At 71.7% G+C, this 55,494-nt stretch carries 54 protein-coding genes (2 of these 54 cut by a window edge); 24 read left to right on the plus strand and 30 right to left on the minus strand.

What is annotated here, in order from left to right; translation table 11 throughout:
- Both ACFV9T_RS05065 and ACFV9T_RS05070 read right to left on the minus strand, forming a co-directional pair.
- Positions 1-313, minus strand: the 5' end (the start) of a protein-coding gene (locus ACFV9T_RS05065) for an aminoglycoside phosphotransferase family protein (protein WP_385436703.1). It extends 563 nt beyond the left edge of the window; 313 of the gene's 876 nt are visible here — the first part of the coding sequence; its start codon is at positions 311-313; its stop codon lies beyond the left edge, outside the window.
- Entirely contained in the window at positions 310-1,521 is a 1,212-nt protein-coding gene (locus ACFV9T_RS05070; RefSeq protein WP_385436704.1) for an MFS transporter, read from the minus strand. Before ACFV9T_RS05070 ends, ACFV9T_RS05065 begins: the two co-directional genes overlap by 4 nt.
- 72 nt (positions 1,522-1,593) lie before the next feature.
- Here ACFV9T_RS05070 and ACFV9T_RS05075 point away from each other — a divergent pair, with 72 nt between their 5' ends.
- The 8 genes from ACFV9T_RS05075 to ACFV9T_RS05110 all read left to right on the plus strand — a co-directional run bounded on the left by ACFV9T_RS05075 (position 1,594) and on the right by ACFV9T_RS05110 (position 12,031).
- Positions 1,594-2,358 (plus strand): DeoR/GlpR family DNA-binding transcription regulator, encoded by a 765-nt coding sequence (locus tag ACFV9T_RS05075; RefSeq protein WP_385436705.1) that lies wholly within the window; start codon positions 1,594-1,596, stop codon positions 2,356-2,358.
- A 160-nt stretch (positions 2,359-2,518) separates the two neighbouring features.
- Positions 2,519-2,710: a hypothetical protein gene (locus ACFV9T_RS05080; RefSeq protein ID WP_009713521.1), complete on the plus strand. Its 192-nt coding sequence runs from the start codon at positions 2,519-2,521 to the stop codon at positions 2,708-2,710.
- Positions 2,711-2,749: 39 nt separating this feature from the next.
- On the plus strand, positions 2,750-4,351 hold the full coding sequence (locus ACFV9T_RS05085) for a penicillin-binding transpeptidase domain-containing protein (protein WP_385436707.1): 1,602 nt from the start codon (positions 2,750-2,752) through the stop codon (positions 4,349-4,351).
- Between the two features lie 169 nt (positions 4,352-4,520).
- Entirely contained in the window at positions 4,521-5,768 is a 1,248-nt protein-coding gene (locus ACFV9T_RS05090; RefSeq protein WP_385436709.1) for an ROK family protein, read from the plus strand.
- A gap of 174 nt (positions 5,769-5,942) precedes the next feature.
- Positions 5,943-7,208 carry an ABC transporter substrate-binding protein gene (locus ACFV9T_RS05095; protein WP_385436711.1) on the plus strand — a complete coding sequence of 422 codons (1,266 nt, stop codon included), beginning with the start codon at positions 5,943-5,945 and terminating at the stop codon, positions 7,206-7,208.
- A gap of 23 nt (positions 7,209-7,231) precedes the next feature.
- The gene (locus ACFV9T_RS05100; RefSeq protein WP_385436712.1) at positions 7,232-8,212 is read left to right on the plus strand and encodes a carbohydrate ABC transporter permease; all 981 of its coding nucleotides are present in this window, start codon (positions 7,232-7,234) and stop codon (positions 8,210-8,212) included.
- A complete protein-coding gene (locus ACFV9T_RS05105; RefSeq protein WP_385436713.1) occupies positions 8,209-9,069 on the plus strand; it encodes a carbohydrate ABC transporter permease in 861 nt (286 codons plus the stop codon). Before ACFV9T_RS05100 ends, ACFV9T_RS05105 begins: the two co-directional genes overlap by 4 nt.
- A gap of 13 nt (positions 9,070-9,082) precedes the next feature.
- Positions 9,083-12,031: a glycoside hydrolase family 2 TIM barrel-domain containing protein gene (locus tag ACFV9T_RS05110; protein ID WP_385436714.1), complete on the plus strand. Its 2,949-nt coding sequence runs from the start codon at positions 9,083-9,085 to the stop codon at positions 12,029-12,031.
- 18 nt (positions 12,032-12,049) lie between these two features.
- Here the strand turns inward: ACFV9T_RS05110 and ACFV9T_RS05115 are convergent, their stop codons facing one another.
- The 4 genes from ACFV9T_RS05115 to ACFV9T_RS05130 are packed head-to-tail and all read right to left on the minus strand — an operon-like array spanning position 12,050 to position 15,096.
- Entirely contained in the window at positions 12,050-12,802 is a 753-nt protein-coding gene (locus ACFV9T_RS05115; protein ID WP_385436715.1) for an amino acid ABC transporter ATP-binding protein, read from the minus strand.
- A gap of 17 nt (positions 12,803-12,819) precedes the next feature.
- Positions 12,820-13,470, minus strand: a complete 651-nt coding sequence (locus ACFV9T_RS05120; protein WP_385436716.1) for an amino acid ABC transporter permease — start codon at positions 13,468-13,470, stop codon at positions 12,820-12,822.
- Positions 13,470-14,210 (minus strand): amino acid ABC transporter permease, encoded by a 741-nt coding sequence (locus ACFV9T_RS05125; protein WP_385436718.1) that lies wholly within the window; start codon positions 14,208-14,210, stop codon positions 13,470-13,472. The genes ACFV9T_RS05120 and ACFV9T_RS05125 overlap by 1 nt, the downstream gene beginning before the upstream one ends.
- A 49-nt stretch (positions 14,211-14,259) precedes the next feature.
- Positions 14,260-15,096: a transporter substrate-binding domain-containing protein gene (locus tag ACFV9T_RS05130; RefSeq protein WP_385436720.1), complete on the minus strand. Its 837-nt coding sequence runs from the start codon at positions 15,094-15,096 to the stop codon at positions 14,260-14,262.
- A 215-nt stretch (positions 15,097-15,311) separates the two neighbouring features.
- On the opposite strand from ACFV9T_RS05130, the gene ACFV9T_RS05135 reads away from it, so the two are divergent.
- Entirely contained in the window at positions 15,312-16,118 is an 807-nt protein-coding gene (locus tag ACFV9T_RS05135; RefSeq protein WP_385436722.1) for an IclR family transcriptional regulator, read from the plus strand.
- A 4-nt stretch (positions 16,119-16,122) separates the two neighbouring features.
- On the opposite strand, the gene ACFV9T_RS05140 is transcribed toward ACFV9T_RS05135, so the two are convergent.
- The 7 genes from ACFV9T_RS05140 to ACFV9T_RS05170 form a co-directional block, all read right to left on the minus strand.
- The gene (locus ACFV9T_RS05140) at positions 16,123-18,081 is read right to left on the minus strand and encodes a DUF2264 domain-containing protein (protein WP_385436723.1); all 1,959 of its coding nucleotides are present in this window, start codon (positions 18,079-18,081) and stop codon (positions 16,123-16,125) included.
- Positions 18,078-19,127, minus strand: a complete 1,050-nt coding sequence (locus ACFV9T_RS05145; RefSeq protein ID WP_385436725.1) for a rhamnogalacturonan acetylesterase — start codon at positions 19,125-19,127, stop codon at positions 18,078-18,080. The genes ACFV9T_RS05140 and ACFV9T_RS05145 overlap by 4 nt, the downstream gene beginning before the upstream one ends.
- 140 nt (positions 19,128-19,267) lie before the next feature.
- A complete protein-coding gene (locus ACFV9T_RS05150; protein WP_385436727.1) occupies positions 19,268-19,723 on the minus strand; it encodes a peroxiredoxin in 456 nt (151 codons plus the stop codon).
- Between the two features lie 86 nt (positions 19,724-19,809).
- Complete coding sequence (locus ACFV9T_RS05155) at positions 19,810-21,006, minus strand: Gfo/Idh/MocA family protein (protein WP_385436728.1); 1,197 nt, start codon at positions 21,004-21,006, stop codon at positions 19,810-19,812.
- A gap of 26 nt (positions 21,007-21,032) precedes the next feature.
- Positions 21,033-22,412 carry an ABC transporter substrate-binding protein gene (locus ACFV9T_RS05160; protein ID WP_385436730.1) on the minus strand — a complete coding sequence of 460 codons (1,380 nt, stop codon included), beginning with the start codon at positions 22,410-22,412 and terminating at the stop codon, positions 21,033-21,035.
- Between the two features lie 11 nt (positions 22,413-22,423).
- On the minus strand, positions 22,424-23,371 hold the full coding sequence (locus tag ACFV9T_RS05165; protein WP_385436731.1) for a carbohydrate ABC transporter permease: 948 nt from the start codon (positions 23,369-23,371) through the stop codon (positions 22,424-22,426).
- Between the two features lie 11 nt (positions 23,372-23,382).
- Positions 23,383-24,279 (minus strand): carbohydrate ABC transporter permease, encoded by an 897-nt coding sequence (locus ACFV9T_RS05170; protein ID WP_385436732.1) that lies wholly within the window; start codon positions 24,277-24,279, stop codon positions 23,383-23,385.
- A gap of 174 nt (positions 24,280-24,453) precedes the next feature.
- On the opposite strand from ACFV9T_RS05170, the gene ACFV9T_RS05175 reads away from it, so the two are divergent.
- On the plus strand, positions 24,454-25,623 hold the full coding sequence (locus ACFV9T_RS05175) for an ROK family protein (protein ID WP_385436817.1): 1,170 nt from the start codon (positions 24,454-24,456) through the stop codon (positions 25,621-25,623).
- Between the two features lie 26 nt (positions 25,624-25,649).
- Here the strand turns inward: ACFV9T_RS05175 and ACFV9T_RS05180 are convergent, their stop codons facing one another.
- Complete coding sequence (locus ACFV9T_RS05180) at positions 25,650-25,958, minus strand: hypothetical protein (RefSeq protein ID WP_385436734.1); 309 nt, start codon at positions 25,956-25,958, stop codon at positions 25,650-25,652.
- A 119-nt stretch (positions 25,959-26,077) separates the two neighbouring features.
- Complete coding sequence (locus ACFV9T_RS05185) at positions 26,078-26,500, minus strand: ankyrin repeat domain-containing protein (protein WP_385436736.1); 423 nt, start codon at positions 26,498-26,500, stop codon at positions 26,078-26,080.
- A 228-nt stretch (positions 26,501-26,728) separates the two neighbouring features.
- On the opposite strand from ACFV9T_RS05185, the gene ACFV9T_RS05190 reads away from it, so the two are divergent.
- A complete protein-coding gene (locus ACFV9T_RS05190; protein ID WP_039936790.1) occupies positions 26,729-26,923 on the plus strand; it encodes a hypothetical protein in 195 nt (64 codons plus the stop codon).
- Between the two features lies 1 nt (position 26,924).
- Positions 26,925-28,538 (plus strand): hypothetical protein, encoded by a 1,614-nt coding sequence (locus ACFV9T_RS05195; protein ID WP_385436737.1) that lies wholly within the window; start codon positions 26,925-26,927, stop codon positions 28,536-28,538.
- A 13-nt stretch (positions 28,539-28,551) separates the two neighbouring features.
- Here ACFV9T_RS05195 and ACFV9T_RS05200 read toward each other — a convergent pair whose 3' ends face one another.
- Positions 28,552-30,072 (minus strand): PLP-dependent aminotransferase family protein, encoded by a 1,521-nt coding sequence (locus ACFV9T_RS05200; RefSeq protein ID WP_385436738.1) that lies wholly within the window; start codon positions 30,070-30,072, stop codon positions 28,552-28,554.
- Between the two features lie 592 nt (positions 30,073-30,664).
- Here ACFV9T_RS05200 and ACFV9T_RS05205 point away from each other — a divergent pair.
- Positions 30,665-31,042: an RNA polymerase-binding protein RbpA gene (locus ACFV9T_RS05205; protein ID WP_055556980.1), complete on the plus strand. Its 378-nt coding sequence runs from the start codon at positions 30,665-30,667 to the stop codon at positions 31,040-31,042.
- A 77-nt stretch (positions 31,043-31,119) separates the two neighbouring features.
- Here ACFV9T_RS05205 and fxsA read toward each other — a convergent pair whose 3' ends face one another.
- Positions 31,120-31,734 (minus strand): FxsA family membrane protein, encoded by a 615-nt coding sequence (fxsA, locus tag ACFV9T_RS05210; RefSeq protein WP_385436740.1) that lies wholly within the window; start codon positions 31,732-31,734, stop codon positions 31,120-31,122.
- Between the two features lie 127 nt (positions 31,735-31,861).
- Here fxsA and ACFV9T_RS05215 point away from each other — a divergent pair, with 127 nt between their 5' ends.
- Both ACFV9T_RS05215 and ACFV9T_RS05220 read left to right on the plus strand, forming a co-directional pair.
- A complete protein-coding gene (locus ACFV9T_RS05215; protein WP_385436742.1) occupies positions 31,862-32,149 on the plus strand; it encodes a hypothetical protein in 288 nt (95 codons plus the stop codon).
- A complete protein-coding gene (locus ACFV9T_RS05220; protein WP_385436743.1) occupies positions 32,068-32,487 on the plus strand; it encodes a hypothetical protein in 420 nt (139 codons plus the stop codon). Before ACFV9T_RS05215 ends, ACFV9T_RS05220 begins: the two co-directional genes overlap by 82 nt.
- Here the strand turns inward: ACFV9T_RS05220 and ACFV9T_RS05225 are convergent.
- From ACFV9T_RS05225 to ACFV9T_RS05245, 5 genes are all read right to left on the minus strand, one after another.
- Positions 32,454-32,645: a Rho termination factor N-terminal domain-containing protein gene (locus tag ACFV9T_RS05225; RefSeq protein WP_385436744.1), complete on the minus strand. Its 192-nt coding sequence runs from the start codon at positions 32,643-32,645 to the stop codon at positions 32,454-32,456. The two genes, ACFV9T_RS05220 and ACFV9T_RS05225, sit on opposite strands and share 34 nt — an antisense overlap.
- 85 nt (positions 32,646-32,730) lie before the next feature.
- Complete coding sequence (locus ACFV9T_RS05230) at positions 32,731-33,618, minus strand: polyprenol monophosphomannose synthase (RefSeq protein ID WP_385436746.1); 888 nt, start codon at positions 33,616-33,618, stop codon at positions 32,731-32,733.
- A complete protein-coding gene (lnt, locus tag ACFV9T_RS05235) occupies positions 33,615-35,354 on the minus strand; it encodes an apolipoprotein N-acyltransferase (protein ID WP_385436748.1) in 1,740 nt (579 codons plus the stop codon). Before lnt ends, ACFV9T_RS05230 begins: the two co-directional genes overlap by 4 nt.
- Before the next feature lie 590 nt (positions 35,355-35,944).
- Entirely contained in the window at positions 35,945-37,588 is a 1,644-nt protein-coding gene (locus tag ACFV9T_RS05240) for an amidohydrolase (RefSeq protein WP_385436749.1), read from the minus strand.
- A gap of 114 nt (positions 37,589-37,702) precedes the next feature.
- Complete coding sequence (locus tag ACFV9T_RS05245; RefSeq protein ID WP_009713557.1) at positions 37,703-38,143, minus strand: Lrp/AsnC family transcriptional regulator; 441 nt, start codon at positions 38,141-38,143, stop codon at positions 37,703-37,705.
- Between the two features lie 228 nt (positions 38,144-38,371).
- Here ACFV9T_RS05245 and ACFV9T_RS05250 point away from each other — a divergent pair, with 228 nt between their 5' ends.
- A complete protein-coding gene (locus ACFV9T_RS05250) occupies positions 38,372-38,746 on the plus strand; it encodes a hypothetical protein (protein ID WP_385436750.1) in 375 nt (124 codons plus the stop codon).
- 60 nt (positions 38,747-38,806) lie between these two features.
- Here the strand turns inward: ACFV9T_RS05250 and ACFV9T_RS05255 are convergent, their stop codons facing one another.
- Positions 38,807-39,979: an acyl-CoA dehydrogenase family protein gene (locus ACFV9T_RS05255; RefSeq protein ID WP_385436752.1), complete on the minus strand. Its 1,173-nt coding sequence runs from the start codon at positions 39,977-39,979 to the stop codon at positions 38,807-38,809.
- A gap of 348 nt (positions 39,980-40,327) precedes the next feature.
- Here ACFV9T_RS05255 and ACFV9T_RS05260 point away from each other — a divergent pair, with 348 nt between their 5' ends.
- The 5 genes from ACFV9T_RS05260 (at position 40,328) to ACFV9T_RS05280 (ending at position 45,279) form a co-directional block, all read left to right on the plus strand.
- Positions 40,328-41,584: a glycoside hydrolase family 18 protein gene (locus ACFV9T_RS05260; protein WP_385436753.1), complete on the plus strand. Its 1,257-nt coding sequence runs from the start codon at positions 40,328-40,330 to the stop codon at positions 41,582-41,584.
- A gap of 224 nt (positions 41,585-41,808) precedes the next feature.
- Positions 41,809-41,955, plus strand: a complete 147-nt coding sequence (locus ACFV9T_RS05265; RefSeq protein WP_385436754.1) for a hypothetical protein — start codon at positions 41,809-41,811, stop codon at positions 41,953-41,955.
- Positions 41,956-41,998: 43 nt separating this feature from the next.
- Positions 41,999-43,324 carry a GAF domain-containing protein gene (locus ACFV9T_RS05270; RefSeq protein ID WP_385436756.1) on the plus strand — a complete coding sequence of 442 codons (1,326 nt, stop codon included), beginning with the start codon at positions 41,999-42,001 and terminating at the stop codon, positions 43,322-43,324.
- Positions 43,325-43,390: 66 nt separating this feature from the next.
- Entirely contained in the window at positions 43,391-44,914 is a 1,524-nt protein-coding gene (locus tag ACFV9T_RS05275; protein ID WP_385436758.1) for an aldehyde dehydrogenase family protein, read from the plus strand.
- Between the two features lie 2 nt (positions 44,915-44,916).
- Positions 44,917-45,279 carry a DUF779 domain-containing protein gene (locus ACFV9T_RS05280; protein ID WP_385436760.1) on the plus strand — a complete coding sequence of 121 codons (363 nt, stop codon included), beginning with the start codon at positions 44,917-44,919 and terminating at the stop codon, positions 45,277-45,279.
- Positions 45,280-45,340: 61 nt separating this feature from the next.
- Here ACFV9T_RS05280 and ACFV9T_RS05285 read toward each other — a convergent pair whose 3' ends face one another.
- The 3 genes from ACFV9T_RS05285 to ACFV9T_RS05295 form a co-directional block, all read right to left on the minus strand.
- Positions 45,341-47,521 carry a putative bifunctional diguanylate cyclase/phosphodiesterase gene (locus tag ACFV9T_RS05285; protein WP_385436761.1) on the minus strand — a complete coding sequence of 727 codons (2,181 nt, stop codon included), beginning with the start codon at positions 47,519-47,521 and terminating at the stop codon, positions 45,341-45,343.
- Between the two features lie 352 nt (positions 47,522-47,873).
- The gene (locus ACFV9T_RS05290) at positions 47,874-48,668 is read right to left on the minus strand and encodes an Hsp20/alpha crystallin family protein (RefSeq protein WP_385436763.1); all 795 of its coding nucleotides are present in this window, start codon (positions 48,666-48,668) and stop codon (positions 47,874-47,876) included.
- A gap of 41 nt (positions 48,669-48,709) precedes the next feature.
- Positions 48,710-48,973: a UBP-type zinc finger domain-containing protein gene (locus ACFV9T_RS05295; RefSeq protein ID WP_385436765.1), complete on the minus strand. Its 264-nt coding sequence runs from the start codon at positions 48,971-48,973 to the stop codon at positions 48,710-48,712.
- Positions 48,974-49,179: 206 nt separating this feature from the next.
- On the opposite strand from ACFV9T_RS05295, the gene ACFV9T_RS05300 reads away from it, so the two are divergent.
- Positions 49,180-50,886, plus strand: a complete 1,707-nt coding sequence (locus ACFV9T_RS05300; protein ID WP_385436766.1) for a PucR family transcriptional regulator — start codon at positions 49,180-49,182, stop codon at positions 50,884-50,886.
- A 223-nt stretch (positions 50,887-51,109) separates the two neighbouring features.
- Here ACFV9T_RS05300 and ACFV9T_RS05305 read toward each other — a convergent pair whose 3' ends face one another.
- The gene (locus ACFV9T_RS05305) at positions 51,110-51,892 is read right to left on the minus strand and encodes an SDR family NAD(P)-dependent oxidoreductase (RefSeq protein WP_385436768.1); all 783 of its coding nucleotides are present in this window, start codon (positions 51,890-51,892) and stop codon (positions 51,110-51,112) included.
- Complete coding sequence (locus ACFV9T_RS05310; RefSeq protein ID WP_385436769.1) at positions 51,889-53,037, minus strand: mandelate racemase/muconate lactonizing enzyme family protein; 1,149 nt, start codon at positions 53,035-53,037, stop codon at positions 51,889-51,891. The genes ACFV9T_RS05305 and ACFV9T_RS05310 overlap by 4 nt, the downstream gene beginning before the upstream one ends.
- A gap of 164 nt (positions 53,038-53,201) precedes the next feature.
- On the opposite strand from ACFV9T_RS05310, the gene ACFV9T_RS05315 reads away from it, so the two are divergent.
- The gene (locus ACFV9T_RS05315; protein WP_385436771.1) at positions 53,202-53,834 is read left to right on the plus strand and encodes a GntR family transcriptional regulator; all 633 of its coding nucleotides are present in this window, start codon (positions 53,202-53,204) and stop codon (positions 53,832-53,834) included.
- 10 nt (positions 53,835-53,844) lie between these two features.
- On the opposite strand, the gene ACFV9T_RS05320 is transcribed toward ACFV9T_RS05315, so the two are convergent.
- A complete protein-coding gene (locus ACFV9T_RS05320) occupies positions 53,845-54,582 on the minus strand; it encodes a CPBP family intramembrane glutamic endopeptidase (RefSeq protein ID WP_385436772.1) in 738 nt (245 codons plus the stop codon).
- A gap of 117 nt (positions 54,583-54,699) precedes the next feature.
- Here ACFV9T_RS05320 and ACFV9T_RS05325 point away from each other — a divergent pair, with 117 nt between their 5' ends.
- Complete coding sequence (locus tag ACFV9T_RS05325; RefSeq protein WP_385436773.1) at positions 54,700-54,864, plus strand: hypothetical protein; 165 nt, start codon at positions 54,700-54,702, stop codon at positions 54,862-54,864.
- Positions 54,865-54,892: 28 nt separating this feature from the next.
- Here ACFV9T_RS05325 and ACFV9T_RS05330 read toward each other — a convergent pair whose 3' ends face one another.
- Positions 54,893-55,494: the final stretch of an Imm49 family immunity protein gene (locus ACFV9T_RS05330; RefSeq protein ID WP_385436775.1), read on the minus strand. It continues 1,159 nt past the right edge of the window; 602 of the gene's 1,761 nt are visible here — the last part of the coding sequence; its start codon lies off the right edge, out of view; the stop codon is at positions 54,893-54,895.

The following is a 55,494-nucleotide window of genomic DNA, read 5'->3' on the forward strand; positions in this document are numbered from 1 at the left end:
TCGGGTTCTCCCCCGCCAGCCACCGGTGCACCGACCACGGCCAGGGGTATCCCTCGGCAGGCTCCCCGGTGCCGAGCACTTCGGGGATGGCCGTGGGCAGCAGGGGTGCGAGGCGGGGCAGCCACTTCCGTTCCGTCGATACGTCCTGGGCTCCGCCCGCCACCAGCGGTAGCCGTACGGCCATGGCATCGCCCAGCCGGTACACGGCGTTGACGGTGCCGCCGGACGGGAACCGTTCGACGGCCAGCGCCGCCCATTGCGGGAATTGTCCGGCGATCAGCCGCCGCACGAGAGCGGCGTCGATGGGGGTCATGAGGCACTATCTGACCCCCGTACGCCCACGGGGGCAACTGCTTTTCGAGCGACCGCCCCGGGAGCCCGCAGGATGCCCGCCGCGCACGCGGCGATCACGCAGAAGGCCACCGGCAGGAAGAAGGTGAGGTTGAGCGGTACGAGGTGGGTCAGCGGGCCGATGACGGCGGGGCCCGCGAGCACGCCGAGGTAGCCGAGGCCCGCGACGCGGGAGACGTTGGCGCCCGCCGTGGACTGGTCGGTGTGGCCCGCCGCGCTGAAGAGCTGGGGTACGCAGCCGGAGAGCCCGGCACCGAACACGGTCCAGCCAAGCAGCGCCAGCGGAATCCAGGGCGAGAGCGCGGCCACGGTCATCCCGAGCGCGGCTACGGAGGCGCCATAGCGGAGGATGGCCACCGGGCCGAACCGAGCGGCCACGCGGTCGGCGAGCAGGCGGCCGAGCGTCATGGCGGTGGCGAAGGCCCCGAAGGCGAGGGCGGCGGTGGCGGCGGGCGCGTCCAGTACGTCGCGCAGATGGAGCACGCTCCAGTCGTTGGCCACGCCTTCGCACAGCATGATCATCAGGGCCAGGGCGGCCAGCGTCCAGATGCGGCGGGGCGTTCGGTAGCGGGTCTTCGCCCCCGAAGCGACGGTCTCCGATTCCGGAGCGGCCGCAGGCCGTAGCAGCCCGAGGGACGCCACCGCCGCGACGGCGAGGCCGAGGGCCGCCGTCCCGGCGAGGGTCGCCGCCGGGCTCCAGCCCCAGCCGAGCGTACGGGCCCCGACGAGCGAGGCGAGGACACCGCCGAGGGAGTACGTGGCGTGGAAGGCGGACATCACCGGCCGCCCGTAGCCGCGTTCGACCTCGATGGCATGGGCGTTCATGCTGACGTCCAGGCAGCCGTTGCCCACCCCGAACACCAGCAGGGCCGCGCCCAGCGTCCAGACGTTCGTGGCCAGGCCCGGCAGGATCACGGTGGCGCTGCACAGCGCCGCGCCGAACGGTACGACGACGCGGGTGCCGAACCGGTCGGTGAGGGGTCCCGCGAGCTGCATGGCCGCGAAGGCTCCCGCGCCGAGGAGCAGCAGGAGCCAGCCGAACATGGCGTGGCCGGTCCCCGCGCGGTGCTCGATGCCGGGGATGTGGACGATCCACATCCCCATGAGGAAGCCGTTCAGGGCGAAGTAGGCGAAGGTGGCCAGCCGGGCGGCCCGCAGCGATCTCTCCATGCATCGAACGTAGCGAACAAAGAAGATGTTCGTAAGGTTGCCTTTCGAGCACCAGGTGTGTTCAATCGCACCATGACAGGCGCAGATCGACTGAGGCAGATCACCGAGGCCGTCCGCAGCGCGGGCCGTGCCGGGGTCGCGGAGCTGGCCGCGCTCACCGGCGCTTCGGAGATGACCATCCGGCGCGATCTGGAGACGCTGGCCGCCCAGGGCGTTCTGGAGCGCTACCGGGGCGGGGCGAGGAGCCTGCTGCTGCGCGGCGAGGAGCCGCCGTTCGCGCTGCGCGCCCACGAGGGGCTGGACGCCAAGCGGCGCATCGCCGAGGAGGTCGCCGGGCTGATCGCCGACGGGGAGTCCGTCGTCCTCGACAGCGGCACCACCTGCCTGGAGGTGGCCCGGGTGCTGGAGCTGGAGCACCGGCGGCTGACCGTGATGCCGCTGTCCCTGCACGCGGTGAACGCGCTGACCGGCGCCCCGCAGGTGACGCTGCTGGTGCCCGGCGGGCGACCCCGGCCGGGCGAGCTGGCGCTGACCGGCCCGCTGACCCAGGCGTCGCTAGCCGCACTCCGCTTCGACACCGCCGTCATCGGCTGCTGCGGGCTGAACGCCGCGGACGGGCTGACCGCTTACGACATGGACGACGCCGCCGTGAAGCGCGCCGCCATCGCCTCGTCCCGCCGCGTGATCGCCGTCGCCGAGGCCGCCAAACTCGCCCGCACCGCCCTGGCGTTCGTCGCCGCCGCCTCCGCACTGGACGCGGTCATCACGGACGGGAGCGCGGCGGACGACCACACCGACCGGCTGGCCGCCACCGGTACGGTCGTACGGAAGGTGTGACCAGGAACAACGCACAGACCACGCCGGGGCATATGCCAGACCGGGCGTCAGGGGAACACTCGCGCCGAGGATGCGTTGTTCCTCACATACCGCGGGTAACAGCCCAGTTGAGAGGTTTAGGCCACAGCGCTTGTCAGTGGCTGCCCCTACTCTATTGGTCATGCGTCCGACTCCTACTCCCCAGAGCCCTGCCTTACTGACCACCTCCACCGACCAGGCCAACGAGGCGATCCGCGTCTTCCTGCGGGCCCGGGCCGGGCGGGCCCTGCGGCCTGCCGAGCGGGCGGAGTACGGGCGGCTCCTCGGGGTGTACACGCGGGCGCTGCGCGGTGAGATGGAGCAGGCGGCCTGAGAAGCAGACCGCCGACCACACCTGGGGGCGGGTCACGCGATGCGTGCAGCGGGGAGAGTCGTACTCGGTACGGCGTTAGCGGGGTTCATCGGGGTTGCGGGGATCGGGGGGTACAACCTCTATACGGGGTTGACCGGCGGCAGTGGGCCGTCGGTTCCGGACGGCGCGGTGACGCCGGCCGATGTGAAGGACACGGCGCGGGAGTTCCTGGCCGCGTGGGCGGATCAGAACGACCTGAAGGCCGCCGCGTACACGAACGACGCCCAGAGCGCGACCACCGCGCTGAGCCGCTACCGCGAGGACGGCCGGGTGACGAAGCTGACGCTCACGGCGGGCGAGGCCCACAGCGCCACGGTGCCGTTCCGGGTCGAGGCGGAGATCGCGTATCGGGGGAAGGGTTCGACGTGGACGTACGACTCGGAGCTGACCGTCGTGCGCGGCCGGACGACGGGGAAGCCGCTGGTGGACTGGAAGCCCGCGGTCATCCACCCCAAGCTCGCGCCTGATGAAACGTTACAGACGGGCCTGGCGGACGATCAGCCGGTCCGGGTGCTGGACCGGAGCGGCGAGGAGCTGAAGCAGGGCAGCCATCCGTCCCTCGATCCGGTGCTGACCTCGCTGCGGGGGCGCTACGGCGACAAGGCCGGTGGCGCGGCCCGGATCGAGGTGACGGTGGTCAGGGCCGACGGGTCGGCCGGGACGACGCTGCATGTGGTGGCGAAGGGCAAGCCCGGAAGTCTGCGTACGACGCTGGACCAGCAGGTGCAGCGGCGCGCGGAGGCGGCCGTGAGCGAGCGGAACGGGGCGTCCGTGGTGGCGCTCAAGCCCAGCACCGGGGAGATCCTCGCGGTGGCCAACTCCGACCGGGCCGAGTTCAACGCCGCGTTACAGGGGCAGACGGCGCCCGGCTCGACGTTCAAAATCATCACCGCAGCCACCCTGCTGGAGTCGGGCAAGGTGACGCCCGCCCAGCGGGTGCCGTGCCCGAAGACGACGTCGTACGCGCAGGGCATGACGTTCCATAACGTCGAGGACAGCGAGAACCCGAGCGCCACCTTCGCGCAGGACTTCGCGGCCTCCTGCAACACCGCGTTCGTCTCGCTCGCGGGCTCCATACCCGACGACGGGGTGGCGCAGGAGGCGCGGGCGGTGTTCGGCATCGGGCTCGACTGGCGGGTCGGCGTCTCGACGTTCGACGGCTCGGTGCCGACGGAGGGCGGGGACGGCAAGGCGGCGGCGGTCATCGGGCAGGGCACGGTGCAGATGAATCCGCTCACGATGGCGTCGGTGGCGGCCACCGTGCGGACGGGCGTCTTCAAACAGCCGGTGCTGGTGCCCACGTCCATGGACCGGCGTACGGTCGCGACGGCACAGCGCGGTCTGAGCCCGGCGGCCGTGCGACAGCTGAAGGGCATGATGCGGCTGACGGCGACGAGCGGCACCGCGGCGACGGCGATGGCCGGGGTCAGCGGCGACATCGGCGCCAAGACGGGCTCGGCCGAGATCGACGGCCAGGCGAAGACCAACGCGTGGTTCACCGCCTACCGGGACGACATGGCCGCGGCGGCCGTGGTCACGGAGGGCGGACACGGAGGTGACGCCGCCGGACCCGTCGTACGGCAGGTGCTCGCGCCCCGCTGACGCCAACCACTCCGCCACCTCGTCCCGTTCACCCCGTCTCTCCTGCGGCTCCGCGCCCCCGACGCTTCGTACAAGGGTTGTGCGAAGGGGTTGTCTATGGTCCGGCGCACGCTCTAGCCTGGCGCGGCATCAGCCGCGAAAGCCAGCGAGCCACAGAGGGGATTCCGGCGTGAAGCGCACGTCCCGCGACATACGCACCGCCAACCGCTACGGGGTGCTGCGCCACATCGTCGCCGAATCCCCGGTGTCCCGGCAGGAGGTGGCCGCGGCGACCGGGCTGAGCCTGGCCACGGTCGCCAACCTCGTCGGCGAGCTGCTGGAGCTGGGCATGCTGGTCGAGGTCGGCTACGAGGACTCCGACGGCGGCCGCCCGCGCGGGCTGGTCGCCGTCAACTCCTCCGGGGGCGCGCTGATCGGGGTGGACGTCGCGGAGACGTACATCCATGTCGAGCTGTTCGACCTCGCCCTGACCGTACTCGCCCGCGCCGACGAGGAGTTGCGCCCCGAGCGCCCGGAGGAGAACGACCCGGCCAAGGTGGTGGCGCACATCGCCGCCGCCGTGGCGTCCGTGGCCGGGCAGGCGGGCATCGCGCCCGACCGGGTACTGGGCGTCGGCGTCAGCATGCCGGGGCAGGTGGACCGGGAGGGCGGGGTGTCGGTCTTCGCGCCCAACTGGGACTGGCACGACGTACCGCTGCTGAGCCTGCTGGCCGATCACCTCCCGTACCCCCTCTACCTGGACAACCCGCTGCGCGCGTGCACGGTCGCCGAGCAGTGGTTCGGCGCGGCGCGCGGGCGGGGCGACGCGGTCGTGGTGAACCTCGGTACGGGCGTGGGCGCCGGGCTGGCGCTCGGCGGGACGCTGCACCGCGGGGTCAGCAACAGCGCGGGCGAGTGGGGCCACACCACGCTCATCCTGGACGGGCGGCAGTGCCACTGCGGCGACCGGGGCTGTGTGGAGACGTACGTCGGCGCGCCGGGCATCATGCGGAATCTGCGCGAACTGGCCCCGGACAGCCCGCTGCTGCGCGCCGACGACCAGACGGCGACCATCGAAGCCCTGGGGCGGGGGCTGGCGGACGGGGACCCGGTGGCCGTGCGGGTGGTCCGGGAGACCGCCCGCTATCTCGGGGCGGGCCTCGCCGACCTGATCAACCTGCTCAACCCGGAAGTGATCGTGCTCAGCAGCTGGGTGGCGGCCGCGCTCGGCGAAGGGCTGCTGGCCGAGGTGCGCGCGGCGGTGGCCGGGCGGGCGCTGGGCCGTCCGCTGGCGAGCACCGAGATCGTGCTGTGCCCGATCCCGTCGAACCCCGTGAGCCTCGGCGCGGCGACCTTCGTACTGGAGGGCCAGCTCGCGTCCGTAAGCCAGAAGCAGCGCCGCGCGACGACTGCCAGGGCCCTCGGCGCACCCTCGTAACGAGGTGTGGGAGCGATCCCATTCCCGTGGTCGTTCGAATCCTCGAACCGTCCCAAAAGTCGCGCCGCCCACTTCGTCCAACCCCTTGCCGAAGTCTTCGTCTATGGCTAACGTCCCGCTGCACCACCGCACTTGGCCGTGTACCGAGAACGTGAACCGAGACAAGGACGTCACATGTCGGCAGTGAACAGAGCCAGGGATGCCAGGGATTGGGACCGCCGCAGCGTGCTGCGCGCCGTCGGCGGGGTGGCCGCCCTCGGCGGGCTCGCCGCCTGCGGGTCGAACACCGGCCGCGCCAGTGGCGGCGGCAAGTCGATCAAGCAGATGTACCACGCCTACGGGGAGCAGGGCACCCAGCAGGCCGCCAAGAAGTTCGCCGACGCGTACGACAAGGCGAAGGTCACCATCGAATGGGTGCCGGGCGAGTACGAATCCAAGCTGGCGACCTCCCTGCTGGGTTCGGGCCGCCCGGATGTCTTCGAATACCACCCCGATCTGCAATTGGTGCGCTCGAAGCAGATCGTCCCGCTGGACGACATCATCGCCGACGTCAAGGATGACTTCCTGCCGGAGGACATCACGGCGAATTCCGTGGACGGGAAGATCTACGGAATCCGCATGATCGACGACCCGCAGTTCTTCTTCTACCGCAAGTCCCTCTTCGAGGACGCCGGGGTCAAGCCGCCGACCACCTTCGACGAACTCATCGATATCGCCCACAAGCTGACCAAGGGCAAGATCAAGGGTCTCTACATCGGCCAGAACCTGAAGACCATCAGCAAGCCGCTCGTCTGGTCCAACGGTACGCACTACCTCACCGAGGACCACAAGATCGCGTACCACACGGATGAGCTGGAGGAGACGCTCACCAAGGCGCGGGAGCTGTACAAGAGCAAGTCGCTGCTGCTGGGCGCCCCGACCGAGACCTGGGACCCGACCAGTTTCGTGCAGGGGCTGTGCGCGATCCAGTGGTGCGGGATATGGGCGATACCGGCGATCCAGAAGGCTTTCGGCGACGACTTCGGAATCTTCCCGTTCCCCAAGTCCGGGACGAAGGGCCGCCCGGTGGTCTACAACGGCGGCTGGTCCACGTACGTCTCCGCCAAGGCCAAGGACGTCGACGGGGCCAAGGACTTCGTCAAGTGGCTGTGGATCGAGCAGAAGAAATACCAGCAGGAATGGGCCCTGGACTACGGGTTCCACATTCCCGCGCGCAAGAGCATCGCCGCCGGGGCGGACAAGCTCAAGGACGGGGTCGCGGCCGAGGCGGTCGAGCTGTTCAACAGCCACGGCATCTTCGACGACCCGTACTGGACCGAGGGCATGTTCAACATCGTGCTCGACGCGGTCGTCAACTCGGTGCGCGACAGCAAGAATCCCGCGTCCGAACTCGACAAGGCCGATAAGAAGATCGAGCGCGAGCTGAAGAAGCTCGGTTAGGCCTCGGCCGGAAGACCACTGACATGGCGACCACCACACCCACCCAGAGCGCCGCCCCCGCGCGGCCCCGCAAGGCGGACCCCGCCCGGCGGCGGCTGCGCGGACTCGGCGGCAGCCGCGGCCGCGCCCTCAACTTCTGGCTGTTCACCAGCCCGTTCCTCATCGGGCTGATCATCTTCGTCTACGTACCGATCGGCTGGAGCCTCTGGCTGAGCCTGCACAACGCGAAGGGCACCGTCGCGCCAACCGAGTTCGTCGGCCTCGCCAACTACGCCGACATGCTCGGCGACGGCGACTTCGTGGACAGCCTGATCAACTTCACGATCTTCGCCGCGCTCATCGTCCCGATCACCTACGCCCTCTCCCTCGCCCTCGCGCTGCTGGTCCACCGCATCCGCTTCATGAAGGCGTTCTTCCGCTCGGTGTTCTTCCTGCCGACCGCGTGCAGCTTCGTCGTGGCCTCGCTGGTCTGGAAGATGTCGATGTTCAACGGGCTGCACTACGGCATGGTCAACACCGTGTTGAGCTGGTTCGGCGTCGACTCCGTCGCCTGGCTCGCCTCGCCGCATCCGCCCTGGTACTGGCTGGTGATCTGCACCGCCCGGCTCTGGCTCCAGTGCGGGTTCTACATGATCCTGTTCCTGGCCGCGCTGCAGAACATCCCGCGCGAGCTGTACGAGGCGGCGGCCGTCGACGGCGCCAAGTCCGGCTGGCAGACGTTCCGCCACATCACCCTGCCGCAGCTGCGCGCCACCTCGGTCGCGGTCGTCCTGCTGCTGCTCATCGCGGCGTACCAGGCGTTCGACGAGTTCTACAACATCCTCGACGAGGGCCGCGCCACCTGGGGCCGCCCACCGCTGGTCGAGCTGTACCTCCAGGCGCTCGGCGCGAACCAGGACTACGGGCACGCCAGCGCGGGCGCCCTGATCCTCGCCCTGCTGATCGCCATGGTCACCCTGATTCAGGGCAAGTTCCTCGGCCTCGGAAAGGGTGACGACAAGTGACCATCACGGCACCGGTCAAGAAGCGCACCCCGCGCTCCGTCATGAGCAGCACCGGACTGTACGTCGCGCTCGGCGTCGCGACCGTGCTGTTCGTCATCCCCTTCTATCTGATCATCCGCAACGCCCTGTCCACCGACGCGGACATCACCGGCGAGGACTGGGCGTTCTTCCCGAGCGACCTCCAGTGGGGGAACGTCAAGGAGCTGTTCGACGACCCGTCCGTCCCCTTCGCCCGGGCGCTGTGGAACTCCACCGTGGTGGCCGTGCTGCACACCCTCGGGACGCTGCTGGTGTGCTCGCTGGCCGGATACGGGCTGGCCCGCATCCCGTACAAGCACGCCAACAAGGTGCTGTACACCGTCCTGTTCACCCTCATGGTCCCGGCGGCCGTGACCTTCGTACCGAGCTATGTCCTGGTCTCGTCCCTCGGCTGGGTCTCCTCGCTGCGCGGGCTGATCATCCCCGGGCTGTTCAGCGGGTTCACCGCGTTCCTCTTCCGCCAGTACTTCCTGGGCTTCCCCAAGGAGCTGGAGGAGGCGGCCCGGGTGGACGGGCTGGGCTACTGGGGCGCGTACTGGCGCATCGTGGTGCCCAACTCGCTCAACTTCTTCGCGGCGATCTCCGTCATCACGTTCATCAGCGGCTGGAACGCCTTCCTGTGGCCGCTGGTGATCGGCCAGGATCAGAACTCGTGGACCGTCCAGGTCGCACTGTCCTCGTATATGACCGCACAGACGATCAACATCCACCTGATCTTCATGGCAACGGCCGTATCGATCCTGCCACTTGTGCTCGTCTTCGTGTTTCTGCAGCGCTGGCTCGTGCAGGGTGTGGCACAGACCGGTATCAAGGGCTGACCGAGGAGAGTCGATGAACTCCACGCAGCACACACCGCCGCTTCCCTACTACGAGGACGTCTCCCCCGGCACCGGAAGCCTGCCGCCGCGCGCCTGGGCCCCCGGCTCCGACGCCGCCCGGCTGAGCCTCTCCGGCACCTGGGCGTTCCGGCTGTCGCTCACCGCGACGGCCGAGGACGAGTCCTTCGCCCGCCCCGGCTACGACGCCTCCGGCTGGGACGAGATCCCGGTGCCCGCGCACTGGGTGCTGCACGGCCACGGCGCGCCGATCTACACCAATGTGAACTATCCGTTCCCGGTGGACCCGCCGCGCGTGCCCACCGAGAACCCGACCGGTGACCATCTGCGCGTCTTCGACCTCCCCGGCGACTGGCCTGCGGACGGGGACGCGGTGCTGCGTTTCGAGGGCGTCGAGTCGTGCGCCCGGGTCTGGCTCAACGGGGAGGAGCTGGGCACCTTCAAGGGCAGTCGGCTGCCGCATGAGTTCGCGGTCGGCGGGCTGCTGAAGCCGTCGGGGAACGTGCTGGCGGTGCGGGTGCACCAGTGGTCCTCCGGCAGCTATCTGGAGGACCAGGACCAGTGGTGGCTGCCGGGGATCTTCCGCGAGGTGTCGCTGGTGCACCGCCCGGCGGGCGCCGTGGCGGACTTCTTCGTGCACGCCTCGTACGACCACCTCAGCGGCGCGGGCACGCTGCGGGTCGACGTAGACGTAGACGCCAACGTCAACGCCGAGCCGGGCGGCGGCGGCCGGGTCACCGTGCCCGAACTGGGGCTGGACCTGGCCACCGGGGAGAGCGCCACGCTGCCCGTCGAGCCGTGGACGGCGGAGACGCCGCGGCTGTACGAGGGCACGCTGACGACGGCGGGCGAGACCATCGCGTTGCGGATCGGCTTCCGTACGGTCGTGGTCGAGGACGGCGTGTTCAAGGTCAACGGCCAGCGGGTGCTGTTCCGGGGCGTCAACCGGCATGAGTTCCACCCGGAGACCGGCCGCGCGCTGGACCTGGCGACGATGCGCCACGATCTGGAGCTGATGAAGCGGCACAACATCAACGCCGTGCGCACCAGCCACTATCCGCCGCACCCCGCCTTCCTCGACCTGTGCGACGAGCTGGGGCTGTGGGTCATCGACGAATGCGACCTGGAGACCCACGGCTTCGTCGACCTCGACTGGCGGAACAACCCGGTCGACGACCACCGCTGGACCCCCGCGCTGATCGACCGGGCCGCCCGGATGGTCGAGCGCGACAAGAACCACCCGTCCATCGTGATGTGGTCGCTGGGCAACGAGTGCGGCACCGGCCGAGGGCTGTCCGCGATGGCCGACTGGATCCGGGAGCGCGACGCCTCCCGGGTGATCCACTACGAGGGCGATCTGTCCTGCGCCGACACCGGGATCTACTCCCGGATGTACGCGCCGCACGACGAGGTCGCGCGGATCGGCACCCGTACGGAGCCGCCCTGGGGCGACCCCGCGCTGGACGCGAAGCGCCGGGCGCTGCCGTTCATCCAGTGCGAGTACGCCCACGCGATGGGCAACGGGCCGGGCGGACTCAGCGAGTACCAGCGGCTCTTCGAGGCGCATGAGCGGCTGCAGGGCGGGTTCGTCTGGGAGTGGATCGACCACGGCTTCGCCCGGCACACGCCGAACGGCACGCTGTACTACGCGTACGGCGGGGATTTCGGCGAGGAGCTGCACGACGGCAACTTCGTCTGCGACGGGCTCCTCTTCCCCGACCGCACCCCGTCCCCGGGGCTGATCGAGTACAAGAAGGTCATCGAGCCGGTACGGATCGAGGGCGACGGGGCCGCCGGGACGGTCCGGATCACCAACGGCCACGACTTCACCGACCTGTCCCATCTCGCCTTCACCTGGGCGTACGAGGCCGAGGGCGTGGCGGTCGGCTCGGGCGAGCTGGCGGTGCCGCCGCTGGCCCCCGGCGCGTCCGCCGACCTCAAGCTGCCCGCGCCGCCGGACACCGCGCCGGGCGCCGAGACCCGCTGGACGGTCGAGGCGCGGCTCGCCGCCGGGACGGCGTGGGGCGGGGCGGGGCATGTGGTGGCCTGGGCGCAGCTGTCCGGTGTGGCCGCCGCCGCGCCTGCCGCTGCTACGGCCTCGGTGGCGCCGCGCCGTGGCGGGGACCGGATCGTCCTCGGCCCGGGTACGTTCGACGCCGCCACCGGCACCCTCGCCGACCTCGGCGGGCTCACGCTCACGGGGCCCCGGCTCGACCTCTGGCGCGCCCCCACCGACAACGACAACGGCGCGTCCTGGCAGCCCGATGAGCGCTACGGGCTGATCTGGCGGGAGTTGGGTCTGCACCGGCTCCAGCACCGGGTGGACGCGGTGGATCTCGCGGACCGGGAGCTGACCGTCCGTACCCGGGTCGCCCCGGCGGCCACCGACCTCGGGCTGACGGCGGTCTACCGCTGGACGGCGGAGGGCGACCGGCTGCGGCTGGCCGTCTCCGTCACCCCGCTCGGCACCTGGCCCTGTCCGCTGCCCCGGCTGGGCGTACGGCTCGGGGTCCCGGCCGCGCTGGGGGCAGCGGAGTGGTTCGGCGGCGGTCCCGGCGAGGCGTACCCGGACACCCGGGCCGCCTCCCGGCTGGGCCGCTGGGCGCTGTCGGTGGACGAGCTGCAGACGCCGTACGTGCGGCCGCAGGAGAACGGCGCGCGGGCCGATGTGCGCTGGGCGCGGCTGACCGCCCCGGACGGCACGGGCCTGCGGATCGAGGGCCACCCGCCGTTCTGGTTCACCGCCCGCCGCTGGACCACGGAGCAGCTGGACGCGGCCGAGCACACCCCGGACCTGGTCGCGTCGCCCGACACGGTGTGGGTCAACCTCGACCACGGCCAGCAGGGCATCGGCAGCCAGTCCTGCGGGCCTGGGGTGCTGGAGCCGCACCGGCTGCTGGCGGCCCCGGCGGAGTTCTCGTTCACCTTCGCCCCGCTGGGCTGATCGGACACCCGGCCGGGGTCAGGTCTCCAGCACCCGGTGCAGGAACTGCTGAGTACGGGCCTCGGCCGGGCTGCCGAAGACCCGCTCGGGGGTGCCCTGTTCGAGGACGACACCGCCCTCCATGAAGACCACATGGTCGGCGGTGTCCCGGGCGAACCGCATCTCGTGGGTGACGACCACCATGGTCATGCCCTCGTCGGCCAGGGACCGCATGACGCCGGTGACCTCGCCGACCAGCTCGGGGTCGAGGGCGGAGGTGGGTTCGTCGAAGAACATGACGGCGGGGTCCATGGCGAGCGCGCGGGCGATCGCCACCCGCTGCTGCTGGCCGCCGGACAGCTGGGCCGGGTAGGCGTCCGCCTTGTCGGCGAGTCCGACCCGGGCCAGCGCCTCCCGGCCCCGCTCCTCGGCCTCCTTGCGGCTGATCTTGCGTACCTTGAGCAGCGCGAGGGTCACATTGCCCAGCGCCGTGCGGTGCGGGAACAGGTTGAACTGCTGGAAGACCATGCCGACGTGGCCGAAGATCTCGGGCGCGCGCCTGCGGTCGTGCAGCGGGACTCCGTTGACCCAGACCTCTCCACGGTCGGCGCGTTCCAGGTCGCACATGATCCGCAGCAGGGTGCTCTTGCCGGAGCCGCTGGCGCCGATGAGCACCACGACCTCACCGGCGCCGACCTCGATGTCGACGCCCTTGAGGACCTCCAGGTCGCCGAAGCGCTTGTGCACGCCGGACAGGGCGACCTGGGCGGTGGTGGCGGGGGTCCGTTCCATGGGGGACTTGGTGATCATCAGGCGGTCACGGCCTTTCTCTCCATGCGCCGGACGACGACCGACAGCGGGGAACAGATGACGAAGTACAGGACGGCGATGGCCAGGTACGCCATGCCCGGGTGCCCGTCCCGGTCCACGATGGCCTGGCCCTCGCGGAGCAGTTCGGCGTAGCCGATGACGACGGCGATCGAGGTGTCCTTGACGAGCGAGAGGTACTGGCCCACCAGCGGCGGCAGCACGATGGCCCGGGTCTGGGGCAGGATGACCGCCCCGAAGGTCTGGACGCGGGACAGGCCCAGGACCCGCGCCGCCTCCCACTGGCCGCGCGGGACGGCCTCGATGCCGGCGCGGAAGATCTCCGCGACGTAGGCGCCCTGGAAGAGGGTGAGCGCGAGGAGGGCGGCGCCGAAGACGGAGATGTTCCCGATGCCGAGGTAGGCGGCGCCGAAGTAGATGAAGAGCATCTGGACCAGCAGCGGGGTGCCCCGGAAGATCTCCAGGTAGCAGCGGGCGAGCTGGGCCAGGACGGGGATCCGGCTGGTGCGGATGGCCGCGATGACCAGGCCGAGCAGGGTGCAGGCGGCGATGGCCGCGACGGACAGCACGACGGTGGACCACAGCCCGGAGCCGTACAGATCCCGGTTGGACCACAGGACCGACCAGTCCATCACGCCTCCTTGCGGATCAGGACGAGACGGCGGGCCGCGCTCCGCAGACCCGCCAGGACCGACTGGCGGGCGCGGATCGGGCGCAGCGGCGGTTTGAAGGCCGCGCGGCCGATCAGCTCCGCCACCAGCACGACCAGGTTGGTGAGCACCAGGTAGAGCACGGCGGCGATGCCGAACACCTGGATGGTGAGGAGATTGCGGGAGTTGATCACCATGGCGGTGCCGGTGAGTTCGGGGACGGAGATCGCCGACAGCAGCGACGAGCCCAGGATGATCTGGACGAGCTGGTTGATCACGGCCGGGTAGACGTTGCGCAGCGCCTGCGGGAACACGACGTGCGCGAAGGTCCGGAAGGGGCTGAGGGCCAGCACGCGGGAGGCCTCGCGCTGGCCGCTCGGGACAGCCTGGATGCCCGCGCGGAAAATCTCGGTGAGGTACGCGCCGACGTTGAGGCCGAGCGCCGCGATGCCCGCCTGGACGGGGCTGAGCCGCAGCCCGGCGGAGGGCAGGGCGAAGTAGGCGACGAACATCTGCAGCAGCACCGGGGTGTTGCGGATGACCTCGACGTACAGGGCGGCCGGGGCGCGGACGAGGGCGTGGCGCGACCGGCGGGCGAGGGCGCCCAGCAGTCCGAGGGCGCAGGCGAGGACGAAGGCGGCGAGGGACAGTTTCAGGGTCAGCCAGGCCGCGCCGAGGTAGGTGGGCCAGTCCTGGAGGGCGTAGGTCCAGTCGGCGAACATGGGGTTCCTCCACGGGGGCGGCGGCGGGGGTGCCGCCGCCCGGCAGGGCTCAGTAGGACGGGGTGAGGGGGTAGACGGGCTTGACGCCGAACCACTTCTTGTAGAGGTCCGCGCTCTGGCCGGAGGTGTTGAACTCGCGCAGCCAGGTGTTGATCCACTGCAGCCAGTCGGAGTCGCCCTGGCCCACGCCGATCGCGTTGTACTCGAGCGGGACGACGGAGTCCTTGGTGACCTTGAGGGAGGGGTCGAGCTTGGCCTGGTAGTTGAGGAAGTTGGAGTCCTCGACCATGGCGTCGGCCTGGCCCTGCTTGACCGCGAGCACGGCGGCCGCCGAGGTGTCGTACTCCTGGATCCGCGCCTTCGGGTTGCCCTCCTTGACGGCGGCGCCGTTGGTGGAGCCCTTGGTGACCGCCACCTTCTTGCCCGAGAGGTCCTTGAGGCTCGCGATGTCGCTGGACTTCTTCACCATCAGCACCTCACCGGCGACGATGTACGGATCGCTGAAGGCGACCTGCTTCGCGCGCTCGGCGGTGGTGGTGAAGTTGCAGATCACGGCGTCGACCTTGTGGGTGCGCAGGTTGGGGATGCGGTTGGCGGAGGTGGTGTCGACGATCTTCGCCTTGACGCCCAGGGCCTTGGCCATGGCCTTGGCGACATCGACGTCGAAGCCCTGGGGCTTGTTGCCCTTGTCCGTCGACCCGAAGGGCGGGAAGGTCAGACAGCTGGCCACCCGGAGGGTGCCGCTGCGGGTCACCTTCTGCAGGGTGGAATTCTGCGATGGGGAGGCCGGGCTCTGGCTCGACGAGCAGGCGGCGAGCAGGGAAGTGGCGGCGAGGGCGCTCACAGAGATCGCGACCAGCCTGCGGACATGAGGGCGTCGTCCCATGACGGGACTCCCTTCGGGGTGAAAAAGGCGAGACAGATCATCGAGGCCGCGATCTCCGATGACCGTCGGGCTCTGGGGATTCTGCAATGCAGAATCGAATTCCGTAATGGGTGCGCACAAGCTAACCGAGGCGGTCAGGGCCGTCAATGGTTGATTTCGAATTCCGGCATCGAGTGCTGCTATGCAAAATCAGCGGGGTCGGCTAACGTCCCCGCATGACTTCTCGGCCGGACACTGGGCGCAACACCTCGTCGTCGCTGCGCCGCGCGCTGTCCATCGTGATGTTCCTGGCCGAGGACCGCGGGCATCCGCGCGGTGCGACGCTCACCGATCTGGCCGAGGGTCTTGGCCTCAGCAAAAGCACCATCCTGCGGCTGCTCGCACCGCTGCGGGAGGTGCGCCTGGTGGACCAGGACTCCGAGAACGGGCGCTATCAACTGGGCCCGCAGAATGCCTTTCTCGGTCAAGTCTATTTGGAGCGGCTGGACTTCCGCGAAGCCGCCGCCCCGTATCTGCATGAACTCGTCGACGGCATAGGGGAAACGGTCCACTTGGTGGTCTTTGATCCACCGGAGATCGTTTATATCGACAAGGTCGAAAGTCCGCAGCCGGTGCGCATGCATTCCCGCATCGGCAGCCGCCAGCCCGCGTATTGCACCGCCGTCGGCAAGGTGTTCCTCGCCTACGCGTCCCCCGCCGTGGTGGACCAGGTGATCGCGTGGGGCATGCCGACCCGCACCCCGGCCACCATCACCACCGCCGGGTGGCTGCGCGCCGAGCTGGGCGCCGTGCGGGAGCGGGGGTACGCGATCGACGACGTGGAGAACGAGGCGGAGATCCGCTGCGTCGCGGCGCCGGTCTTCGACCACAGCGGGGCGGTCGCCACCGCGATCAGCGTCTCCGGCCCCGCCTCCCGCGTCACCCGGGACCGCGTCGCCGAGATCGGCGAGAGCCTCCTCGCCTCGACGAAGGCCCTCTCCGAACGCCTCGGCGGCACGCTCCCGCCCGCCCCCGCGCCGTAGCCGGTCAGCCCCTGCCGACCGGCGCCGGGATCGACGGGTCGACGCGGACCGCTTCGGCCGACAGGCGGGCGCGGTAGGCGGCGCCGTCCCACCAGGCGACCCGGACCTCGTAGCCGTCGGCGGCGAGCGCCACGTCCACGCGGGCCAGCGTCTCCAGCGGCGGCGGGTCCGGTTCGGCCGTCAGCCGGGCCAGGCAGACGAACAGGTCACCGGCCGCGCCGCCGGTGGTCTCGCCGGTGAGGGCGGGGGCGACGGCGTGACCGGTGAAGGCCGTGGCGGCGGCGGGCAGCGGATCGGCGGTCAGCAGGCCGTGCAGCGGCAGGAGTTCGGAGCGCGGGCCGGTTTCCGGGCTGCTCGGGCTTTCTGGGCTGCTGGGGCTGCTCGGGCTGCTCGGGGCCTCCGGGGCCGCCCAGCCGGTCTGGCGTACCGCGTGGCCCGGGGCGGCCCCCGCCACCAGGTGGACGCGGACCTCCGCCGCGCCGTGCGCCAGCACCAGGCCGGTGATCCGGACCTCCTCCGGCCGCTCCTCCCCCACCACCCGGGCGCGGTGGCGGGAGGCGGCCCAGCCCTCCCCCGCACCCAGGGGCTCCAGCCCCGTCCGCAGGGAGACCCGGTCGCCGCCGCCGCTCAGCAGGCCGAAGTGGTTGTCGGGCGCGGCGCCGTACGGGACGGGCCCGGTGGCCGTGGAGTAGGCGAGGCGGGCGTAGTACGGGTCGTCCTGGTCGGGGTCGCCGGGCGGCGGAAGGTGTTCGCTGCCGTGGTTGTGGAGCCGTACCAGGCCGTCGGCCACGGTGGACTGGAGCAGCCAGTTCGGGCCGGGCACCGCGCGGGTGAGATCGGTGGTGGTGGCCGGTCCCGGCTCTTCGCGGGCCGTCCACACCTCGTGGCCGTCCGGGAGCAGCAGCCCGAGGAAGCCCTTGGCGGCCCAGTAGGGGGACGCGGGTCCGGAGTAGGGCTGGGCCAGCTCCTCGTAGCGGCCGTGCCAGCCCGGCGACAGCAGCCCGCCGCCCGATGCCGCGCCCCGGTCGAGAAAGTAGCGCAGGGCGCCGGAGGCGAGGCGGCGGGTGGTGCCCGGGGTGAGCGGGGTGTGCCCGGTGAGGGCGCCCAGCCACAGTGGGGCGGCGGCCGCGAACCGGTAGATGAGCGAGCGGCCCTGGTGGAGCGGGGCACCGTCGCCGCCGAAGAGGTGGGCGTAGTCGGCGAGATGGGCGGCCAGCCGCTGCCCGTAGCGGGCGAGCCGGTCGGTGTCGCCGGACAGCCAGGCGTCGAGGGCCGGATAGAGGTGCAGGGCCCAGCCGTTGTAGTAGTCGAAGGCGCGGTTGGCACCGTCGCTGTACCAGCCGTCGCCGGTGTACCAGGGCTCGATGCGCTCCAGGCCCCGGGCGACGGCGGCGCGGGCGGCCTCCGCCTCCACGTCCGCCTCGGCGAGGAAGCCGCCGACGGCCACCGGGAACAGCTCCCAGTTGGTGGGCACGGGGGTGGCGGTCAGCGCGTCCGTGAGCCAGGCGCCGACGCGCTGGCGTACGCCGTCGTCGAGGCGGTCCCACAGCCAGGGGCGGGTGAGCCGCAGCCCGAGCGCGATCGAGGCGGACTCGACCAGCGGCTGGCTGCGGTCGGCGATCCGGGGCCAGTCCTCCGGGCCGTCGCCGCCGGGCCGCCGGGTGCCGGTGGCGAACCCGGCCGCGTACCGCTCCAGCAGGCCGTGCGGGTCGGCGCCGCGCGCGCCCGCGACGCGGAACGCGGCCAGCAGGAAGGTGCGGGCGAATCCCTCAAGCCCATCGGAGCGGGCGCCCGACCAGCTCGGCCGGAGGCCCGGCAGCCGGTAGAGGGCCTGCCCGGGGGTGGCGTACGGGGTGACGGCGGCGAGCAGCCCGTCCCCGGCGGCCTCCCAGTGGGCCCGGGTCCACCCGGTGTACGGGCTGGTGGCGCGGTCCTCGGCGGGCATGGGGAACGGGTACGTCATCGGATCACCCCGCCGGGGACGAGGCGCTGCGCGCGCAGCTCGCCGAGCACCAGCCGGGCGAACTCGGTGGCGCCGTGGGCGGAGGTGTGGGTGTTGTCGCGGGCCTCGTTGTAGAGGTAGAGCGCCTTGGAGTCCTCCGGGCCGAGCCGTTCCACCAGCTGCCGGGTGAGCGCGGTGAGGTCGATGAGGGGGACGCGCTGTTCGGCGGCGAGGGCGCGCATCTCGGCGGGCAGGTTCACGCCGAGGCCGTTGATGTGCAGCGCGGTGCCGTTGTCGAGGGTGCCGTCGTCGTTGAACCAGCGGCGCACGATGGGCGTGACGAGCACGGGTTGGCCGCCGCGCGCCCGTACCCCGTCGAGCAGCGCGGTGAGGTTGGCGCGGTAGTCGGCGGCGGTCGTCTGCTTGTCGTTGTGGGCGAGCTGGATGAGCACGGTGTCGCCCCTGCGGATCAGCGGCCGCATGGTGGGGAAGAGCCGGGGATCGGCGAGGAAGGAGCCGGAACCCTCGCCGGAGTCGGCGTAGTTGGCGACCGAGAGGCCGCTGCGGAAGTACTGCGGAAGCTGCTGCCCCCAGCCCGTGTACGGGGCGGCGATCTGGTCGCAGACGGTCGAGTCCCCGGCGAGGAAGAGCTGCGGGCGGCGGCTCGCGGTGACCCTCAGATCGGTGAGGCGGGGCGCGTCGCCGCCGAAGGTGAGGTCGAGCCCGGGGGAACCGCTGGGCCCGGTCGGCTCCCCCTCGGGCTCGCGCACATCGACGGTGAAGGTCACCTTCAGCCGCTGCCGGGCGGCGGTCGGTGTGGCGGGCAGCAGGGTGCGCCGCGACTCGGCGGTCACGGTGGTGCTGCCCGCGTCGGCGCCGCCGAGGACGGCCGTGACGTCGTACGTCCCCGGGGCGACGTCGAGGTGGCAGGTGATCGGGGCGGTGCCGGTGCAGTCGCGGAGGGCGTGGCCGGGGTGGTGGCCGGAGGTTCCGGCCCACGCCGGGGCGCAGGGCAGCAGGGCGAGGCAGGCGGTGGCGGCCAGCAGTGCGGTACCGGCGCGTCTCATGGAGGCTCCTCAGCTCGGCGCGTGCGGCGCGGCGTAGGGTCGGGCGGCCCGACCCTACGCCGCTCGGCAAGCGCTTTCTAGAGTGCCCACAAGGTTTGCGGGGGCGGGCCAACGCACCGCCCCCGCAAGTGTTTTCAGGTCTACGCCGCCCGGCGGCGGAGCGCGTCGAGCGCGCGGTCCGCGTGCACTCCCATCCGGAACTCGCTCTTGACGATTTCCAGCACCCGGCGGTCGGTGTCGATCACAAAGGTGACCCGCTTGGTCGGTACGGCCGCGATGCCGCGCTTCACCCCGAACCGCTCCCGCACCAACCCTTCCGGATCCGACAGCAGCGGATAGCCGAAGGAGTACGCGCGGGCGAACTCCGCCTGCTTTTCGACCACATCGGCGCTCACGCCGACCGGCTGGGCGCCCAGCTCCTTGAACTCCGCCGCGATGTCGCGGAAATGGCACGCCTGCTTCGTGCACCCGGGCGTGAAGGCCGCCGGATAGAAGAACAGCACGACCGGGCCGCCCGCGAGCAGCCCGCTCAGAGTACGGGTGGCGCCGTCCTCGTCCGGAAGTTCGAAGTCCTCGACCACATCACCGATGTCCATGAGGATCAAGCTATACGGCCGGACCGCCGCCCCGTGGGGCGATGCCCCCGGCGGTCCGGCTCCTCGTGTGCCGGTTACGCCGTCGGTTAGGCGGGGGCGTCACCGAAGTCCGGTATGTCCAGGCGGGTGCCGCCCTGGAGCGCGGACCGGTGGGCGATGATGCCCGGCAGGGTGTAGCGGGCCGCGACCCACGCGTTCACCGTGGGCAGGGTGCCAGTGGTGACGGCGGTGACGAAGTCGTCGACGAGGAAGTGGTGACTGCCCTCGTGCCCGTTGGGCAGCTCGGCGAACTCCTTCGGCAGCTGCGACCGGTCGTGCACGGGCGCGCTGCCCGAGGTGAAGGCGTCCCGCAGGGCGGGGGCGACGTCGGCGAGCGACGGATCGTCGGCGGACAGGGTCGGCGCGGGCTGAAGGTGCGCGGAGACGTCCTGGACGCCCTTCTTGTCCTGCCAGAAGCTGACGGTGGCGAGCTGTTCGAGACTGCCCTCGGTGCCGAAGAAGCGGAACCGCGACTCACGGATGTGCGAGGGGTAGCCGACCCGCCGGAACTCGTTGATACGGAACGACCCGCCCCCGGCGGCCTCGAAGAGCGCGGTCGCGTTGGAGAAGTCGTTGTCGAACTGGCTGACCTCCTTGTCGAAGACCCCGTCCCCCCGCTCGTCCCGGACGCCGATCGCGGACACGCTCACCGCGTGGGTCTGCCAGGCGCCCAGCACCCCGCCGACCGAGTGGGTGGGGTAGTGCAGCGGCGGATAGCTCGCGGTGGACTTCCAGTCCGCGCCGCCGCTGTACTGGTACGCCTCGTAGAAGCCGAGGTCCATGTCGTGGACGTAGTCGCCCTCGGCGTAGAAGAGCCGCCCGAAGCCGCCCTCGGCGATCTTCTGCCGGGCGTAGACGGTGGCCGGGTTGTACTGGCTGGTCTCGCCCATCATGTACGTCAGCCCGGTCTCCCGGACGGCCTCGATGATGGCGGCGATCTCCACCTCGCTGACCGCCATCGGCACGGCGGAGTACACATGCTTCCCGGCGTGCAGGGCCTGGACGACGAGGGGGCCGTGGGTCCAGCGCTGGGTGAACAGCGCGACGGCGTCCACGTCGGATTCCAGCATGGCCTCGAACGTGGGATGGGTCCCGGCCAGCCCGTACTGGGAGACCAGCCGGTCCGCGCGCTCGGGCAGCAGATCGGTGACGGTGACGTCCCCGACGCCCGGGTGGGCCTGGAAGAGCTTGGCGAACTGGCCGGCGAACTGCCCGGCGCCGACGATGCCAAGGGTGAACGGCATGGAGGGCCCTTTCATCGGTCAAAGAGTCACTGGTCGAAGAGGAAGTTGATCTGCTTGTTGGTGCGGTCGAGCACGTCGGACGCGGACGCCCCGTTGGCGTAGATGTCCTGCATCGCCGGACCCATCAGAGCGTTGATGTCGGCGGCGTAGTCGGTGATGGGGAAGGGGAAGGTGGTGCGGTCGGCGACCGGCTTGGTGAAGGCCGTGGTGTCGATGCCGTCCTTCTTGTAGGCGGCGGCTGCCGCTGCCGTGCCCGCCCTGGTCGCGGGGAAGACGATGCCGTGTTCACCCACCGTCTTCTGGCACGCGTTCGAGGCGAGATAGGCCACCCACTTCTCGGCGCCCTTCTTGTTCTTCGCGTGCTTGCTGATGGAGTCGGCGAGGCCGTTCATCATGGTGGCGCGGTGGCCGGACGGGCCGACGGGGGTCACGGCGGTGCCGACGTCGACGCCCTTCAGCCCGGCGAAGGTGGAGATCATCCAGGAGCCGTGCATCGCGATGGCCGCCTTGCCAGAACCGAGCTGCACCTCGGGGCCGTTGGACTCGGAGAAGTCCGTGAACGGTGCGAGGTACCCCTTCTTCGCGAGCCCGAAGTACCAGCTGATGGCGTCCTTGAAGCGTGGCTGGTCGTAGTTGTAGTGATCGCCCCACTGCCGCTTGTTGGTGTAACTCCAGCCCGCCGAGCCGGCGAAGGCGCTCCACTGGGTCTGGCCGTCGGACTCGCCCGCGTCGTTCGTGGCCAGGCCATAGGTCCGCACATGGTGCTTGTCGAAACCCGGCTCGTCCCCTCGGACCCCGTTGCGGTCGACGGTGAGATGGGCGATGGTCTTCTCGAACGAGCCGCCGTCCCGGGGGTTCCAGGCCAGGGAGTTGAGATCCTTGGCGGAGACCCCGGCGGCCTTGGCCATCTTCTTGTTGTAGAAGAGGGCGACGGTGTCCCAGTCCTTCGGGGCGCCGTAGCGGTGGCCGTCCTGGCCGACCCACGAGGCACCGAGACCGGGCTGGTAGTCGGCGTTCTTGATGCCCTTGGTGGCGGGCAGCTCGTCGAGCGGGGCCAGCACGCCGAGGTCGGCGAACTGGGCGAACTTGGAGACGTGGTCGGTGAAGACATCGGGTGCGGTGCCCGCGATGAATCCGGCGGTGAGCTTGGTCCAGTAGTCGTCCCAGCCCACCTGGGTGATATCGATGGTCAGCCCGGGGTTCTTCTTCTCGAAGTCCTTCGCGCACGCCTGGTAGGCGGGCAGCTGGTTGGCGTCCCAGAGCCAGTAGCTGACGGTCCGCTGCGTGGCGGCCGAGGAGGAGCCCTGCGGTGCGCAGCCCGCCGCGAGGGTGAGCGCGGCGGCTCCGCCGAGCGCGACCGCGGTACGGAGGGCGCGGGGTGCGCGGAGGGTTCGTGCTGGTGACATCGCTGCGCCTCCTACTTGATTCCGGTGAAGCCGACGGAGTTGATGATGCGCCGGGCGAACGCGGCGAACAGCAGGAGCATCGGGAGGGCTGCGACCAGCGTCGCCGACATCAGCCCGGCCCAGTCCACTCCGGACTGCGGCGACTGGGCGCGGAAGATGCTCAGCGCGACGGTGAGCACCCGGGAGCTCTCGCTGTACGACACCATCAGCGGCCAGAAGTAGTCGTTCCAGGACGTCATATAGGTGAGGACGGAGAGCGTCGCGATCGGCGCCCCGGCCATCGGCAGGATGACCCGGAAGAAGACCCGCACCTTGCCCGCGCCGTCCAGCAGCGCGGCCTCCTCGATCTCCGCGGGGATGTTCATGAAGAACTGACGGAGGAAGAAGACGGCGAACGGCGTCATGAACATCGTGGGCAGCGCGATGCCCAGCAGGTTGTCGACCAGGCCGAGCTGCTTGATGAGGACGAAGTTCGGCAGCAGGGTGAAGACGGCGGGCACCATGAGCCCGGCGAGCACCAGCCCGAACACCTTGTCCCGGCCGCGCCATCGCAGGCGGGCGAAGGCATAGGCGGCCATGGCGGAGAAGAGCACCTGGCAGCCGGTGACCAGGGTGGAGACGAATATCGAGTTGAGCAGATAACGCCAGAAGTCGAGGCTGCCGCCCGAGCCGCCCTGGGCGAGGGCGTCCTTGGTGCTCTGCAGGCCGAAGACCCGGGCGAAGCCGCCCAAGCTGAAGTCGGCGGGCAGCAGGGAGGCGGGGTGGGCGGCGAGCGCGGTGTTGGTGGACAGCGCGGTCCGCAGGATCCAGTAGAAGGGGAAGAGCGTGACCACCATGACCCCGCCCATCAGGATCCAGGCGAGGACGCGGCCGGGCGAGGGCCTGCGCCGCACCTTGATCGCGGTCCGGGTGGTGGCCGGGCTGGGGGCATCGAGTTTCGTGGATGTCGCCAGTGCCATGACGGGCCTCCCTAACCGAGGTCGGTCTGACCGGCTTTGGTGAGCCGGTACTGGACGATGGTGATCACGCTGAGGACGATCAGCAGCGCGACGGACATCGCGGAGGCGTAGCCGAACTGGAAGCGTCCGAACGCGGCACCGTAGATGTAGAACTGCAGCACGTTGGTGGCGTTGGCCGGGCCACCGTCCGTGGTGACCGCGACCGTGTCGAACACCTGGAACGATCCGATGACGGTCATGATGAGCACCAGGGCGAGGATCGGCCGCAGCAGCGGCATCGAGATCCGCCAGAACATCCGCCACTCCCCCGCCCCGTCGATCCGGCCCGCCTCGTACATGTCCTTGGGGATCGCCTGGAGTCCGGCGAAGAGCAGCAGGGCCGTATAGCCCACATGCCGCCAGACGTTGACGAGCGCGATGGTGGGGATCGCCCACGCCTGGCTACCGAAGAAGGCGATGTGGTCGAGGCCGAGGGCACCGAGGAGCTGGTTGCCGATGCCGAGCTGGGTGTCGAGCATCCACAGGAAGACGATGCCGGTGACCACGTTGGAGACCAGATACGGGGTGAGCACGATGCCGCGCACCAGCGCCGACTGGGTCAGCCGCTGCATCAGGACGGCGATGAGGAGGGCCACCACCGTCTGCACACCGATGTTCAGGACCACGTAGACGACGGTGACGCGCAACGAGTCCCAGAAGATGGGGTCGTTGACCATACGCACGTAGTTGTCCAGGCCCACCCACTCCGGCGGGGTCAGCAGGTTGAAGCGGGTGAAGCTCAGATAGATGCCCCGCAGGGTGGGCCAGAGGAGGAAGACGAGGAACCCGAAGAGGGCGGGTGCGATGAACGCGGCGGCGAGCAGCCCGTCGCCGCGGGCGCCCTCGCGACGGGGCGAGGCGATGGCCATAAGACTCCCTTGTCCATGACGTGGTCCATGGCCGTTTAGTTTCGTGACGAAAAAATAGAGCTGTCAAGACCCCTGCATGAGGTGGGGAAAACCCGTTATCCACAGCCACAGACCCCGGCATTGTTTTCGTCGGGAAAGATATATAGGCTCCTGGATGTGGATGATGAAGGCTCGATGAGTGCGCTGGCGGCCAGTTGGGCACCGCTGAGTCCCGCCGAGCGGGCGGTGGCGATCGAAGTGCTGATGCACGGACCGCTCTCCCGTGGCGAGATCGCCAGGCGGCTGGATCTGTCGGCGGGCAGCCTCACCCGGCTGACCAAGCCGCTGATCGAGTCCGGGCTGCTGGTCGAGGAGGCCTGGCCCGCCTCATCCCGTCCACCCCGGCCGGGCGGGCAGGGGCGCCCCTCCCAGCCGCTGGACATCGTGGCCGAGTCCCGTTATTTCGCCGGGTTCAAGATCACCGGCGATGCGGTGTACGGGGTGGTCACCACACTGAAGAGCGAGGTCGTGGCCCAGCGGACCCGTCCGCTGGACACCCATGTCCCCGAAGAGGTGGCGGACCTCCTCCATGCCCTCGTCCAGGACTTCAGCCGCGACTTCCCCCGGCTGGCCGGGATCGGCGTCGGCGTGGGCGGCCATGTCCGGGGCCGGTCCACCGTCGTCGACTCCGCCTTCCTGGACTGGGACGACGTCCCGTTCGCCCAGCTCGTGGAGGTGCGCACCGGGCTGCCGGTGGTGGTGGAGAACGACGTGGTGGCGCTCACCGAGGCCGAGACCTGGTTCGGCGCGGGGCGTGGTCTTGACCGCTTCGTCGTTCTCACGATCGGCGCGGGCATCGGATACGGCCTGGTCATCGGCGGCACCCTGGTCCGCGGCTCGGAGGACGGCCACGGTCTCGGCAAGCGCTGGATCATCGATCCGAACGGCCCCCTCACCCCGGACGGGGAGCGCGGCAGCGCGGTGGCCCTGCTGTCCATCCCCAGCATCCGCTACCAGGTGCGGGCGGCGCTGGGCCGCGAGATCGACTATCCCGGCATCCTCGCCCTCGCCGCGTCCGGCGACCCGGTCACCGGCCGGGTGATCGGCGAGGCGGCGCGGGGGCTGGGCGTCCTGGTGGCGCAGATCGCCAACTTCGCGATGCCGCAGAAGATCCTGCTCGCCGGGGAGGGGGTCGGCCTGGTCGACGTGGCGGGCGAGACCATCCAGGAGACCATCGCCGCCCACCGCCATCCGCTGGCGGACCCGGTCGGCCTGGAGACCAAGGTCTCCGACTTCCACGACTGGGCGCGGGGAGCCGCCGTGCTGGCGATCCAGGTCCTCGTCCTCGGCAAGACGGACGGCTAGTCAAGCGGCCCTTGCGGCAGGGGATTTCAGCAGCGCAGACGGGCCGTGTGGCCGTCGATCCGCAGGATGCACTCCGTGAACAGCGCCATCGACGGGCTGCCGTCCGTGGGGACCAGCCGCAGTTCGAGGTCCATGATGGATCTGATGACCTGGGCGGTACGGCTCCCGTCCGGGTCCGGGCCGCGCAGCGCCGACCACGATTCGAACTTGTCCCGGGCGTTCTCCCACGCCGGTCCGGGCGTGAAGTGGCAGAGGAAGACCGGCTGGTCGACCCCGTACTGCCGTAACTCGCCGACCGTGGCCTCACCCTGCATAAGCCACCAAGTGGCAGTCATCGCGCCCCCAACTCCGTACATGGGACTGGATACCGATCATACGGGTGCGGAAGGCCCGCCGAGGACCAACTCGATTCACCTCGGCGGGGTCGGGCCACCGCTCGGCCGCCGCCCGGGCGCTACGAAGCCGCGGGCCCGAACAGCGCCAGCAGATCGTCCCGCCCGAACATGCGCGCCGTATCGACCGCCGAGGGCGAGCCCGCGCGCGGGTCGGCACCGGCGGCCAGGAGGACCCGCAGCACCTCCTCCTCCCCCTTGAAGGCCGCCCCGGCGATGGGCGTCTGCCCGCGCTCGTTGACCCGGTTGGGGTCGGCGCCGCGCTCCAGCAGGGCGGAGACGGCCGCCGCATGGCCGTGGTACGCGGCCAGGATGAGCAGCGAATCGCCCTTGTCATTGGTGAGATTGGCCGGAACACCCGCGTCCACATAGGCGGCGAGGGTGTCCGTGTCGCCGTGCCGGGCCAGGTCGAAGACCTTGGCCGCCAGTTGCAGCACCTCCGGGTCGTGAGCGGGTTCGGCGCTCTCGGGGTTCGGTGCGCTCATCGCGTATCGCCTCCGGCTTCGCTAGCTGTGCGTTCACTGCCTGTGCATGCCGCTACCCGCGCACGCGCCACCTGTGCATGTGATCACCGGCACGTGACCATTGTGGCGCTCGCGCAGCCAATCCCCCCATTTGCACCTTTCCCCGGATGGATACATGCTGTGACCCTGGAATGACTCACGGTGAGAGTCGCCCGCCAGCCCAGCCAGTCCACCAGCCAGGAGACCGAGATGATCCTGTCCATTTCCGGTGTCGTCCTGCTCGGCATCGTCGTCTTCATCTTCTTCCGCAAAGACGGCCTCAAGGCATCCCACGGCGTCGTCTGCGCCCTCTTCGGCTTCTACCTCGCGAGCACCGCCATCGCCCCGAGCATCAAGGCCGGTGGCGCGAGCCTCGCCAGTCTGCTGGGCGGGATCAAGATCTGACGTGGGCCGACTACCGCTTCCCCGGCTCCGCTTCGGCGGCGCCGGGCGCGCCCCGTTCCGCCGCGGCCGCGAGTTCGCCCGTACCGCGGCCGACAGCGCCGCCGATGTCTTCCACCCGCTGGTCGCCCTCTCCCGGGGCTTGCGGGTGCTTGCCGCGGGCGGACGGCGCCGGTGGGCGGAGCTTCCGGGCGAGCAACGGGGGCCCGCGTTCTTCGTCGCGGCCGCCTGCGTGTTCGTCGTCTTCCTGCTGCCGTACGGGCCGCTGGCCTCGGTGATCGGCCTGCTCGGCGCCGCGGGCTGGGCCGGGCGGGTGCGCGCCCCCGCCGCCCCCGGGCCCGGCACCGACGAGACCGAGCGGCTGGGCCTGATCTACGAGGCGCTGGTGCCGTACTTCGCCGCCGCCGAGGACCCGGATCCGCTCTACGGCCACGGCGGGGACTGGACCCGCCCCTTCGAGTCGTTCGCCTTCGACGAGGACGGGCGGCTGACGCGGCTGCTGCTGCGGTACCCCGCGTACTTCACGGACGGCGAGCCCGGGGCCCGGGCCCGGATCGAACAGCTGCTGTACGCGAAGTCGGGGCGCGACCGGGAGTACCTGTTCACCTGGGACGAGGAGGCGAACCGGCTCACCCTGGAGGTGCTGCCCGCCCTGTCCACCGCGATCTGCGCCCAGCGCTTCGTGACCGCGCCGGGCGAGACGGTGCTCGGCTTCACGGACGCGTCCTCCGTGCGACGGACCCTGCCGGTACTGGAGGGCGTCGACGACGAGACGGCCGACGACGGCTCCGGCGCGGACAACGCAGACGGTGCGGCCGACGCGGCGACGACCCGGGATGTGCCGCCCGTCCTCTGGCGCACCGGGCCGCGCTCCACCGAACCGCATCTGCTGGCACTCGGCCGCCCCGGCAGCGGCACCACCACCCTGCTCCGCTCCATCCTGCTGCAGGCGCTGCCGCACGGCGACGTGCTGGTGGTGGACGGCAGCGGGAGCGGCGAGTACGCGTGCCTCAGCGGCCGGGCCGGGGTGCTGGCCGTCGAATGCGGGCTCGCCGGGGTGCTGGCCACGCTGGAGTGGGCCGGGCACGAGACCGAACGGCGGCTGCTGGCCGCCAACCGCGCCCGCCAGTTCGGCCACCCGCCGCCGGACGACGTCCAGCGCCCGCTGTGGATCGTGCTGGACCGGCCGTCCGCGCTCAGCCATGTGGCGGCGGCGGACGGCCGTACGGACCCTCAGGAGCTGCTCCAGGTGCCGCTGCGGCATGGGCGGGCCGCGAACGTACGGGTCGTGGTGGCCGAGCAGCTCGACGCGGCGGAGGGGCTGAGCGAGGCCGTACGGTTCCACACCCGCGCCCGGGTCGTCCTCGGACCGGCCTCACTCGAACAGACCATCGCCGTACTGGGCGCCCCGCCGCCCACCACCCCGGTCCCGGAGCTACCGGCGGGCCGGGGGTACGCCCGGCTCGGCGCGGGCCCGGTGCACCGGCTCCAGGTCCCGGCCACGCCCGATCCGTACGACGACGCGACGAGCGAGGGACAGCGGCGGGCGGTGCTGCGGCTGCTGCCCACCCCGGACGCGGGCTCCCCGGGCGAGCGGGCGGTGGCCACCAGCACCTGACCCCGGCGGCGGTTCAGGCCACCCAGGTGCGCGGGGTCTCCGCCTCCGCCGTGGCGCCCGTCGCCACCAGGTCCGCGGCGGCGGCCAGCCGGGCGGCGGCCTTGTCGGCCACCGCGCCCGCCACCGTGAACGGAAGCCGGACGTAGCCCTCGAAGGCGCCGTCCACACCGAAGCGCGGGCCCGAGGGGACGCGGACGCCCAGCCGGGCGCCGGTCTCCGCGATACGGGAGCCGGAGAGGCCGCCGGTGCGGGCCCAGAGGGTGAGCCCGCCGTGCGGCACGGTGAACTCCCAGTCGGGGAGGTGGCGTCGTACGGCGTCCACGAGCGCGTCCCGGTTGTCACGGGCGTGGGCGCGGCGGACCTCGATGGCCTCCTCCCAGCCGCCGGTGTTGAACAGCCAGGCGACGGCGAGCTGTTCGATGACGGGCGTGCCCAGGTCGGCGTAGGCGCGGGCGGCGACGAGGCTGCGGATGATGTCGGGCGCGGCCCGGACCCAGCCGATGCGCAGCCCGGCCCAGAAGGACTTGCTCACGGAGCCGACGGTGATGACGTTGCTGCCCGCCGGGTCGAAGGCGGCGACCGGGCGGGGCATCGCGACGTCGTCCAGCCGCAGGTCGGTCATGGTCTCGTCGGCGATCAGGACCGTCCCGGCCGCGCGGGCGGCGTCGACGAGACTGCGGCGCTGCTCCTCGGTGGCGAGCGCGCCGGTGGGGTTGTGGAAGTCCGCGACGACGTACGCCATGCGGGGCGCGGCGGCGCCGAGGACCTGGCGCCAGGCGGGGATGTCCCAGCCCGCGAGCTTGTCGGTCATCGCGACGGGCACCAGCCGGGCGCCCGCTTCCCGCATCAGCTGCAGCACATTGGCGTAGCTGGGCGATTCGACGGCGACGCGCTCACCGGGACGGACGAGGAGGCGACAGGTGGCGGCGACGGCGCCCATGGCACCGGTGGTGACCATGATCTGTTCGGGCATGGTCGGTATGCCGCGCGCGGTGTACCGGTCGGCCAGGGCCTGGCGCAGGACGGGCAGCCCCGCCGGGTAGTCGCCGTGGGTGTGGGCGTACGGCGGCAGCTCCTCCAGGGCGCCGCGCGTCGCGCGGGTCAGCCAGGGTTCGGGGGCGGGGGGCGCGGCATGGCCGAGGTCGATGACGGAGGCGGCGGCCTCCGGGGGCAGCGGGTCGAGTCCGCGGGTGGGCAGCGGGCTTCCGGCGGGCATGGCGGTCCAGCTGCCCGCGCCGCGCCGCGACTCCAGGAACCCCTCGCCGCGCAGCGCCTCGTAGGCGGCGGCGACGGTGGTGCGGCTGACGGTGAGCGCCGCGGCGAGTTCACGCTCGGCGGGGAGGCGGGCGGCGACCGGGACGCGGCCCTCCAGCAGGAGCAGCCGTACGCCGTCGGCGAGCGCGCGGTAGGCGGGGACGCGGCGGCCGCCGTTCAGCGCCTCGACCGGGCTCGCGGCCGCCGCGTCGCGGGGGTGCTGGGAGCCGAGCAGCCGGGCCAGTTGAGGTGCCCCCACCGCGGAGGTCCACGGACTCATCGGATGCGGTCCACCTTTCCCGGATTGGCCATGAAACTGGACTGTTTCCAGGCATCAGAGTGACACGCCACCGGCCAATGGCACCAGCCCGCACAGAAGTGGCCACACACCTCAGGAGTACGCCTTGTCCAAGGAAGCCTCAGCGGGCTCCCGCCACCTCACCCGTCGCCTCATCCAGCCCTACGGAGGACTCGTGCTTCGCAGTACTTCCTGCGGCTGTTCGCGATACCCTCAGCCACCGGCGGCGCGGCGGGTGGCGCTCCTGGCGGGGCGACGGAGAGTTCACCGGTGGTGGCACAGGGCGGTTCACGGAGTCCGATCCGTGACCTGATTTAGCCCTCGTGCACGCGGAGCGGTAGTGTACGCCCTTGGCCCACCAGGCGGACCGTTACTGCGCGCTAAAGCATGAGAAACGCTGGGTGACATCTGCTGCCAGATGTGACAAACCGGGCGCCTGTGGGTAGAACAACGGGGCGGCACGACGGGCGACGCATGTCCCAGTACGGGAATCTTCACCGCCGACCGGACGTTGACCGGATGACGACGACAGCGACACCTGTCCTGTGGGCGAGAAGCCCGGGAGGCACGATTCATGAGTGAGCGAGCTCTTCGCGGCACGCGACTCGTGGTGACCAGCTACGAGACCGACCGCGGCATCGATCTGGCCCCGCGCCAGGCGGTGGAGTACGCATGCCAGAACGGACATCGATTCGAGATGCCGTTCTCGGTAGAGGCGGAGATCCCGTCGGAGTGGGAGTGCAAGGCGTGCGGCGCCATGGCACTTCTGGTCGACGGCGAGGGACCAGAGGAGAAGAAGGGCAAGCCCGCGCGCACGCACTGGGACATGCTCATGGAGCGGCGTACCCGTGAAGAGCTGGAGGAGGTGCTGGCCGAGCGGCTGGCGATCCTGCGCTCGGGCGCCATGAACATCGCCGTGCATCCGCGCGACACGAGCCGCAAGTCTGCCTGAGCCGCAAACGGCAGTACTGACGCACAAGGGCCGGGGCCGCTGCTGAGCAGTGGCCCCGGCCCTTGTGTGCTTTTCGATCAGTCCTTGTCGTCCCGGACCACGTCGCCCCGGCCCGCGTCGTCCCGGCTCACATCGTCCCGGACCACCTCGCCCTGGATGACCTGGCCTTCCCGCGAGCCCCCGGCCGGACCCGATCCCGGACCCGGCTGGCGCCCCGGCCCGCCCGGCCCGAAGGCGACGCCCAGGGAGCCCGGCGTGTAGCCCATCCGGCGCGACAGCGCGCTCTCGGTGCGGCGCCGCAGCACCGCCGCGGTCGGCGGGAACAGGCACAGCAGCGCGGCCACGTCCGAGACCAGTCCCGGGATCATCAGCAGCAGCCCGCCGAGCATGGTGAACGAGTTCCCGGTGCGCCCCGGCTGCCCGGCGGGCTCGGCGGGCTCGGCGCCCGGCTGCATCGTCCGCGCCAGGTTCTGCCACGCCCGGCGCCCCGCGCGCTTGACGATGGCCGCGCCCACCACCGCGCCCGCGATCAGCAGCAGGAAGACGGTGAACCCACTGGCCGCCTCCGCGACCAGGGTCAGCAGCCAGATCTCCAGCACCAGCCAGGCGGCGACGCCCAGCGGTACGAAAGTGCGGGCACGGCTGCGCTTCGGGCGGGTCGAGTCGCTCTGCTGAGATGCGCCGGTCATCATGCCTCCAAGTGTGCCCGGACCCGAGCGCCGCACGGACCCCGGGGGCGTGGATCCAGGCACTCCCGGACGGAATCCACAGGGAATCGGCGGCGGCGGTCCGGGTACCCGCCGCCGCGGAGGTGGCGGAATGTCCGGTGTGCTGGAGGTGCTGGCCTGGTGGCTGGCGCTGACCGGGGTCTGGCTGGTGGCACTCGTACCGCTGCTCGCCCTCGCGCCGGTGCTGTGGTGGGTCACCCGTGGGGCGCCCGAGGACCGGCTGGTCGCCCAGAACCTCAGCTCGCTGCTGGGCGGGCTGGCGCTACTCCCCGCCGCACAGGGCCCGGCTCCCGGCTGGTGCGCTGGACGGCGCTGCTCGGGGTTCCGGCGATCGTGCTGCCGCTGTGCGTGGCGGCCGGACCCGGCCGGGCCATGCTGAAGCTGCCGCTGATCGGGGCGCTGGCGGTCGGGCTGGTCCCGTCGCTCACCCACGCCGTGGGCCGGGCCGGGGCGCTGCTCACCGACGGCTCCGGCTACCGGCACGCGGTGCTCGGCGGACGCGCGGCGTCCGCCCCGGCGTTCGTGCCGCCGCACTGGTCGGCGGCCCGCCCGCACCGGGGCGGCCGCGCTGCTCGCGCCCGTACGGCGACTGCAGTCCGGGCACGTCGGCGACTACGTCGCCTGGATGGTCGCCGGGACGGCGCTGCTGACCGCGCTGGCCGTCCCGGGGATCCGCTAGCGGATCAACGATTACGGCGCAGAGCGGAGATCAGCTGACTCTTCGACATCTGCGACCTGCCCTCGATCCCGGCCTTCTGGGCCTCGCGATACAGGTCTTCCTTGGTACGCGCCTCCATGCCGCCGGACTTCGCACCCTTGGGGGTCATCGTCCTGCGCTGTGCGCTCTTGCTGCTCTTCATGGTCATCTTGGGCATGTTCCGCCTCCTTCCGCCTTCAGTGTCCGGCAGGTGACGGAGTGCCGCCCGTGGGACTACTCCGAGCGCGCACGGGCCCCTGGGACTACTGGTCCTTGCGGCCCAGCAGCTTGTTCACCCGTGAGCCCACGCCCCAGGACATGACGCGCCAGGCCGCCTCGGTGACGATGTCCCGGCTCATCTTGCTCTCGCCGCGCTCGCGCTCGATGAACGTGACGGGGACCTCGATGACGTGGAAGCCCGCCTTGACGGCGCGCCAGGCCAGGTCGATCTGGAAGCAGTAGCCCTGGGAGGCGACGGCCTCCATGCCGAGCCCCTCCAGGGTCTCCTTGCGGAAGGCCCGGTAACCCGCCGTCATGTCGCGGATCGGCACGTCGAGCATGAGCCGGGAGTACGTGCTGCCGCCCCGGGAGATGAACTCGCGGGACTTGGGCCAGTTGACGATCCGTCCCCCCGGCACCCAGCGCGAGCCGATCACCAGGTCCGAACCCTTGAGCGCGGTGAGCAGCCGGGGCAGTTCCTCGGGCTGGTGCGAGCCGTCCGCGTCCATCTCCACCAGGACGCCGTAGCCGTGCTCGATGCCCCAGCGGAAGCCCGCCAGATAGGCCGCGCCCAGGCCTTCCTTGCCCTTGCGGTGCAGGACCTTGACGTGGTCGTCGTCGGCCGCCAGCTCGTCGGCGACCTTGCCGGTGCCGTCCGGGCTGTTGTCGTCGGCGACGAGAACATGGGCGTCCGGTACGGACTCCCTGACCCGGGCGACGATCGGCGCGATGTTCTCCGCCTCGTTGAAAGTCGGAATGATCACCAGGACGGTGCCCAGCGGACCGTACTTCCGCCGTCCGCCGTCGTCCTGGCCGGTGCGGCGCGACTCCGGACCCCCGTCCTCGGTACCTGGCCCGTCGGCCTCGTCTGCCCCGGTGCGCGGCTGGTCGGCCTGGGTGGTCGGCTCCTCGGCCTCGCGTGCGTCGCTCACGGCTGCTGCCCCTTCTCGTCCGTACGTCCCCGACGGCCGATCATGATCGCGGCCGCGCAGGACAGAACGCCCACCATAGCGAGCACCCACTCCGGGGTCGCACCGACGCGGTCGGCGAGAGTCGTGCCGTCACGCAGCGGGATGCGCGCGGTGAGCACGTCTTGCGTGAATTCTTTCGTCCGCTGCTCGATCGTGCCATCCGGCGCGACGACCGCGCTGATCCCGCTGGTGGCCGCGGTGATCACCGGACGGCCGTGTTCGATCGCCCGCAGCCGGGACATGACCAGCTGCTGTTCTGGCTGGCCGCTCTCGCCGTAGGTGGCGTTGTTGGTCTGGACGACGATCGCGCGGGCGCCCGCGTTGACCGTGTCGCGCACGATCTCGTCGTACGCGACCTCGAAGCAGATCACATCGCCCAGCTTGGCCGGGCCGACCTGCAGCAGCCCGGTGTGGTCGCCGGGGAAGAAGTCGCGGGGGACGCGCTGCAGCCGGGTGATGATCTTGCTGAGTTCCTTGCGGAACGGCACGTACTCGCCGAACGGCACCGGGTGCTGCTTGGTGTACTGGGCGCCGGGGCCGTCCTTGGGGTCCCAGACGATGCCCTCGTTGAACACGTACCCCGGCTTGGAGGGGTGGTCGACCAGTGCGCCGACCAGCACCGGCACGCCGATGGCCCGCACGGCCTCGTCGATCCGGGCGTAGGCCTCCTGGTACTGGAAGGGATCCAGGTCGGAGGAGTTCTCCGGCCATATGACGAGGTCGGGCTTCTTGATCCGGCCTGCCTTGACGTCCTTGGCCAGGTCGAGCGTGGCGTCCACGTGGTTGTTGAGGATCTTCATGGGGCGGCCCAGGAAGTCCATGCCCGCCTGCTGCACATTGCCCTGGACGACGGCGACGTCCACGCTGTCGTCCGCCTTCGTCGGGATCGGCACCGCGAACCCGGCCACGGTCACGGCGGCCGCGACGGCGACCGCACCGGCGGCGGGCAGCGCGCCCCGCGCCGTCAGCCGGCCGTCCGCCCGCAGCCGCCACAGGGCGAGCGCGGCGGAGGCCAGCAGACCGCCCGTCAGCGCGACGGCGAAGGTGACCAGCGGGGCGCCGCCGAGCGCGGCGAGCGGGGTGAACGGCGACCCGGTGTTGGCGAAGGCCAGCCGCCCCCAGGGGAAGCCGCCGAACGGCACCCGGTCCCGGGCCCACTCCTGGGTCACCCACAGACAGGCCGTCCACAGCGGCCACAGGGACGGCCACGGCAGCCGGGAGACCAGCGCGAACCCGGCGCCCATCAGCACCAGGAAGAGCGATTCGATGACCGACAGGCCGATCGTCGCGTCCCAGCCGATCACGCTCAGCCACTTCAGCAGCAGCAGGAAGAACGGCACCCCGAACGCGAACCCCGTCCAGGCGCCCTGGCGGACCGTCCGGCCGTGGGTGAGCAGGCTCAGGGCCGCCACGGACAGCAGGGACAGCGGCCACAGGTCGAACGGCGGGAAGGCGAGCCCGAGCGCGAGCCCGGCGGCGGCCGCGAGCGCGCTGCGCCCCGCCTCGCGGCGGGCGAGCCCGCCCAGGCGGCGCCACCGGCCGGGGCGGCCCCCGCCGGGGGGCGTGGACGCCTCCGCCGCGGCCTCCCCCTCGTCGCCCGGTCGGGGCGCGGCGGCGGACGTTCGCGGCCCGTCCGGTCGTTCTTCGGCCGGGCCGGACGAGGCGGCTTCGGCGGTGGTGTCGGAACCCGAGGGCACGGTGTACGGCCTTCCTGCAATCAAGCTGTGGTGAGGTGACCGTATAACGCGGGCGCGCGGCTGTGTCCCCGAGGTGCGGAACCTGTGGATAACGCGGCGAAATCGCGGCAAAGGAGTCCGGGGATCTCCCTGCGGACCGGGGTCGCGATTTCGGCGGATGCCGCCCCCTCGCGGGGGGCGGTCCGCCGTGTGCGTGCGGATGGGGGCCCGACGCCCTTCGGGCCGACCTGGGGCCCGCTGGCTGCGGGTCGACCGAGAGCCGTTGTCTACTGAGCGTCCGGGCCCCTCCCGGGTCGCACCTGCCGACCCGGCGACCCTCCCTCGCCCCCGTGCGCTGGACCTGGCTCCCAGTGGTGACGGCCTGGGCGGCGCGTCTCCCTCTGGCCCAGCGGCGTTCGACGACTGCGTGAAGATTCCCCGGTCGGGTTGTCCTGTGGTGGACGGGGCCGAACCTACCGGCCACCAACCGGACTCTGTCAACAGTCGCATGACCTGCGCCGTTTCCTCAAATGACCAGGTCAGTACGGACAATGTTCAGCCGCCACGACAGGCCGGTGGGACATCGTTCGGCGGTACGCGGCGCTTTTCCGTCACTCGTCCGGACGGCTGTGCACGGTGCGTCCGCGCACCACCGTGCGCACACAGACGGGCAGTTGGCCGCCGGGGGTGAGATCGGGCAGCCCGGGCGTGCCGGAACGCGGATCGGTCGACCACCCGGCCACCCGCGTGTCGGGGACCTGGACGACGAGTTCCCCGGTCCGCCACACCGCGTAGTCGGCGGGCGCGCCGGGCACCAGGACGCCCGCGTCGTCCCGTCCGATGGCCCGCCAGCCGCCCCGGGTGTGGGCGGTGAAGGCGGCGCGGGCGGAGATCCGGTGCTCCGGGGTGCGGTGGAAGGCGGCGGCCCGCACGGTACCCCACGGGTCCAGCGGGGTGACGGGGCTGTCGGAGCCGAGCGCGAGCGGCACCCCGGCCCGCAGCAGCGCCGCGTACGGGTTGAGGGTGCGGGCCCGCTCGGGGCCGAGCCGCTGGGCGTACATGCCCTCCTCACCGCCCCACGCGGCGTCGAAGGCGGGCTGGACGGAGGCGGTGAGGCCGAGGTCGGCGAAGGCGGCGATGGTCTCAGGGGTGAGCATCTCGGCGTGTTCGACGCGGTGCCGGGCGGCGCGCACCCGGGCCAGGCCCACCTTGTCGGCGGCGGCCCGTACGCCCTCGACGACGGCGGAGACGGCGGCGTCGCCGATGGCGTGGAACCCGGCCTGGACGCCGCCCTCGGTGCAGACGGCCACATGGGCGGCGACGGCGGCCGCGTCCAGGTAGGCGGTGCCGGTGTGCGGCGCGTCGGCGTACGGCTGGTGGAGGCAGGCGGTGTGGGAGCCGAGGGCGCCGTCCACGAAGAGGTCTCCGGCGGCCCCGGCGGCCCCCAGCGCCCGTACCTTCTCCAGGTCGGCGGCGCCGGTGACGGCCTCGGCCCAGTAGCCGTGGACCCGGGGTCCTGGCCGCGCGGCGGCGAGCCGCAGCAGCCCGGTGAGGTCGTCCTCGCCGGAGATGGCGGGGCCCGCGCATTCGTGGAGGGAGCCGATGCCGACGGAGGCGGCGTGGTCGAGGGCGGCGCGCTGGGCGTCCTCGCGCTGCCGCTCCGTCACGCTCGCGTACGCGGCGGCGCGCACGGCGTGGTGGGCGTCGCCGGTCAGCGGCGCGTCGGGGTGGTAGCCGGTGCGTCCGGTGATGTCGGGGACGCGGTCGAGCAGGGCGGTCGTGACGACCGCGGAGTGCACATCGGCCCGGCTGAGGTAGAGGGGGCGGCCGCCGGTGGCCGCGTCCAGTTCGGCGCGGGCGGGCGGGCGGCCGCCGGGCCAGCCGCTGGCGTCCCAGCCGTGGCCGAGAAGCACCGGGTCGGCGGGGTGGGCGGCGGCGTGCGCACGGACCCGCTCCAGGGCGTCGGCGAGGGTCGGGGCGCCCGTCAGATCGAGCCCGGTCAGGGCGAGCCCGGTGGCGGTGGTGTGCACATGCGCATCAGTGAACGCGGGGGTGACCAGCGCCCCGTCCAGCCGCACCACCTCGTCCACGCCGTCCGCGAAGCCGTCCGCGGCACCCTCGGAGCCGACCCAGGCGATGGTGTCGCCCTCGACGACCATCGCGGTCGCGAACGGGTCGGCGGGGCTGTGCACCTCGCCCCCGCGCAGCAGGACGGTACGGCCTTCGGCGGCCTGGGCGGGGGTCGGGTCGTTCACGGCGGGCTGCCTCGCGGGGTCGATTTTCGGACGATCCGGGCGCCGGGGACCTCAGGTCCGGCCGGGCCCGTACGGGGGTCGGTCAGTACGGGGTCGGTCAGTACGGGAGGGCGGTCAGACGCGCGGCGGGCGCGCTTCGTACGGGGTGGACAGGACGACGGTGGTGCGGGTGGAGACTCCGGCCAGCGAGCGGATCCGGCTGAGCAGGTGCTCCAGCTCCAGCGGGGTGGCGACCCGCACCTTGAGGATGTAGTTCTCGTCGCCCGCGACGCTGTGGCACGCCTCGATCTCGGGCACCTCGGCGAGCCGGTCGGAGATGTCGTCCGGCGCGCTGGGGTCGAAGGGCTTGACCGAGATGAAGGCGGTCAGGGGCAGCCCCACGGCCTCCGGGTCCACCACGGCCGCGTAGCCGCGGATCACTCCCCGCTGCTCGAGACGGCGGACCCGCTGATGCACGGCCGATGTGGACAGGCCAGTGGCCTTGCCCAGGTCCGTGTAGCTCATCCGCCCGTCCTTGACGAGCAGCTCCACGATTTGTCTGTCCAACTCCTCCACAGCCGATCACCTTATGTGGTCGGAGGCCTCCGGGCACAGCGGGCGCACCCCGCGAACCGGTTCCGGACGGGCAGTGGGCGGGCAGCATCTGCACGGGGCATGTGACGAACACCACATCTCCTCGTGAGTGTCCTATGGGATGCCGCGATTACCTATGCGACCGCGAGGGAAATGCTTGCTGTGGTCGAGGCCGACGCGCCTGGCCAGCCCACCCGAGGGGGAAATCTCATGCCCTACGTTGAGCGCCTCGACGAAGGCGACATCGAAACCTACGAAACGTATGAAATGTTCCGGGTCATGTGCCCGGACTGCGCGCAGCCCATCGCCCTGCTGGCCGACGAGGACGTACTCCCGGAGCACGCGCTGTGCCCGTCTCCGTGGAACCCGTTCGGACTGACGGTGTGCCCCGGCACCGGGCGCGGAGTGGCGGACGCCGCCGCCGCGGACGCCTCGCTGGACGCGCACGAGCAGGACGCGGCGCTGCTGCTGACGCTGCCGGAGGGGCTGGACTGGCGGAAGCAGCCGTTCTCGCACATCGGCGGCCCCGGCTCGCGCCCGATCCGGACGCCGATGACGGTGCGCCACGCCGCGTCCCGCTCGTAGCGAACGCACAACGGAGGGGGCCCGGCGGTGCCGCGCCCCCTGACCGCTCGTACGACCCGTCTACCGGCTCTCGGGCCCCGCGACATGGCGCGCGATGACCACGCGCTGGATCTGGTTGGTGCCCTCCACGATCTGCAGGACCTTGGCCTCGCGCATATAGCGCTCGACCGGGAAGTCCGCCGTGTAGCCGTAGCCGCCGAACAGCTGGACCGCGTCGGTCGTCACGCGCATCGCCGCATCGGTGCAGAACAGCTTCGCCATGGCCGCCTGCTTGGAGAACGGCCGCCCCGCGTCCCGCAGCCGGGCGGCGGCCAGATAGAGGGCGCGCCCGGCCTCGATCTGGGTGGCCATGTCGGCCAGCGTGAAGCGCAGCCCCTGGAAGTCGGCTATCGGGCGGCCGAACTGCTTGCGCTGCGCGGTGTACGCGACCGCCTCGTCCAGGGCCGCCTGCGCGAGGCCGATCGCGCAGGCCGCGATGCCCAGGCGCCCCGCGTCGAGGGCGGACAGGGCGATGGCGAAGCCCTGGCCCTCCTCCCCGATCCGGCGGGCGCCGGAGACCTTGACCCGGTCGAGGTGGATCTGCGCGGTGGGTGACCCGTTCATGCCCATCTTGCGTTCGGGGGCGGCGGCGGAGAGCCCGGGGGCGTCGCCGGGCACCAGGAACGCGCTGACGCCCCGGGTGCGCTCGGGGCTGGTGCGGGCGAGGACGGTGTAGAAGTCGGCGATGCCGCCGTGGGTGATCCACGCCTTGCCGCCCTCCAGCGTCCAGTTGTCGCCGTCCCGGGTGGCCCGGGTGGTGAGGGCGGCGGCGTCGGAGCCGGAGGCGGGCTCGGAGAGGCAGTACGCGCCGAGCAGGCCGCCGCCGAGCATCGCCGGAAGGTGCTCGGCCAGCTGCTCCTTGCTGCCGAACGTGGCGAGGCCGTGGCAGGCCAGGGTGTGGACGCTGACGCCGAGGCCGACGGTGAGGCGGGCCGCGGCCAGCTCCTCCAGGACCTGGAGGTAGACCTCGTACGGCTGGTCGCCGCCGCCGAACTCCTCGGGGTACACCAGCCCCAGCAGCCCCGACTGGGACAGCAGGGTGAACAGTTCGCGGGGGAAGTGCCCGGCGGCCTCCTCCTCGGCGGCGCGGGGACGGATCTCCCTCTCGGTCAGCTCGCGGACGAGCGAGATCAGGTCGCGGGCTTCCTCAGTGGGCAGTTCGCGTTCCACCGGCTGCGGGCCGTGGTCGGTCATGGCGGCGCTCTCCTCTCCCTGTAGGGCGCGGCGGCGGCGTGCGCGCCCGGTGGGGCGGCGCCGCCCGTGTCCTGCCGCTGAGCCGGTCCTCCCGTCGGGTCGCGAACGGGTGATGACCTGCACCGTGGCGGTTGGAGTATGCCCGATCGAGGGGCCCGAGTCACCGGTATGACGATCTTCAACAAAGTTCCTCCGTCCGGGTGTTGCCCGGACGGGATTGGCCCAGACCATTGACCCCACTGGTCTAGTCCTTCTACCGTTCTCCCACCCTGCCCTGCGCGTTCATGTCAATATCGGGGCAGGTCGTCGGGCACTTCGTCTCCCCTCACCCCCCACCGAGGAGAATCCATGCTCAGACCACGCGGACTACGGGCAGCACTCGCGGCCCTCTCGACGGCGGTGCTGACCGCCACCCTGCTGGCGGGCGCGGCGACGGCCAGCCCCGGTGCCGCCCCGGCGGAACCCCCCACCGCCAAGGCAGCCACCCCCAAGGCAGCGGCCGGTAACAAGGTGGTCGGCTACTTCACGCAGTGGGGCATCTACCAGCGCAACTACCACGTGAAGAACGTGGAGACCTCCGGGTCCGCCAACAAGCTCACCCACATCAACTACGCCTTCGGCAACGTCACCGGCGGTAAGTGCGCCATAGGTGACGCCTACGCCGACTACGACAAGGCGTACGACGCGGCGGGCAGCGTCGACGGCAAGGCCGACACTTGGGACGCGGGCGCCCTGCGCGGCAACTTCAACCAGCTGCGCAAGCTCAAGAAGCTGCACCCGAACCTCAAGGTGGTGTGGTCCTTCGGCGGCTGGACCTGGTCCTCCGGGTTCGGCGAGGCGGCCAAGAACCCCGCCGCGTTCGCCGAGTCCTGCTACAACCTGGTCGAGGACCCGCGCTGGGCGGACGTCTTCGACGGCATCGACATCGACTGGGAGTATCCCAACGCCTGCGGCAACACCTGCGACACCAGCGGCCGGGCCGCGTTCAAGAACGTGATGGCCGCGATGCGCGCCAAATTCGGCCAGAACAACCTGGTCACCGCCGCGATCACGGCCGACGCCTCGTCCGGCGGCAAGATCGACGCCGCCGACTACGCGGGCGCCGCGCAATACGTCGACTGGTACAACCCGATGACGTACGACTTCTTCGGCGCCTGGGCGGCCCAGGGCCCGACGGCCCCGCACTCGCCGCTGACCTCCTACAGCGGCCTGCCCCAGCAGGGCTTCTACACCGACGCCGCGATCCAGAAGCTCAAGGGGCTCGGCGTCCCGGCCTCGAAGCTGCTGCTGGGCATCGGCTTCTACGGACGCGGCTGGAGCGGCGTCGGCCAGGCGGCCCCCGGCGGCACCGCGACCGGCGCCGCGCCGGGGACGTACGAGGCGGGCATCGAGGACTACAAGGTGCTCAAGAGCAAGTGCCCGGCCACCGGCACGGTCGCCGGAACGGCCTACGCGCACTGCGGCGACCAGTGGTGGAGCTACGACACCCCCGCCACCATCGGCGGGAAGATGACCTACAAGCAGCAGCAGGGTCTCGGCGGCACCTTCTTCTGGGAGCTGAGCGGCGACACCACCAACGGGGAGCTGATCAAGGCCATCAACTGATCCCTCATCGAGGGAAACAGCTGATCCCTGACCGAGGGAAACAGCGCGCGGAGCCGGGAGCCTCAAGGCCCCCGGCTCCTTGCGTTCCGGTGAACCGATCCGCCACCGGAGCCGTATCGCAACGCGGCTTGTTCTGACTATTGCGGGGCATCCGCCTCACAAGGAAATCTGAGCGCTGGGGCGGCCCTGACCGGCCCGTCGCGCATTGAACCAAAGGATCGATCATGAGTTCCGAGCAGTGCCCGAGCTGTGGCGGCCAACTCGCCGTCAACCAGGACGGGTGGAAGATCTGCCACTCCTGCGGCTACGCCTCACCGCCCGGTTTCGCCCCCGCCCCCACGCCCGGCTGCTGCGCCACCCCGCCCACCTGACCCTCCGTCCCACCCGACCCTCCGTACCGTTGAGCGAGGCCCCGTGGTCAATCCCTGGCTGGCGATGGCATCCGGCACCGATCCGGCGGAGCGCACCCGCGCCGTGCGCCGCGCGCACGAGGCGTTCCTGACGGAGGGGGCCCTGGGCCCGGCCGTCCGCCCGGTGGTGGCGGACTCCTGGCGGCGCTCGGCCGACGCCCGGGTGGCGCAGGAGCGCGCGGCGCCGATCGAGCTGGCGGACGACGCGCTGGACGCGTACCGGGCGGACCATCCGCTGGCCCGGGTGATGCCGCTCTTCCGCGAGCTGCTGGGGAGCATCGCGCACGACGGCGCCCATCTGCTGGCGGTCTGCGACGACCTCGGCCGCATGCTGTGGGTGGAGGGGCACACGGGGATGCGCCACCGGGCCGAGCGGATGAACTTCGTGGCCGGGGCGCGCTGGGACGAGCGCCACGCGGGCACCAACGCTCCGGGCACCGCGCTCACCCTCGACCACCCGGTGCAGATTTTCGCCACGGAGCACTTCAACCGCAGCGTGCAGCCCTGGACCTGCGCCGCGGCCCCGATCCACGACCCGCACTCCGGGCGGCTGCTGGGCGCGGTGGACCTCACCGGCGGCGACCATCTGGCCGCCCCGCACAGCCTCGCCCTGGTGCAGGCGACCGCCCGCGCCGCCGAAGCGCAGCTGGCGGCCCTGGCGCCCCCGGCGCGCGGCCCGCGCGCGTCGCTGACGGCGCTCGGCCGCGACGAGGCACTGCTGATCACCGAGGGGCGGCGGCTGCGGCTCGGGCGGCGGCACAGCGAGATCATGGTGCTGCTCGCGGGCCATCCGGAGGGCCTGAGCGGCGACCGGCTGGCGCTGGAGCTGTACGGGCCGCGGGCCGACCGCCGGTCCCCGGTGACGCTGCGCGCCGAGATGTCGCGGCTGCGCCGGCTGGTCGGGCCGCTGCTGGGCTCGCGCCCGTACCGGCTGTGCGGGCCGGTGCGCACCGATGTGGGCGTGGCGGCCGAGGAGTTGGCGGCCGGTGAGGTGGCCACCGCCCTGCGCGCGTATCCGGGCCCGCTGCTGCCGATGTCGGAGGCGCCCGGGGTGTGCCGGATGCGGCGGGACCTGGAGGACGGGCTGCGGCGGGCCGTGCTGTCCCGCGCCGACCCGGAGCTGCTGCGGCGCTGGGCGCACACCCCGTGGGGCGAGGACGACCTGGAGGTGGCGGAGGCGCTGCTGGCCGCTCATCCGCCGTACTCCCCCGCCCGGGCGGCCCCGGCGGCGCGGGTGCGGCGGCTGCGCGAGGTGTACGGCCTGGAGAGTGGCACCCGGGAAGACGACGGCCACGGGTACGCAACGTTGCCGCAACGTTGCCGCGTCTAGCCTCCCCTCATCTCCGCCCGTCCCGTGGCGGGCGGAGCCCGCAGGTACGACAGGGAGGCCGCCCCCATGACGCGTTACGCAAACCCCGGCTCCGAGGGATCGGTGGTCAGCTACCAGCCGCGCTACGACCACTGGATCGACGGGGCGTACCAACCCCCCGCCCGGGGCCGCTACTTCGAGAACCCGTCCCCGGTCAACGGGCAGCCGTTCACCGAGATCGCCCGGGGCACCGCCGAGGACGTCGAACGGGCCCTGGACGCCGCCCACGCGGCCGCGCCCGCCTGGGGCCGTACCGCGCCCGCCGAGCGCGCCGCGGTGCTGCTGAAGATCGCCGACCGCATGGAGCAGCACCTCGAAGAGCTGGCGGTCGCCGAGAGCTGGGAGAACGGCAAGCCGGTACGGGAGACCCTGGCCGCCGACATCCCGCTGGCCATCGACCACTTCCGCTACTTCGCGGGGGCGATCCGGGCCCAGGAGGGCAGTCTCTCCGAGATCGACGACGACACGGTCGCCTACCACTTCCACGAGCCGCTGGGCGTCGTCGCCCAGATCATCCCGTGGAACTTCCCGATCCTGATGGCCGCCTGGAAGCTCGCCCCGGCGCTGGCCGCGGGCAACGCGGTGATCCTCAAGCCCGCCGAGCAGACGCCCGCCTCGATCCACGTCTGGATGAACCGGGTGGCCGACGTGCTGCCGCCGGGCGTCGTCAACATCGTCAACGGCTTCGGCGTGGAGGCCGGAAAGCCGCTGGCCTCCAGCCCGCGCGTGGCCAAGGTCGCCTTCACCGGCGAGACCACGACCGGCCGCCTGATCATGCAGTACGCGAGCGAGAACCTGATCCCGGTCACCCTGGAGCTGGGCGGCAAGAGCCCGAACATCTTCTTCGACGACGTCTCGGCCGCCGACGACGACTTCCTCGACAAGGCGCTCGAAGGCTTCACCATGTTCGCCCTCAACCAGGGCGAGGTGTGCACGTGTCCGTCGCGTGCGCTGGTCCAGGACGGCCACTACCAGGACTTCATGGACGCGGCCGTGGCCCGTACCGAGAAGATCGTCCAGGGCCACCCGCTGGACACCGACACGATGATGGGCGCCCAGGCGTCCAACGACCAGCTGGAGAAGATCCTCTCCTACCTCGACATCGGCAAGCAGGAGGGCGCCCGCATCCTCACCGGCGGCACCCGCGCCGAGCTGGGCGGCGAGCTGGAGGGCGGCTACTACGTCCGGCCCACGATCTTCGAGGGCGGCAACCACATGCGCGTCTTCCAGGAGGAGATCTTCGGCCCTGTGGTGGCGGTGGCCCGGTTCGCGGACTTCTCGGACGCGATCGAGATCGCCAACGACACGCTGTACGGGCTGGGCGCGGGCGTCTGGACCCGCGACGGCACGGCCGCGTACCGGGCCGGACGGGCCATCCAGGCGGGCCGGGTGTGGACGAACTGCTACCACGCCTACCCGGCGCACGCCGCCTTCGGCGGCTACAAGCAGTCGGGCATCGGGCGCGAGACCCACAAGATGATGCTCGACCACTATCAGCAGACCAAGAATCTGCTCGTCTCGTACTCCCCGAAGAAGCTGGGCTTCTTCTAGCCATGGCGGAGGTCTCGCGTATCGCCCTGACGGAGGCCGCGGCCGAGCTGATCCGGCGGCTGCGGGCGGACCACGGGCCGCTGATGTTCCATCAGTCGGGCGGCTGCTGCGACGGCAGCGCGCCCATGTGCTTCCCGCGCGGCGAGTTCCGTACGGGCGCGTCCGATGTGCTGCTCGGCGAGCTGGAGGTGGACGGGGTCCAGGAGCCGGTGGGCTTCTGGATGTCCGCCTCGCAGTTCGAGCGGTGGCGGCATACCCATCTGACGGTGGACGTGGTGCCGGGGCGCGGCAGCGGATTCTCGCTGGAGGCGCCGGAGGGCGTCCGCTTCCTGATCCGCTCCCGGCTGCTGGACGCACAGGAGTAGAGCGTTTCGCAGGAGAGCGCGCGGGCGGGCCGGACTACCGGCCCGCCCGTCGGGCGTTCGCTCAGCTGGCGTCGGCCAGTGCCAGGGTGTGCAGCCGCTCCGGAGGGCCGGGGCGGGCGTAGTACCAGCCCTGGGCGGTGTCGCAGCCCAGCATCCGCAGGTGCTCGGCCTGCACCGCCGTCTCGACGCCCTCCACCGTGACCGCCAGGTCGAGGGTGTGGGCCAGCGAGACGATGCCCTCCACGATCTTGACGTCGACGGGGTCGGCCGGGGCGCGCTGCATGCCACGGGTGAAGGAGCGGTCCAGCTTGAGGGTGCTGACCGGCAGGCGGCGCAGGTACGAGAGGTTGGAGTACCCGGTGCCGAAGTCGTCCAGGGCGATGTCCACGCCCAGGTCGGCGAGTTGCCGCAGCGGCCGCAGGGCGTTCTCGTCGGCGCCGATGAGGTCGTTCTCGGTGACCTCCAGGCACAGGGCGCTCGGACACAGCCCGGCGTTCTCCAGGACCGCCACCGTGTCGGAGACCAGGGTGGGGTGGCTCAGCTGGCAGGGCGACAGGTTGACGTTGACCCGCAACCGCTCGGCGTCGCACTCGGCGGCGTCCTGCCAGTCGCGGGCCTGCCGGGCGGCCTGCTCCAGCACCCAGCGGCCGAGCGGCACGATGAGGCCGGTGTCCTCGGCGAGCGGGATGAACTGGTCGGGGCCGAGCACCCCGTGCACCGGGTGGAGCCAGCGCACCAGCGCCTCGGCGCCGCGTACGGTGCCGTCGGTGAGCCGTACCAGCGGCTGGTACTCGATGAAGAACTCGCCGTTCTCCAGGGCCGACGGCAGCCCGTTGCTGAGGCTGTGACGGGCGATCACCCGGGCGTTGGAGTCGGCGTCGGCGAGTTCGTAGCGGTTGCCGCCCGCGGCCTTGGCCCGGTACATGGTGATGTCGGCGCTGCGCAGCACCTCGGCCCGGCAGATCTCCCCGGCCCGCCCGTCGACGACGCCGATGCTGGCCCGTACCCGCAGCTCACGGCCCTCGACCTGGACGGGGTCGGCGAGCGCGGCGAGCATCCGGCGGGCCATCGCGGCGCCGTCCGCCTGTGCGGCGGGCCCGGTGACCAGCGCCAGGAACTCATCGCCGCCGACCCGGGCGACCAGTTCGTGCGGGGAGGTCACACAGCCCTGGAGCCGCTCGGCGACGGCCCGCAGCATCCGGTCCCCCGCCACGTGCCCGAGGCTGTCGTTGACGGCCTTGAACCCGTCGAGGTCCAGGTAGCACACGCCGAAGCGCTGGGCGTCGGCCTCGGCGGCGAGCGCCTGGTCGAGGCGTTCCAGGAACAGGGTGCGGTTGGGCAGCCCGGTCAGCTCGTCATGGGTGGCCTCGTAGCGCAGCCGCTCACGCAGCAGCCGGTGCTCGGTGATGTCCTCGGCGAGCGCGAGCTGATACTGGGGCGCGCCGCCGGAGTCGCGGAGCAGGGTGACGGTGAGATTGGTCCACAGCACGCTGCCGTCGTCGCGGTAGTGCGGCTTCTCGACGCGGAAGTGGTCGCGGTCGCCCCGGACCAGCTCGCGGTACAGCTCGTGGACGCCGGGGGTGTCGTCGGGGTGGACGAACTCGGTGACGTTACGGCCGGGGCGGAAGAAGTCGGAGCCGCCGAACATCCTGGCCATCGCGTCGTTGACGACGAGGACTTCGCCGTCGAGCCCGGCGATCCCCACGCCGATCACCGCGCCCTCGAACACGGCCTGGAACTTGGCCTCGCTCGCGTGCAGCGCCTTCTCGGCCTCGATGCGCGCGGTCAGCGCGGCGCGGGAGACGGCTTTGCGCTCATCGCGCTCACGCTCGCGCAGCTCCCGTACGAAACCCGCGGCGAGCGCGTGCTGCAGCCGGGCGCAGCGGGCCCGCAGGTCCTCGTCGCTCATCGGCCGGTCCGGCGGGGAGTAGAGCACCAGATACGCGTCGATGATGCCGAGGATCGCGGGCAGCGCCTCGGGCTCGGCGCACTGGGCGTCGACGAGCGCGGCGCCCACCTCGTAGGCGTCGGCGGTGTCGAAGGGGACGGTCTGCAGGGCCTCGCTCAGCCGGTGGGCGAGCGGCAGCAGATAGCCCTGGAACTCGTCAAGGGTCATGGTGGTGGCCGCCATCGGATGGACGGCGCGGCTCCAGATCGCCGCGAACCGCCGCAGCCTCTCGTTCTCCGCCTCGGCGTCTCCGGCGCCGCCCCGACGTCTCGGCCCGCCCGGCGTGGAGGTCATATCGCACGCCTCGCCGGGGGGACGCCGCCACGGGCTGGTTCGTCCTCGTCTGTGGCGTTGATGCCCGCCGGCCGCCAGGCAGCTTTTACGTCCTGCACTTCCTTCGCCCTCTTCCGGCTTCCGGGGCCGCCCTCGGGGTCGTCCGCGTCCTCGGGGCAGTGGAGCACGACGAAGAGCGGCAGGGCAACCCGCTGCTGAGGCGAGATTACTGATCAACCGTTGGCTGGGGAAAGGAAAAATGGACATTGACCATCCGGATGTACCCGCGGAGAGGGGAGAAGCCGGGAGAAGCCGGGCATCGGGCGGCGGCGCCCCGGATGGAGCGCCGCCGTGGTGGGGGTTTCTCTCGGGTTCAGCGGTTGCGGCCGCGGAAGCCCCAGGAGGGGCGGGTCTCATCGGCCTCTCGGGACTCGCGGGCCTCCCGGGCCTCCCGGGCCTCTCGGGACTCCTGGAACTCCTGGGCCTCTTGAGTGCCTTGGGCCTCCCGGGTGGATTGTTGAGCCTCTTGGGCTCGTTGGGTCCCCTGGGCCCCTTGGGTGTCCCGCATTCCTTGAGCGCCTTGGGCTCCCTGGGCGGCCTGGGTGCTCTGCGTTTCGGTGGTCTCGTCGGTCATCCGCGTCCCGCCGGGCGGCTGCTGGGCCTGCGCCCTGCCCCCGGCCTCCTTGCCACCGACCTCCCCGCTCTCGGTGATCTCGACATGACGGGGCTTCACGGCCTCCGCCTTCGGGACGGTGATGGTCAGCACACCGTCGGTCATCCCGGCCTTGACGGCCTCGGTGTTGACCTCGGCGGGCAGCAGCATCCGGTACTCGAAGCGCCCGGTGCGACGGGTGCTCCGGCGCAGCACGCCCTCGCGCTCGCGTTCCCCGATCTCGCCGGAGACGGTCAGCTCCTGGCCGCTCACCTCCACGTCCACGTCGGCACGCCGGACGCCGGGGAGGTCGACCTCGACCCGGTAGGCGTCGTCGGCCTCGGTGACGTCGGCGGCGGGCGCCCATGCGGTGAGGGCGGGCGGGGCGGCGCCGACGGTGGATTCGAGGAGTCCGCCCATCTGGCTGAGCAGTTCGTCGAATTCCGCCAGCGGGTTGCGGCTCCAGCCCCGGGGGCGTTCGAGGGGGCCTGCGCCCCGGTGTCGTCGGACGGGCATGCTCATCGTCCTTCACCTCCGTGGTGATGGTTGTCGGCAGGTCAGACCAGGGCCTCGTGGACGTAGCACCACCGCCATTCCTCGTCGGTCTCCAGCGGCTCGACGATGGGATGACTCGCCACGGCGGCATGGGCGCGGGCGTGCTTGAGCGGCGAGGAGTCGCAGCAGCCGACATGTCCGCAGGTCAGGCAGAGCCGCAGATGCACCCAGGGCGACCCCAGGCGCAGGCACTCCTCGCACCCCTGCGGGGTGTGCGGGGCGACCGGGCGCACCATGGACAGATGGGGGTCGGGCTCGATGGCCATGGCGTCACCCTCCTTGCCGTACTTGCCGTAGCGGGCGGCCGGATGGTCGCGTCCTCGCCAGTGGCCGGACCACTGGCGGGACCGAGGCCCATGCCGTCAGGGTGACAAGGCGGGACGAGGGTGCGCCTGCGTCCCCGGGGTCGAAATTACGGCCCCGAATTCGCCCTCTTGCGATGATTCGCCGGGATAGGGGTACTCCGGTGCGCATGGCCCCCTCTGGTGTCGCCGATGAGCTGATGCTGCGCTGTCTGACCATGTTCGACAGCCGGGACGAGACGGAGATCCTGCGCCGGGCGATGGCCCAGGTCAGCGCGGTGGGGCCGGGCCGCGCCGAAGCGGGCTATCTGCTGCTCGGCGACGGCCTGGTGCGCTGCCCGGACGACGGCTTCCGGGCCACGGCCGCCCTGGACGCGCAGGTCAGGGCGCTGGCGGGCCGGGACGGGCCGGTGCGCTTCCCCCGACGGGCCTGGGGATGGGCGTTCGCCCTGCGCGAGCCGGACGGACCGCGGGCGCCGGATGGGCCGTACGAACCCGAAAGACTGCGCGGCGCGCTGGTGGTCAGTTCCCGGGACCGGCCGGGCGAGGACGAGCGGTTCCTGCTGTCCCTCCTGGTGCACCAGACCTCCGCGGCGCTGTCCATCGCCGCCGCCCACCGCCGGGAGCGCGCCCAGGCCGCCGAGCTGCGCCGGGCCAGAGGCGAGCGGGAGGCGATCCGGCGGCGGCTCGACCACTCCCTCTCCGACCTGGGCCATCTGCGCGCGGTGCACGACGCCCTCGCCCGGGCCGCCGCCCGTGGCGACGGCGAGGCGGGGATCGCCCGGGCGCTGCACCGCGTCACCGGACTGCCCGCCGTGGTCGAGGACCGGTTCGGCAATCTGCGCGCCTGGGCGGGGCCCGGGCGCCCCGATCCGTACCCCAAGCCCGATCCGGCGCAGCGCGAGGAGCTGCTGCGCGACGCCGCCCGCCGGTCCCGCCCGGCCCGGGTGCGGGACCGGCTGGTCGCGGTCGCGGCGCCACGTGGCGAGCTGCTGGGCGCGCTGTGTCTGGTGGACCCCGAGGGCCGGGCCGACGAACGGGCCGTACGCGCCCTGGACCACGCCGCGTCCGCGCTGGCCCTGGAGCTGGCGCACCTGCGTGAGCTGGCCGAACTGGAGCTGCGGCTGCGGCGCGAGCTGGTGGACGACCTGCTCACCGGCGCGGACGACAGCAGCGCCTACGCCCGCGCCGAGGCGGTCGGCCACGATCTGCACGGTCCGCACCATGTGGTCGCGGTGCGCTGGGCGGACGGACCGGCGGACGACGGGTTCCTGCGCGCCGTCGGCCGCGCGGCCTCGGGGCTGGGGCTGCGGGTGCTGCCGACCCGCCGCTCCGGTACGGCGGTGCTGGTGGCGCGGGGCCGTCCGGCCGAGCGCGCGCTGCACACGGCGCTCAGCCGGGAGCTGGGCTCCCCGGCCGGGGCGGTCGGCGTCGGCGGCCGCTGCGACAGCCCGCATGACGTACCCCGTTCGTACCAGGAGGCGCTGCGCGCGCTGGAGGTACGGCAGGGCTCGCACAGCGCGTACGGCATCACCTTCTTCGACGATCTGGGCCTGTACCGCATTCTGCGCACCGGAGAGGATCAGCGGGAGGTCGAGCAGTTCGTACGGGAGTGGCTGGGCCCGCTGCTGGACTACGACGCGCTGCACCGCACGGCCCTGGTCGAGACCCTGACCGCGTACTTCGACCGAGGCGGCAACTACAGCGCGACGGCCGCCGTCCTGGTCATCCACCGCTCCACGCTGCGCTACCGGCTGCAGCGGATCCGCGAGATCAGCGGCTGCGATCTGACGGACGTGGACAGCAGGCTCAACCTCCAGGTGGCCACCCGCATCTGGAAGATCCTGCGGAGTGAGCCGGAAGGAGGTGGGCTGTGAGATGGCGGAGATCGCGGTGGCCTCCGCGCGCGCCCTCTTCGACGCCGGGGACCCGCGGAAGCTGCTGGCGCCGAGCGCGTCGGTCTGCCGAAGAGCGCCGCGTCCCTGGAGGGGCTGGTGTCCGGCGAGGACGTACCCCGGCTCGCGGCGGCCCTGGTCCGGGTGGCGCTCCACGGCGACGCCGCGCAGGAGGTGGGGGCGGCCGCGTAGTCACGGAACGGGATCAGAAGTCGTTCGCGCTGCGGGCCGTCAGACCGCCGTCGACGTGGAGGTGGCTGCCCGTCATATAGCTGGCCCGGGGGCCGAGCAGCCAGTCGACCGCTTCGGCGATCTCTTCCGGGCGGGCGAGTCGGCCGAGCGGAATCTGCCGCTTCGCGCGGGCGGCGATGGTGTCGGGCCCCTCGGCGTCCGGTGATACGACGTCCAGCAGCGGGGTCGCCGTGGCACCCGGGATGACGCCGTTGACGCGGATGCCCGCGGCCGCGTAGTCGATGGCGAGGGCTCTGACCAGCGCCGAGATGCCGCCCTTGGAGCTTCCGTAGGCGCTGTTCGCCCCTCCCCCGAACCCGATGACGGCGGACGGGGACGAGACGCAGACCAGGGAGCCCGTCAGCTCGTGCTCCAGCAGCAGCCTGATGGCCTCGCGGCAGGTGAGGAACGTACCGGTGAGATTGGTGCCGATCACCCGCTCCCAGTCCGCGAGCCCGGTCTCATGGGCCTTCACCGATATCTCGATGCCCGCGCCCGCGACCACCCGTGTGGGGACGCCCAGCGCCTCACGGCAGTGCCGGAAGCCCTCGGTGACGGCGGATTCGGACCCGACGTCGGCCGGGATGGCCGCCACCTCGGGGGCCCCGAGCGCCCTCGCCTCGTCGGCGGCCTTCCGCAGGCCGGTCTCGTCCCGGTCGACCAGGGCGACGGCGCGGCCCGCCGACGCCTGCAGGAGCGCGATGGCCCGCCCGATGCCCGATGCCGCGCCGGTGACCAAGGCGATGTCGTGCGTCATGTCGGGCCTCCGGGCTTCAGGAGGGTGTCGGCGTCGGTGTAGCGGGCCAGCGCTTCGGGGTCGAGGCGCACGCCCAGTCCGGGGCCGTCGGGGATGGGGAGCATTCCGTCCGCGTCCAGTTCCCAGGGCCGGGAGGTGAGGTGGTCGACGTACGGGGAGCCGGTCACGTACTCGACGAGGTCGGTGTCCGGCAGGGCGGACGCCAGCTGGAGGTCGGCGGCCAGCCCGATGGCGGTGTTCCAGCCGTGCGGGATCAGCCGTACGCCGTGGTCCTGCGCGGCCCACCCGATGCGGCGCTGTTCGCTCAGACCGCCGACCTTGGTCACATCGGGCTGGACGATGTCCCAGGCCCCCGCCTCCAGCCAGGGGCGGAAGCTCTGCCGCCGGGTGAGCACCTCCCCGCCGGAGATGGCGACCGGTGCCTCGCGGCGCAGATGGACGAAGTCCTCCAGGGCGTCGGGGCCGAGCGGTTCCTCGAACCAGGCGACGTCGTAGCGGTGGAGCATGTGCGCGGTGCGCAGCGCCCACTTGTAGCCGCCTGACCAGGCGCTGTCGCTGCCGCCCGCGTCCACCATGAGCAGGGCGTCGGGGCCGACGGCTTCCCGGGCGGCGGCCACGATGCGCTCGTCCAAGGCCTCGTTGACCCGCCCGAAGGGACCCCAACCGATCTTGAAGGCGGTCCAGCCGCGCCGCGCCAGTTCGCGCAGCCGCTCGGCCAGGACGTCGGGCTGGTCCATGAGCAGCGACGCGTACGGACGGACCCGCTCCCGGTACCGCCCGCCGAGCAGGCGCCCGACGGGCTGGCCGGTGATCTGGCCCAGCAGATCCCACAGGGCCGTGTCGATGCCGCTGATCGTGTGGGTCACCGAGCCGCCGCGGCCCAGCCAGAACGTGGCCCGGTGCAGCCGCTCCGCCACGCGCTCGGGCTCGGCGGCGTTCTCGCCGATCACCAGCGGCCGCAGCACCTCCAGCGCGCCGCGCACCAGAGCCTCGCTGGTGAACACGCTTCCCACGCCGACCAGTCCGTCCTCCGTGTGCACCGCGACCAGGGTGTGGACGACGTCATCGGGGCTCAGCTCTTCCTGCCACCCGCCCGCGGGGGTCGCGCCCCGGAGGCCGGTGGCGCGGATGTCACGGATCTTCATGGCTCGGACACTAGGTCGATGAATGGCAGATGGTCAACCATCTGCCAGAGGGGCGGCTGCGTTAGGGTGTCTCGTACGAATCCGCAAGGTGCGGGCCTTCAGCGAGCCTTATTCGGTGGGACGGGAATCACGTGACGCAGTCGAGTCCGGGCTCAGCGCCGCCCATGTCGCGACGGGACTGGATCCTGAACTGGCTCCGGCAGGCCATCGCCACGGGCGAACTGGGGCCCGGCGACCGCCTGGTCGAACGGGACATCTCGACGCGCTCCGGGGTGAGCCGAGGCCCGGTCCGCGAGGCGATCATGGTCCTGGAGCAGGAGGGGCTCGTCGTCTCCCACCCGTACCGTGGGGCCTCGGTGGTCGGGGTGTCGCAGCGCGAGGTGCGCGAGGTCCTGGTGCCCATCCGCCTGACGATCGAGCGGGTCGCGTTCGCCGACGCCGCCCGCGACCGCTCGCCCGAACTGCTCGACCGCCTGGAGCGGCTGGTCGACGAGATGTCCGAGGCCGCGGCGAGCGCGCCGGACTCCGGGGCCGCGGAACGCCTCGCAGCCCTCGACCTCGCGTTCCACGAGGCCGTCATCGAAGCCACCGGACACACCCAGACGCTGCGGATCTGGCGCATCATCCAGCCCCGCGTGCTGGCCTACTTCGTCCGCGACGCGCCCGGACACCCCACCCTGGACGAGATCCCCCGGCAACACCGCGCCCTGCTCGACGCGCTGCGCTCCGGCACCCCCGCCGACGTCGAAGCCGCCGTCACCGAGCACATCGAGACGTACCTCGGCGACGAGGCTTAGGGCTTAGGGCTTAGGGCTCAGGGGTGTCTCCGGCGCCGTACCGCCGCAGCAGCCACACCCCGAAGGCGACGTAGAAGACGTACACGGCCGCCTCCCACCAGTCCGGAGCCGAACCCGGCGAGCGGATCTGGAAGAAGTCGTCCAGCCCATGGATGAGCACCAGGGGCCAGACCGAGCCGATCGCGTAGCGCAGCCCGGCGCAGACGAAGCCGAAGAGCCCGGCGGACAGCATCTGCCACAGGGTGTCGTCCAACGCGGCGCCGAAGAACAGGTAGTTCTGGATGTGGCCCAGGCCGAACAGCACGCCGACCGCCACCGCCGCGCGCATCGCCCCGAGCGGGCCGAGCGCCTGCTGCACCAGACCCCGGCTGTAGGCCTCCTCGTTGACGCCCACCCACAGCAGCGACACCAGCGAGCTGACGATCACGCCCGCGCTGCCGTCGAGGCCCGCGACGGCGTACGAACACGCGACGAGCAGCATCGGCACGCCCAGCCACCAGCGCCCCACCCGCCCCAGCGTCCCCACCCCCGACGCCCGCAGCCACCCCCACCGCCACAGCACGCACCACACACCCGCGAAGCAGAGCGCGTTGACCAGGGTGGCACCGAGGTCGGGAAACCACGGCGGAGCCACCGGAGGCAGAATCACCTCGGCGAACAGCACCAGCACCACATGCCAGGCGAGCGTCAACTCGACGGCACCCCAGAGCGGATGGCGCGTGACATGGCCTTTCCACCGGCTCCCCACGCTCCGAGGATAGCCACGCCCGCGCGAAATCGCGCGGGCCCTCGACGCGTCGCCCGTCCGGGTGGAGACCGCGCCGCCGAGGGGTGTTCACGGGGCGCACCGCGCCATGCTGCGGGGGTGGCCGACGATCCTCACTGCTCGAAGTGCTGCCCCGTGAAGCCGCCGAAGGAGCCCGACCCGGTGGTGTGGCCGTGGGGCGTGTTCCTGTGGCTGGCCGTCGCCGCCGTCGTGATGGTGGGCGGGTGGGGGCTGATCATGTGGGCGCTCGGCGCCTGGTCGTGACGACTGGCGGGCCCTGGTCAAGGCCCGGTCAGAGCCTGGTCAGCCCCTCGAAGGGTACGGCCGCCCGGAGCAGTCGCGGAGGCACGTAGGGGGACTCGACCCGGATCGTCCGGCCCCGGCGGCGGGCGTGGCAGGTCAGGGCCAGGATGTCGAGGTTGATCGCCGCGTCCGTGTCGTCCGCGCGGTCGGCGACCTGGTAGTGGTCGCGGTGGGCTTCGAGGGCGTCGGCCAGGGCCAGGTTGAAGCTCTCCTCATCGCCCTCGACGAGCTGGGAGAACAGCACGGCGGGCGGCGGGAAGAACCCCCAGCCCCTGGCCCGCTCCGCCTCCTCCAGGGCGCGTTCCGTCGCCGGGAGGGGATCCTCACCCCTCAGGTAGTCGTGCAGGGCCTCGCGGTACGCGGTGAACGCCGAGCCGTCCTCGCGGGCGTACCCCGGACCGGTGAGCACCAGCGGGGCGAGATCCTCGCGTACGCCGGTGATCAGCGCGAAGTTCACGGCGGTGTGCCAGTGGCCGGGGCTCATGTGCTCGTCCCGGGTGGCCGGGTAGGCGACCGTACGATCCGCGATCGTCACCTCGGCCTCCGTACCGGGCTCGGCGAGCGCTACGCGGAACAGGGCCGCCCCCAGCT

Source organism: Streptomyces sp. NPDC059850 (assembly GCF_042731515.1).
GTDB lineage: Bacteria > Actinomycetota > Actinomycetes > Streptomycetales > Streptomycetaceae > Streptomyces.

Excerpts from the sequence above, each read along its gene's own strand:
- ACFV9T_RS05170 (WP_385436732.1), bottom strand. The coding sequence starts at position 24,279 with ATGGCCATCGCCTCGCCCCGTCGCGAGGGCGCCCGCGGCGACGGGCTG.
- ACFV9T_RS05160 (WP_385436730.1), bottom strand. The coding sequence starts at position 22,412 with ATGTCACCAGCACGAACCCTCCGCGCACCCCGCGCCCTCCGTACCGCG.
- ACFV9T_RS05140 (WP_385436723.1), bottom strand. The coding sequence starts at position 18,081 with ATGACGTACCCGTTCCCCATGCCCGCCGAGGACCGCGCCACCAGCCCG.
- ACFV9T_RS05125 (WP_385436718.1), bottom strand. The coding sequence starts at position 14,210 with ATGTTCGCCGACTGGACCTACGCCCTCCAGGACTGGCCCACCTACCTC.
- ACFV9T_RS05305 (WP_385436768.1), bottom strand. The coding sequence starts at position 51,892 with ATGACGCACGACATCGCCTTGGTCACCGGCGCGGCATCGGGCATCGGG.
- ACFV9T_RS05290 (WP_385436763.1), bottom strand. The coding sequence starts at position 48,668 with ATGCCCGTCCGACGACACCGGGGCGCAGGCCCCCTCGAACGCCCCCGG.
- ACFV9T_RS05095 (WP_385436711.1), top strand. The coding sequence starts at position 5,943 with ATGTCGGCAGTGAACAGAGCCAGGGATGCCAGGGATTGGGACCGCCGC.
- ACFV9T_RS05080 (WP_009713521.1), top strand. The coding sequence starts at position 2,519 with ATGCGTCCGACTCCTACTCCCCAGAGCCCTGCCTTACTGACCACCTCC.
- ACFV9T_RS05145 (WP_385436725.1), bottom strand. The coding sequence starts at position 19,127 with ATGAGACGCGCCGGTACCGCACTGCTGGCCGCCACCGCCTGCCTCGCC.
- ACFV9T_RS05260 (WP_385436753.1), top strand. The coding sequence starts at position 40,328 with ATGCTCAGACCACGCGGACTACGGGCAGCACTCGCGGCCCTCTCGACG.
- ACFV9T_RS05120 (WP_385436716.1), bottom strand. The coding sequence starts at position 13,470 with ATGGACTGGTCGGTCCTGTGGTCCAACCGGGATCTGTACGGCTCCGGG.
- ACFV9T_RS05265 (WP_385436754.1), top strand. The coding sequence starts at position 41,809 with ATGAGTTCCGAGCAGTGCCCGAGCTGTGGCGGCCAACTCGCCGTCAAC.
- ACFV9T_RS05085 (WP_385436707.1), top strand. The coding sequence starts at position 2,750 with ATGCGTGCAGCGGGGAGAGTCGTACTCGGTACGGCGTTAGCGGGGTTC.
- ACFV9T_RS05225 (WP_385436744.1), bottom strand. The coding sequence starts at position 32,645 with ATGCCCAAGATGACCATGAAGAGCAGCAAGAGCGCACAGCGCAGGACG.
- ACFV9T_RS05165 (WP_385436731.1), bottom strand. The coding sequence starts at position 23,371 with ATGGCACTGGCGACATCCACGAAACTCGATGCCCCCAGCCCGGCCACC.
- ACFV9T_RS05315 (WP_385436771.1), top strand. The coding sequence starts at position 53,202 with ATGTCGCGACGGGACTGGATCCTGAACTGGCTCCGGCAGGCCATCGCC.
- ACFV9T_RS05155 (WP_385436728.1), bottom strand. The coding sequence starts at position 21,006 with ATGCCGTTCACCCTTGGCATCGTCGGCGCCGGGCAGTTCGCCGGCCAG.
- ACFV9T_RS05280 (WP_385436760.1), top strand. The coding sequence starts at position 44,917 with ATGGCGGAGGTCTCGCGTATCGCCCTGACGGAGGCCGCGGCCGAGCTG.
- ACFV9T_RS05185 (WP_385436736.1), bottom strand. The coding sequence starts at position 26,500 with ATGAGCGCACCGAACCCCGAGAGCGCCGAACCCGCTCACGACCCGGAG.
- ACFV9T_RS05130 (WP_385436720.1), bottom strand. The coding sequence starts at position 15,096 with ATGGGACGACGCCCTCATGTCCGCAGGCTGGTCGCGATCTCTGTGAGC.
- ACFV9T_RS05100 (WP_385436712.1), top strand. The coding sequence starts at position 7,232 with ATGGCGACCACCACACCCACCCAGAGCGCCGCCCCCGCGCGGCCCCGC.
- ACFV9T_RS05115 (WP_385436715.1), bottom strand. The coding sequence starts at position 12,802 with ATGGAACGGACCCCCGCCACCACCGCCCAGGTCGCCCTGTCCGGCGTG.
- ACFV9T_RS05180 (WP_385436734.1), bottom strand. The coding sequence starts at position 25,958 with ATGACTGCCACTTGGTGGCTTATGCAGGGTGAGGCCACGGTCGGCGAG.
- ACFV9T_RS05310 (WP_385436769.1), bottom strand. The coding sequence starts at position 53,037 with ATGAAGATCCGTGACATCCGCGCCACCGGCCTCCGGGGCGCGACCCCC.
- ACFV9T_RS05070 (WP_385436704.1), bottom strand. The coding sequence starts at position 1,521 with ATGGAGAGATCGCTGCGGGCCGCCCGGCTGGCCACCTTCGCCTACTTC.
- ACFV9T_RS05190 (WP_039936790.1), top strand. The coding sequence starts at position 26,729 with ATGATCCTGTCCATTTCCGGTGTCGTCCTGCTCGGCATCGTCGTCTTC.
- ACFV9T_RS05295 (WP_385436765.1), bottom strand. The coding sequence starts at position 48,973 with ATGGCCATCGAGCCCGACCCCCATCTGTCCATGGTGCGCCCGGTCGCC.
- ACFV9T_RS05200 (WP_385436738.1), bottom strand. The coding sequence starts at position 30,072 with ATGAGTCCGTGGACCTCCGCGGTGGGGGCACCTCAACTGGCCCGGCTG.
- ACFV9T_RS05150 (WP_385436727.1), bottom strand. The coding sequence starts at position 19,723 with ATGGACATCGGTGATGTGGTCGAGGACTTCGAACTTCCGGACGAGGAC.
- ACFV9T_RS05215 (WP_385436742.1), top strand. The coding sequence starts at position 31,862 with ATGTCCGGTGTGCTGGAGGTGCTGGCCTGGTGGCTGGCGCTGACCGGG.
- ACFV9T_RS05135 (WP_385436722.1), top strand. The coding sequence starts at position 15,312 with ATGACTTCTCGGCCGGACACTGGGCGCAACACCTCGTCGTCGCTGCGC.
- ACFV9T_RS05300 (WP_385436766.1), top strand. The coding sequence starts at position 49,180 with ATGGCCCCCTCTGGTGTCGCCGATGAGCTGATGCTGCGCTGTCTGACC.
- ACFV9T_RS05255 (WP_385436752.1), bottom strand. The coding sequence starts at position 39,979 with ATGACCGACCACGGCCCGCAGCCGGTGGAACGCGAACTGCCCACTGAG.
- ACFV9T_RS05285 (WP_385436761.1), bottom strand. The coding sequence starts at position 47,521 with ATGACCTCCACGCCGGGCGGGCCGAGACGTCGGGGCGGCGCCGGAGAC.
- ACFV9T_RS05275 (WP_385436758.1), top strand. The coding sequence starts at position 43,391 with ATGACGCGTTACGCAAACCCCGGCTCCGAGGGATCGGTGGTCAGCTAC.
- ACFV9T_RS05250 (WP_385436750.1), top strand. The coding sequence starts at position 38,372 with ATGCCCTACGTTGAGCGCCTCGACGAAGGCGACATCGAAACCTACGAA.
- ACFV9T_RS05075 (WP_385436705.1), top strand. The coding sequence starts at position 1,594 with ATGACAGGCGCAGATCGACTGAGGCAGATCACCGAGGCCGTCCGCAGC.
- ACFV9T_RS05110 (WP_385436714.1), top strand. The coding sequence starts at position 9,083 with ATGAACTCCACGCAGCACACACCGCCGCTTCCCTACTACGAGGACGTC.
- fxsA (WP_385436740.1), bottom strand. The coding sequence starts at position 31,734 with ATGATGACCGGCGCATCTCAGCAGAGCGACTCGACCCGCCCGAAGCGC.
- ACFV9T_RS05205 (WP_055556980.1), top strand. The coding sequence starts at position 30,665 with ATGAGTGAGCGAGCTCTTCGCGGCACGCGACTCGTGGTGACCAGCTAC.
- ACFV9T_RS05175 (WP_385436817.1), top strand. The coding sequence starts at position 24,454 with ATGAGTGCGCTGGCGGCCAGTTGGGCACCGCTGAGTCCCGCCGAGCGG.